The 42421-nt window shown below is 65.6% G+C and carries 35 protein-coding genes (1 of these 35 running past the window's edge); 7 read left to right on the plus strand and 28 right to left on the minus strand.

The window, feature by feature from the left end; genetic code table 11:
- The 13 genes from HMPREF3088_RS06875 to HMPREF3088_RS06935 form a co-directional block, all read right to left on the minus strand.
- On the minus strand, positions 1-381 hold the beginning of the coding sequence (locus HMPREF3088_RS06875) for a PspA/IM30 family protein (protein ID WP_070759028.1). It extends 486 nt beyond the left edge of the window; only the first 381 of its 867 coding nucleotides appear in the window; it begins with the start codon at positions 379-381; its stop codon lies beyond the left edge, outside the window.
- 107 nt (positions 382-488) lie between these two features.
- The gene (locus HMPREF3088_RS06880) at positions 489-785 is read right to left on the minus strand and encodes a helix-turn-helix domain-containing protein (protein WP_231837780.1); all 297 of its coding nucleotides are present in this window, start codon (positions 783-785) and stop codon (positions 489-491) included.
- A gap of 166 nt (positions 786-951) precedes the next feature.
- Complete coding sequence (locus HMPREF3088_RS06885) at positions 952-1488, minus strand: CinA family protein (RefSeq protein ID WP_070759030.1); 537 nt, start codon at positions 1486-1488, stop codon at positions 952-954.
- A gap of 21 nt (positions 1489-1509) precedes the next feature.
- Positions 1510-2124 carry a CDP-diacylglycerol--glycerol-3-phosphate 3-phosphatidyltransferase gene (pgsA, locus tag HMPREF3088_RS06890; RefSeq protein ID WP_070759031.1) on the minus strand — a complete coding sequence of 205 codons (615 nt, stop codon included), beginning with the start codon at positions 2122-2124 and terminating at the stop codon, positions 1510-1512.
- Positions 2125-2134: 10 nt separating this feature from the next.
- Positions 2135-3250, minus strand: coding sequence for a TerC family protein (locus HMPREF3088_RS06895; protein ID WP_070759032.1), 1116 nt, complete (start codon positions 3248-3250; stop codon positions 2135-2137).
- Positions 3251-3493: 243 nt separating this feature from the next.
- A complete protein-coding gene (locus HMPREF3088_RS06900) occupies positions 3494-6772 on the minus strand; it encodes an FtsK/SpoIIIE family DNA translocase (RefSeq protein WP_070759033.1) in 3279 nt (1092 codons plus the stop codon).
- Positions 6773-6976: 204 nt separating this feature from the next.
- Positions 6977-9196 (minus strand): ribonuclease J, encoded by a 2220-nt coding sequence (locus tag HMPREF3088_RS06905; protein WP_070759034.1) that lies wholly within the window; start codon positions 9194-9196, stop codon positions 6977-6979.
- A 9-nt stretch (positions 9197-9205) separates the two neighbouring features.
- Positions 9206-10108, minus strand: a complete 903-nt coding sequence (dapA, locus tag HMPREF3088_RS06910; RefSeq protein ID WP_070759035.1) for a 4-hydroxy-tetrahydrodipicolinate synthase — start codon at positions 10106-10108, stop codon at positions 9206-9208.
- A 107-nt stretch (positions 10109-10215) separates the two neighbouring features.
- Positions 10216-10980: an FAD-dependent thymidylate synthase gene (gene thyX, locus HMPREF3088_RS06915; RefSeq protein ID WP_070759036.1), complete on the minus strand. Its 765-nt coding sequence runs from the start codon at positions 10978-10980 to the stop codon at positions 10216-10218.
- A 19-nt stretch (positions 10981-10999) separates the two neighbouring features.
- Positions 11000-11746 (minus strand): 4-hydroxy-tetrahydrodipicolinate reductase, encoded by a 747-nt coding sequence (gene dapB, locus HMPREF3088_RS06920; protein ID WP_070759037.1) that lies wholly within the window; start codon positions 11744-11746, stop codon positions 11000-11002.
- A 139-nt stretch (positions 11747-11885) separates the two neighbouring features.
- Positions 11886-14159, minus strand: coding sequence for a polyribonucleotide nucleotidyltransferase (locus tag HMPREF3088_RS06925; RefSeq protein WP_210401504.1), 2274 nt, complete (start codon positions 14157-14159; stop codon positions 11886-11888).
- 210 nt (positions 14160-14369) lie between these two features.
- Entirely contained in the window at positions 14370-14639 is a 270-nt protein-coding gene (gene rpsO, locus HMPREF3088_RS06930; RefSeq protein ID WP_070759039.1) for a 30S ribosomal protein S15, read from the minus strand.
- A gap of 97 nt (positions 14640-14736) precedes the next feature.
- Positions 14737-15765 carry a bifunctional riboflavin kinase/FAD synthetase gene (locus tag HMPREF3088_RS06935; RefSeq protein WP_083317348.1) on the minus strand — a complete coding sequence of 343 codons (1029 nt, stop codon included), beginning with the start codon at positions 15763-15765 and terminating at the stop codon, positions 14737-14739.
- On the opposite strand from HMPREF3088_RS06935, the gene truB reads away from it, so the two are divergent.
- On the plus strand, positions 15757-16767 hold the full coding sequence (truB, locus tag HMPREF3088_RS06940) for a tRNA pseudouridine(55) synthase TruB (protein WP_070759041.1): 1011 nt from the start codon (positions 15757-15759) through the stop codon (positions 16765-16767). The genes HMPREF3088_RS06935 and truB overlap by 9 nt on opposite strands.
- Here the strand turns inward: truB and HMPREF3088_RS06945 are convergent.
- The 8 genes from HMPREF3088_RS06945 to rimP form a co-directional block, all read right to left on the minus strand.
- Positions 16764-17510: a 4'-phosphopantetheinyl transferase family protein gene (locus tag HMPREF3088_RS06945; RefSeq protein WP_070759042.1), complete on the minus strand. Its 747-nt coding sequence runs from the start codon at positions 17508-17510 to the stop codon at positions 16764-16766. The two genes, truB and HMPREF3088_RS06945, sit on opposite strands and share 4 nt — an antisense overlap.
- 3 nt (positions 17511-17513) lie before the next feature.
- Positions 17514-18458 (minus strand): metallophosphoesterase family protein, encoded by a 945-nt coding sequence (locus HMPREF3088_RS06950; RefSeq protein ID WP_070759076.1) that lies wholly within the window; start codon positions 18456-18458, stop codon positions 17514-17516.
- Between the two features lie 167 nt (positions 18459-18625).
- Complete coding sequence (locus tag HMPREF3088_RS06955) at positions 18626-19996, minus strand: MATE family efflux transporter (RefSeq protein WP_070759043.1); 1371 nt, start codon at positions 19994-19996, stop codon at positions 18626-18628.
- A gap of 89 nt (positions 19997-20085) precedes the next feature.
- Positions 20086-20517 (minus strand): 30S ribosome-binding factor RbfA, encoded by a 432-nt coding sequence (gene rbfA, locus HMPREF3088_RS06960; RefSeq protein WP_070759044.1) that lies wholly within the window; start codon positions 20515-20517, stop codon positions 20086-20088.
- 149 nt (positions 20518-20666) lie between these two features.
- Complete coding sequence (gene infB / locus HMPREF3088_RS06965) at positions 20667-23396, minus strand: translation initiation factor IF-2 (protein WP_070759045.1); 2730 nt, start codon at positions 23394-23396, stop codon at positions 20667-20669.
- 188 nt (positions 23397-23584) lie between these two features.
- Positions 23585-23944 (minus strand): YlxR family protein, encoded by a 360-nt coding sequence (locus HMPREF3088_RS06970; RefSeq protein ID WP_070759046.1) that lies wholly within the window; start codon positions 23942-23944, stop codon positions 23585-23587.
- Positions 23945-24163: 219 nt separating this feature from the next.
- The gene (gene nusA, locus HMPREF3088_RS06975; protein WP_070759047.1) at positions 24164-25192 is read right to left on the minus strand and encodes a transcription termination factor NusA; all 1029 of its coding nucleotides are present in this window, start codon (positions 25190-25192) and stop codon (positions 24164-24166) included.
- A gap of 27 nt (positions 25193-25219) precedes the next feature.
- A complete protein-coding gene (gene rimP / locus HMPREF3088_RS06980) occupies positions 25220-25810 on the minus strand; it encodes a ribosome maturation factor RimP (RefSeq protein WP_070759048.1) in 591 nt (196 codons plus the stop codon).
- Between the two features lie 139 nt (positions 25811-25949).
- On the opposite strand from rimP, the gene HMPREF3088_RS06985 reads away from it, so the two are divergent.
- Positions 25950-27056 (plus strand): hypothetical protein, encoded by a 1107-nt coding sequence (locus tag HMPREF3088_RS06985; protein ID WP_246818093.1) that lies wholly within the window; start codon positions 25950-25952, stop codon positions 27054-27056.
- An 86-nt stretch (positions 27057-27142) separates the two neighbouring features.
- Here the strand turns inward: HMPREF3088_RS06985 and HMPREF3088_RS06990 are convergent, their stop codons facing one another.
- Positions 27143-28921 (minus strand): proline--tRNA ligase, encoded by a 1779-nt coding sequence (locus HMPREF3088_RS06990; protein WP_070759050.1) that lies wholly within the window; start codon positions 28919-28921, stop codon positions 27143-27145.
- Positions 28922-28977: 56 nt separating this feature from the next.
- Here HMPREF3088_RS06990 and HMPREF3088_RS06995 point away from each other — a divergent pair, with 56 nt between their 5' ends.
- Positions 28978-29892 (plus strand): YaaA family protein, encoded by a 915-nt coding sequence (locus tag HMPREF3088_RS06995; RefSeq protein WP_070759051.1) that lies wholly within the window; start codon positions 28978-28980, stop codon positions 29890-29892.
- 25 nt (positions 29893-29917) lie between these two features.
- Here the strand turns inward: HMPREF3088_RS06995 and cobA are convergent, their stop codons facing one another.
- A complete protein-coding gene (gene cobA / locus HMPREF3088_RS07000) occupies positions 29918-30955 on the minus strand; it encodes a uroporphyrinogen-III C-methyltransferase (RefSeq protein ID WP_246818094.1) in 1038 nt (345 codons plus the stop codon).
- Between the two features lie 111 nt (positions 30956-31066).
- Positions 31067-32554 carry a malate dehydrogenase (quinone) gene (gene mqo / locus HMPREF3088_RS07005; protein ID WP_070759052.1) on the minus strand — a complete coding sequence of 496 codons (1488 nt, stop codon included), beginning with the start codon at positions 32552-32554 and terminating at the stop codon, positions 31067-31069.
- A 124-nt stretch (positions 32555-32678) separates the two neighbouring features.
- On the opposite strand from mqo, the gene HMPREF3088_RS07010 reads away from it, so the two are divergent.
- Together HMPREF3088_RS07010 and mtr are read left to right on the plus strand one after the other, a co-directional pair.
- Complete coding sequence (locus HMPREF3088_RS07010) at positions 32679-33839, plus strand: alpha/beta hydrolase (protein WP_070759053.1); 1161 nt, start codon at positions 32679-32681, stop codon at positions 33837-33839.
- A 57-nt stretch (positions 33840-33896) separates the two neighbouring features.
- The gene (gene mtr, locus HMPREF3088_RS07015; RefSeq protein WP_070759054.1) at positions 33897-35324 is read left to right on the plus strand and encodes a mycothione reductase; all 1428 of its coding nucleotides are present in this window, start codon (positions 33897-33899) and stop codon (positions 35322-35324) included.
- Between the two features lie 96 nt (positions 35325-35420).
- On the opposite strand, the gene map is transcribed toward mtr, so the two are convergent.
- From map to HMPREF3088_RS07035, 4 genes are all read right to left on the minus strand, one after another.
- Entirely contained in the window at positions 35421-36287 is an 867-nt protein-coding gene (gene map, locus HMPREF3088_RS07020) for a type I methionyl aminopeptidase (RefSeq protein ID WP_070759055.1), read from the minus strand.
- Positions 36288-36326: 39 nt separating this feature from the next.
- Positions 36327-38276, minus strand: coding sequence for a penicillin-binding transpeptidase domain-containing protein (locus HMPREF3088_RS07025; protein ID WP_070759056.1), 1950 nt, complete (start codon positions 38274-38276; stop codon positions 36327-36329).
- 80 nt (positions 38277-38356) lie between these two features.
- Positions 38357-39007, minus strand: coding sequence for a LuxR C-terminal-related transcriptional regulator (locus HMPREF3088_RS07030; protein ID WP_187441081.1), 651 nt, complete (start codon positions 39005-39007; stop codon positions 38357-38359).
- A gap of 50 nt (positions 39008-39057) precedes the next feature.
- Positions 39058-40404 carry a sensor histidine kinase gene (locus HMPREF3088_RS07035; protein ID WP_070759058.1) on the minus strand — a complete coding sequence of 449 codons (1347 nt, stop codon included), beginning with the start codon at positions 40402-40404 and terminating at the stop codon, positions 39058-39060.
- Positions 40405-40519: 115 nt separating this feature from the next.
- Between HMPREF3088_RS07035 and HMPREF3088_RS07040 the strand changes: the two genes are divergently transcribed.
- On the plus strand, positions 40520-41527 hold the full coding sequence (locus tag HMPREF3088_RS07040; protein WP_070759059.1) for an ABC transporter permease family protein: 1008 nt from the start codon (positions 40520-40522) through the stop codon (positions 41525-41527).
- A gap of 102 nt (positions 41528-41629) precedes the next feature.
- A complete protein-coding gene (locus HMPREF3088_RS07045; RefSeq protein ID WP_070759060.1) occupies positions 41630-42403 on the plus strand; it encodes an ABC transporter ATP-binding protein in 774 nt (257 codons plus the stop codon).
- Positions 42404-42421: the final 18 nt, after the last annotated feature.

The following is a 42421-nucleotide window of genomic DNA, read 5'->3' on the forward strand; positions in this document are numbered from 1 at the left end:
CAGCGACTGGTCGTGGAGGCCCTTGAGATCCTCTACGGACTGCTCCGCTGTCACCAACTGGGCGGCGAAGGCCTCAGCGGCGTTGTTGTACTCCGCAGCCTTGGCCGCGTCGCCATTGTTCTGTGCATCGTCCGCCAGCTTCAACGCCTGGCGAGTATTGTCCTGGAGCTTCTCCACCTCAGCCAGCTGGCGGTTGAGCTTCATCTCCAGCTGGCGCTGGTTACCGATGACCGCTGCTGCCTGCTGAGACAGCGCCTGGTGCTGGCGCTGAGCTTCCTGGATGGCCTGCTCGATCTGGATCTTCGGATCCGCATTCTCTTCAATCTTGGAGTCGAAGAGAGCCATGAGGTACTTCCACGCCTTAGTGAAGGGATTTGCCATGCGGCCTGCACTCCTTGGGGATAACTATCGACAAAATTTTTGCCCGCCCCGTGGGAGACGAGCCTCATCTGCGCTAATTTTAGCAGCATCCGCGCTGCCAATAGTGCTTAGTTCACGCGCGCCATCGACGAAGCCAGCTCTGCCGCTGCCGCGTCAAGGGTCATCATGGACGCCGCTTCGAGGATCGCCGAAGCAACGCTGATTCCCATAGCGTGGCACACGCTCGCGAGCAGCTCGGAGGAAACTTCCTTACGCCCCCGCTCCAGCTCCGAAAGATAACCGGGGCTGACGTTGGCGAGCTTAGCCAGCTCGCGGAGGGTGAATCCTGTCTGCCGACGCGTATCCCGCAGCGTCGCGCCGAGAGCTTCGCGCAGCAGCGGCTCGTCACTGGGTGCCATCGGCATGGAGGCATCCCAGTTCTGCTCCAATACGTGTTCCGCGCTGAAGTCATCCAGCTTGTCCGCCGAGTGGGCTCGCTGAGCGCTCCCGCGGGAAGTCTCTGGACTGCGCGAGGGGGAATCTAGCAGCAAAATATTTTCTACCATCATTACCTCTAACGATCCTGGCGGACTATTTGTTCCCGTCGCCGGCGATCCCGAGGATCATCTCCAGCGCACCATTCACAGCGAGCTGTCGGATCACGGCGCGTGGCTGGGTTCCGAGATCCAGGGTACGTACGGTCGTTCCCCCGGCTCCTGCGGGCGCTGACAACCCGATATGCACCTCGCCGACCGAATGGCCGTCCTGCCCATCCGGCCCCGCCACACCAGTCAGCCCGATGCCAATGCTCGCCCCGCAACGCTGCGCCGCACCCTTGGACAGCTGGACCGCCACCGCAGGGTCGACGGGGCCGCGCTTGCGCAGCAACTCCCGATCCACCCCCGCCAGCGTGGCTTTGAGGTCTGTCGCGTACACCACCAGGCCACCGCGCAGCACAGCTGAGGCCCCCGGAGTATCGGCGATGCATGCGGCGAGCATTCCCGCAGTGAGGGATTCAGCGGTGGCCAGTGTCCAGCCTCGTTCCCGGCAGGTGTCGATCACCTGGGCGGATAGCTCCGCCGCCTGCGCGCGGAGCGCTTCCAGCGAGTTTTTCCCAACCTGCTGCACGATCCTGCCCAGCCCTCTCGACTAGTTCTGTTTCCGGGAGTCCACCATGTACTGCAGTCCAGTCACCACGGTGACCGCGACAGCCACGGCCATGACCCCGTGCCCGATCCAGGCGACGGCACCTGCCAGCGGCATGATGTACAGCGCGACGGCAAGCGTCTGCAGCACGGTTTTGAGCTTCCCACCCTTGGATGCCGGGACCACCAGCCCGCGCCGGGCGAGAACCAGCCGCCACAGCGTGATGCCGAGTTCGCGGACGACGATGACCGCAGTGACCGTCCACCACAGTTCGCCCAGCAGGTTGAGGCTGATGAAGGCCGCAAGCATCAGCAGCTTGTCGGCGATCGGATCGGCAAGCTTTCCGAAGTCCGTGATCACCTCATACTTGCGCGCGAGGTACCCGTCCAGCTGGTCGGTCACCATCAGCAGCAAGAAGACGACAAGCGCCCACCAACGGTCCGCCCGAGCGGCGGCCTCGTCCGGCCACGCCCCTGTGCCCGCGATCGCCCACAGGAAGATGGGGATCAGCAGGATGCGAATGGTCGTGAGAACGTTCGGCACGTTAAAGCGACGCACAAAACGACCAAATGCGCTCAGCGTATCTGGTTGCGTGTTCCGCTCCACTGTTGTCTCCACGCTGGTAATTCTACCTACCTGCGGGATCTTTACCGAAACCGGCATCGCTTGCATGCGTAGGTGCTGGCTCCTCGGTCACCCCGGCCTGTTTCTGCTGGGCCTTCTTCCCCACCGTGAGGCTCAGCACCGTCGTAATGGCCAGCGTCAACACGATGAAGATCAAGGAGAACTCGACCGACACCTCCGGGACGGAAACGTTGCCGCCACCGTTGATGAACGGCAGGTTATTTTCGTGCAGCGCGTGCAGTACCAGCTTCACGCCGATGAAGGCGAGGATGATGGACAGCCCGTAGGAAAGGTAGACCAGCTTCTCCAGCAGCCCATTCAGCAGGAAGAACAGCTGTCGCAGCCCCATCAGAGCCAGTGCATTGGCGGTGAAGACGATGTAGGGCTCGCTGGTGATGCCGTAGATCGCGGGAATCGAATCCAGCGCGAAGAGCACATCGATGAAGCCGATGGCCAACAGCGCGACGAACAGCGGGGTCACCACGAGGCGCCCCTTGCCGGAAGACTTCTTCTTTCCTTCGACGTCGCCGGTCGCACCGCCCTCCCGAACGAAGAGGCGGTCCGAATGAACCTTGTCCGTCACCGGCACTGCCTTGCGCAGGACCCGGATGATCTTCATGTCGTTGAGGTCGGTCTCCTCGGCGCCGGTGACCTCGTCGTAGGCCAGCTTCGCGGCGGTCCACAGCAGGAAGATGCCGAAGAGATAGAACACATCGGACCAGCGTGCGATCGCAGCCGCGCCAAGCCAGATAAAGATGCCGCGCAGGGCAAGTGCCATAAGGATGCCGGCGAGCAGTACCTTCTGCTGGTACTTCCGCGGAATCTTAAACGTGGTCAGGATCAGCGAGAAGATGAACAGGTTATCGACGCTGAGCGCCTTCTCGGTGATGTAGCCGGCGAAGAACTCCAGCCCGTGTTGGTGAGGATTGCCCGGCTCGCCCCAGGTGAACCACAGGAACACCCCGAAGGCCATCGCCAGGCCGACGTAAAACGCCGACCAGAGTGCGGACTCCTTCAGCGTCGGCTCGTGCGGGGTGCGCACGTGCGTAAGAAAATCGAAAACAAAGAACCCGAGCACCACGACAATCGTGATGATCCAGGTTAAGGCGTTAACTTCCATTGGTTCCTCCGGCCCTTAAAGCGTGTTCAATGACCGGAGGTCTCCCCCGCCAGGCGTCAACGCGACCTGACCGGAGTGGCCGGGTGAGCGCCACGCCGGCAGGGTTGAGGCCTGCTCGCCGCCGCTCCGCCGTGTTGACGACCGACTCCGTGGATTGGGGTACTCCCCTCCATCGGGAGCAATGCTACACCAGCGAGCAGACAAGGTCCGCACCACCCGCCGGGGCGTCCCCGCAGGCGTGCCTTAGAAAGCCCCCGAGGGCGGGCTGGCGGGAATGACGCGCGTCTGAGTGTCGTCGTCGCCGTCGTTACCAGCCGAATCCTCGCCGGACGTCGTCGGCGGTGCCGCGTTCTCGGGGGCCTCCGCACCTTCGTCCTCGTCGAGCACGTCCTTCGGGGCATCCTCTGGGTCGGCGCCCTTGATCATCCAGATGATGGTCTCGAGCTCCTCCGGCTTGACCAGCACCTCACGTGCCTTCGAGCCCTCGGATGGCCCAACGACACCGCGGGTCTCCATCAGATCCATGAGGCGGCCGGCCTTGGCGAAACCGATGCGCAGCTTGCGCTGCAGCATGGACGTCGAACCGAACTGCGACGTCACGACCAGCTCGACTGCCTGGATGAGGTCCTCGAGGTCGTCGCCGATGTCGGCGTCGATGTTCTTTTTCGCCTCGGCGGACTTATCCTCGGTGACTCCCTCCGTGTAGTCCGGCTCAGCCTGCGCCTTAGCTGCCTCGACGACAGCGAAGATCTCCTCGTCGGTGACGAAGGCTCCCTGCATGCGAATGGGCCGCGGAGCACCCTGCGGGATGAACAGCCCGTCGCCCATGCCGATGAGCTTCTCGGCGCCTGCCTGGTCGAGGATCACGCGGGAGTCCGTCAACGAGCTCGTCGCGAAGGCCAGCCGCGACGGCACGTTCGTCTTGATCAGGCCCGTGACGACGTCCACGGACGGGCGTTGGGTCGCCAAAACCAGGTGGATGCCGGCGGCTCGCGCCTTCTGGGTGATGCGGACGATGGCGTCCTCAATCTCGCGCGGGGCGGTCATCATGAGGTCAGCGAGCTCGTCCACCACACAGACGATGTACGGGTACGGACGGTATTCGCGCTCCGAGCCCAACGGGGTGGTGATCTCCCCGGACTTGACCTTGCGGTTGAAGTCCTTGATGTGACGCACGCGGGTGGCCTTCATGTCCATGTACCGCTGCTCCATCTCCTCCACCAGCCAGGTCAGCGCGGCGGCTGCCTTCTTCGGCTGGGTGATAATCGGAGTGATGAGGTGCGGGATGCCCTCGTATGGAGTCAGCTCCACCATCTTCGGGTCGATGAGGATGAGGCGGACATCCTCTGGCGTGGCGCGGGTGAGCAGGGAGACCAGCATCGAGTTCACGAACGCGGACTTACCCGAGCCGGTGGAACCGGCAACCAGCAGGTGTGGCATCTTCTGCAAGGAGTGCCCCACGAAGTCGCCCTCGATGTTCTTGCCCAGGCCGATGAGCATCGGGTCCTGGTTGGCCACGACGTCCGCGGAACCCAGCACGTCGCCGAGGCGAACCATCTCGCGGTCGGAGTTCGGCACCTCGATGCCGACGGCGGATTTACCCGGGATCGGGGTCAGCAGCCGGACGTTATCCGTGGCCACCGCGTAGGCGAGGTTGGACTGCAGATTCGTGATCTTGGAGACCTTCACGCCGGGGCCGAGCTCGATCTCGTAGCGGGTGACCGTCGGGCCTCGCTGGAAACCGGTGACGTGGGCGTCGACGTTGAATTCCTCGAAGACCTCCGTGATCGCGTCGATCATCCGGTCGTTGGCGTCGCTGCGTTCCTTCGCCGGCTCGCCCGGGATCAGCAGTTCGGTGGACGGCAGGACGTAGCTGCCCTCTGCCCCCTGCGGTGCGGCTGGGGACGAGGACGCCGCCGACGCGGTGGCGTCCCCGTTTTCGTTCTGCTCCTCGGTCTTACCCGCAGCCAGTGCGGCAGCGTCGATGCCGGAGCGAGCGACGATAGCCTGGCGCATGGCCTCGCGGGACTGGTTGACAGCCTTGTCTCCTGCCGCGCGCTCTTCGGCGTGGCTCCGCCCGGCAGCGGGCTCGGCCTGCGGAGATTCCTCGCGCGCCGCGGGGATCGCGGAACGCTGTTGGGCACGAGCGGGCTTGCGGCGTGGCGTGCCCTCCTCCGGGCTAGCGGCGACATCGAGCACCGCGGTCTCATCCGTATCGGAGACCAGTGGGAGTGGCTCATCGATATCATCCAGGACGGCTGGCTCGGACTGCCGTGGCGCGGCGGCTCGCGGCGCCGGGGCGCTGCGGCGGCGGGCTCGGCGGGCAGGCTGCGCGGGCTCCTCCTCCACCGGGTAGTTAGCCGCCGGGGATTTCTTACGGCTGCGGGTTGGCAGGAAGTAGTCGTCTTGATCCACGGCCTCATCGAGGCGCTGGTCGATTTCGCCGTACGGATCGTCGTCGTACTCCTCCGAATCCCGGGAGAAGCGTTCACGCAGCGCGTCGAACGTGCCCTCGAGCCCCAGCCAGGAAACGGATCCGGCGAAGAACTCGGCGACCGTGCGGCCGGTGAGCTGCAGGGCACCGTAAATCATGATGAGGAACAGCAGCGGAACGGCAACGTAATTACTGAAGCCCACGGACATCGGCGTGCCGATGAACTGTCCGACGATGCCGCCCGCTCCAGCCTTATCCGCGGTGCTGGTCGGAAGACCAGCGAAGATGTGAATGATCCCCAGCAGGGATCCGGCGACAAGACCCACGCCGAGGCCGCGGCGCAGGTCAGAGCTCTGCGTCGTGCGAACTCCGAACATCAGGATCCAGGCAAGCCCCAGCAGGACGACCGGGACGATGTACGCCCCCACACCGATAGCCCAGGTCAGCGCGTAGGCGATGCCTTTGCCGACCGCGCCAGCAACGTTGAACCACAGGGTGGCGGCGAGAATGATCGCAACACCGCCGCTGACGAGCGCCGGGCCGTCGAAACCGCCGCCGATCTGGCGTGGCCCCTCCTCGTCGAACTCATCGCCGTCGAACTGCGTGTCCTCGACCGGCGCCATCTCCTTCGCCGCCTGCTTCTTGCGTCGGGGACGCCGCGGCTGGGTGCCGTCTTCGTGCTGCTGAGAGGCCAAACCTTCTACTTTCTTCTTTGACGTGCGGGCTTGTGGTCGGTGCGCGGCGAATTCGGCTGCGTCTGAGTCCTCGCTCTCATGCCGGGGGCGCCGGAGCGCGCCACCGATTCCGCTGGCTACCGAGTCCGCGATCGTTTTGATGCTTCCGCCCACGGCACGGTAGGCACTGCCCGTCCTACCAAACTCCATGTCGGAGGCCGAACTACCCGATCGCGCGGTCTTGGCCGTCGACGCACCGGGGTCGACGGAGAGGTCCTCGTCGATCCCCATGCGTGGGGCACGGCGCCTCGCAGCTGGGCGAGAATCCCGCTGACCGGGGCGGGAGGGAGAGCGCCGGGAGCGGTTGCGGGAGGGCGACGTGCCGGGACGGTTTCTGACAGACATGTCCGCCATATTAGTCCCAGTAGTCACACGTTTAACACTTTCAACACGCCTCGCAGTGGGTTTCCTGGCGAGAATCCCGGTTATCCGGGCACAGAGCTCCCCTCCCCCACCGCCCCGCGGGGCGACATAAGGACGGGGACGAAAAGGAAGACCGGGCCGTGGGTCACCGCGTGTGTCACGGCGAGCCCCCGGCCCGGTCAGCCAGTTCAGTCGTTATTGAGCAGGCACGGACGGTGCGTCCTCCAGCTCCTCAACGATCTCGCTAGTCATCGGAACCACGGTCGGAACGATGAGCGGCTTGCGGTTCCACTTATCGGAGACGTGGCGGGCGAGACGACGACGCAGGGTCTGAGCCATGCGGTAAGGGTTATTCTCCCCCTCACCGGCCAGATCCATCATCACGTCGTCGGCGATCTCGCCGAGCTCCTTGAGCAGGTCCTTGGCATCCCCAGAGAAGCCCTTGGCCTGGATGTGCGGGGCCTCCAGCGGACGGCCGGTGCGGTTGTCGATCACCACGGATACGGCGATGAGGCCACCCTCGGCCATCGCGGTGCGGTCCTCGAGGGTATCCGCGTCCACGTCGCCCATGCGGGTGCCGTCGACGTACAGGTTGCCCACGGTGATCTGACCCACGACCTTCGCATGCCCGTTGTGCAGGTCCACGACCACGCCGTTCTGGGCGAGCGGGACGTTCTTCGGGTCCACGCCGGTGGAGATAGCCAGATCGCGGTTGGCGCGCAGGTGGCGCCACTCGCCGTGCACCGGCATCGCATTGCGCGGGCGCGCTGCGTTGTACAGGAACAGCAGCTCCCCTGCCAGGCCGTGACCAGAGGTGTGGACGTTGGCGTCGCGGCTGGTGACCACCGTCGCGCCGATCTGCGACAGCATGTTGATCACGCCGAACACTGCCTCCTCGTTACCCGGGACGAGGGAGGAGGAGAGAATGATCAGGTCGCCGCTGCGGACGGTGATCTGGCGGTGCTCCCGGCGTGCCATGCGCGACAGCGCGGCCATCGGCTCGCCCTGGGTACCGGTGGTGATGAGAACCACCTTGTGCGGAGCCATGCGGGAGGCCTCGTCCATGGAGACGATGGTGCCGCGCGGGGCGTTCAGGTAGCCCATGCGCTCTGCGATCTCCATGTTGCGGATCATCGAGCGCCCGGTGAAGGCCACCTTGCGGTTCGCCGCGACCGCCGCGTTCACGGCCGACTGAATGCGGGCCACGTTGGAGGCAAAGGACGCCAGAATCACGCGCTGCTTCGCGGCGCGGATCAGTCGGGTCAGCGTCGGGGCGACGTCCGCCTCGGAACCGGAGAATCCCGGGGTTGCGGCGTTGGTCGAGTCGCAGAGCATGAGATCCACGCCCTCGTCGCCGAACCGGGACAGCGCCGGCAGGTCCGTCGGACGGCCGTCGATCGGGGTCTGATCGAGCTTGATGTCGCCGGTGTGGATCACCAGGCCGGCCGGGGTCTTCAGCGCGATGCCCAGGCAGTCCGGGATGGAGTGGTTGACGTTCCAGAAGCGCAGGTCAAACGGGCCGTAGCTCACGTGCGACTGGTCGTTGACCTCGACGATCTTCGGGCGCTGGCGGTGCTCCTGGGTCTTGGCCTGGATGAGCGCTGCGGTAAAGCGAGAGGCAACAATCGGGATGTCCGCGCGCTGCTTGAGCAGCCACGGGATCGCACCGATGTGGTCCTCGTGACCGTGGGTGATCACGAGAGCCTCGACGCGGTCCCACTTATCGTCCAGGTAGGAGAAGTCCGGGAGGATCAGGTCCACGCCCGGCTCGCCGCTGGATGGGAAGAGCACGCCACAGTCGATCAGCAGCAGGCGACCGTCGTACTCGAAGACGGTCATGTTGCGGCCGATCTCGGAGATACCGCCGAGGGCAACGATGCGCAGCCCACCCTTGGGCAGGGCCGGTGGCTCTGGGAGGCGCTTGGTCAGGTCTGCACCCTGCATGGCCTGCAGCGCACCGCGACGACGGTCGCCACCGCGGCCACGGCGGTTGTTGCCATTGCGGCCGCCGGACTTGGACTTGTTTCCGCCGCGACCGGAGTTGTTCTGGCCACCGCGGTTATCGCCGCCCTGCTTATCGCCGTTGTTGGAGCCCTTGGAACGGCCACGGCCACGGGAGCGGCGGTTGTGGGAACGGCCCCCGCCGTTCCCGCCGTTGTTATCGCCACCGTTGTCGCCGCCGGAGCGCTTGCCGCCCTTGCCGGAGCCCTCGCTGGCGCCGGAGTTCTGGGCTGCCTGCTGGCCGCCGTCGTTGAAGACGGTCGCGGCCTCAGCGTTACTCACGCGGTTCTTGTCGGCGCGTTCGCGCTGCTGCTCAGCGCTCGCGTTCCCCGCATCGGATTGTGCAGCAGTTTCCGCGCTCGGCGGAGCCGCCTTTCGGGTTACCTTGCGTCCCCGAGAACGATTTTCAGTCATATTATCCTTTTAAACTCCTGCGTCCTGCAGGTCTTGTTCCAGCTGATCCAGTTCGGCTGGGTCTACTTCCAAAATTGGTAGGCGCGGTGCACCAACGTCCTTGCCGCGCAGCTTCAGAGCCGCCTTCACCATCGTCACTCCCCCGAGGCGCCCCTGGGCCCGCTCCAGCGGGGCCAGGCTCGCCGCGATCTGCTGAGCGCCCGCCAGGTCGCCCTGGTCGTAGGCCTCACGCAGAGCCCGCAGCTTGTCCGCGGCCAGGTGCCCGATCACGGAGATGAAGCCCGTCGCACCGACCGAAAGGAACGGCAGGTTCAGCGGGTCATCGCCGGAGTACCAGGCCAGGTCCGTGTTCTGCAGCAGCTGCAGCGCCTCCGGAAGCTTGCCCTTGGCATCCTTGACGGCCTGAATATTCTCGTGCTCCGACAGCCGCTGGATGGTGTCCATCTCGATGGGGACGACCGACCGGGACGGAATGTCGTAGAGGCAAATCGGGAGATCGACGCTGTCCGCGACCGCAGTGAAGTGCTGAAACAGCCCCTCCTGGCTCGGTCGGGAGTAGTACGGGGTGACGACGAGCAGCGAATCTGCGCCGGCGTCCTGCGACAGCCGGGAGAGTTCGATGGTGCTCGCGGTGTTGTTCGTGCCAGTGCCAGCGATCAGCGTGACGCTATCGCCGAGTTCAGCGCGAACTGCCTTGAGTAGGTTGATCTTCTCCTCGTTGGTCGTGGTTGGAGATTCTCCGGTCGTACCAGCGAGAACGAGAGAATCGCAGCCTTTATCAACCAGGTGCCCGGCGAGCTCGACGCCCGCCTTCAGGTCGATAGTCCCGTCCTTGTGGAATGGCGTCACCATTGCCACAGAGACCGTTCCGAAGTGTTCAGCACCACGAATTGCTGCATTACCTGTACTCATAGGTGTAAAGATTACCTTTCTTCACCAGGTTTGTGGTTATTTGCTACTCCCCGTGTCTCGTTTCGGGGAACACGTTTTCCTGTTTCCGACGACCCCAGCACCGCGAACTAGATATCGCTGACGTAGGGACTTGTGGCGATCTGGGTCTTATCCCGCAGCTCCGTAATCGAGAAGTCCTCGAAAACCTCCGGGGCGATCGACTGGAGCTCAACGAGGCACGCAATCGCCACCCGGCGAATCTCCGGATCGGCGTGCTCGGTCGCCCGCATGGCGATGAAGTGTCGCCAGCTACGGAAGTTACCGGACATGACGAAGCGGGTTTCCGCCGCGTTGGGCAGGACAGCACGTGCCGCCTGTCGGGCCTGTTTGGCGCGCAGCGCGGCATTCACCCTCGCGCTCGCTCCGTCATCGAGATTCTCGTTGAGGCTATCCAGGATTTCGGTATAGGCGCCGTGCGCGACGTCCGCCGCCTGGAGAAAGAGTCTCTCCAGGTCGGGGTTTTCCTGCACGCTGCGTGGCACAACCACTCGCGCCTCGTCATCCGGGACGTAGCGCTGGGAAAGCTGGCTGAAGGAGAACATTCGGTGCCGCATGACCTCGTGGGCACAGGAGCGAGACACGCCACGCAGGTACATCGTGGCGCTGGAGTGCTCCAGCACCGCCAGGTGGCCCACGTCCATGATGTGGCGGAGGTAGGCGGCATTCGTCGCGGTGTGCGGATTGGGCTTATCCCAAGTCTCGTAGCACGCGCGCCCGGCGAATTCGAGGAGAGCGGACGGGCCATCGGTATCCGTTTCCCAGTCGATATCCGGCGGCGCGTGGAATTGGGTGTGCCCGATGAGCTGGACGTCGAGTTCCACCGGTGTTGCCATAGCGTTCGTCGCCCGAGCCCTAGTCCAGACCCAGGAACTTCTCGAGGCCGATCGTCAGCCCCGGGTTCTCGGCGATCTTCTCCACGCCGATGACCACACCCGGCACGAAGGACTCGCGGTCGTAGGAGTCCTGGCGGATGGTCAGCGACTGCCCGCGGGTACCGAAAATGACCTCTTCGTGCGCCACCATGCCGGTCATGCGGACCGCGTGGACGGGCACCCCCTGGACGTCGCTGCCTCGTGCGCCGTCGAGGGACTGGGCGGTGGCGTCCGGCTGCTCCTCCAGCCCGGCCTCGCCGCGAGCTCGGGCGATCCCCTCGGCGGTGTGCACCGCGGTGCCGGAAGGAGCGTCAAGCTTATTCGGGTGGTGGAACTCGATGACCTCGGCGGATTCGAAGAATGGTGCGGCGATTTCGGCGAACTTCATCGTCAGCACCGCCGAGATGGCGAAGTTCGGGGCCACCAGCACACCGACCTTCGGGGCATCCTGCAGCAGGCTGCGGACCGTCTCATAGCGTTCCTCGGTCCAGCCGGTGGTACCTACGACCGCGTGGATGCCGTTGCGGATGCAGAACTCCACGTTGCCCATCACGGAGTCCGGCTGGGTGAAGTCCACGACCACGTCGGTCTTGGTGTCCACGAGCTCCTGGAGGTCATCGCCGTGGTCCAGGGCGGCGGAGAGTTCCAGGTTCGGGTTCTGCTCCACCTCGGCGACGATGGTGGTGCCGACGCGCCCCTTGGCGCCAAGTACTCCTACGCGGATCATAAACTTTCCTTCCTGCCGAAGCGTGCTTGGCAATAGTGTCTGTGAAGCCCCGACCGGTGGCCGGGCGTTGCTGATATCAAGACTAATAAGACGAAGCGGGCACCGCGTGATGTGGTGCCCGCTTCAAGCGTTTAAGCGCTTAGTCCTCGTCGACCGGAACCAGGGAGATCTTGCCCCGGTTGTCGATATCGGCGATCTCGACCTGGATCTTGTCGCCGACGTTGAGCTCGTCCTCAACCTTCTCGATGCGACGGTCGCCGCCGATGTTCGAGATGTGCAGCAGGCCGTCGCGCCCCGGCAGCAGAGAGATGAAGGCACCGAAAGCGGTGGTCTTCACGACGGTGCCGAGGAAGCGGTCCCCGACCTTCGGCTGCTGCGGGTTGGCGATCGCGTTGATCTTCTCGATCGCAGCCTCGGCGGCCTCGCCACCCACGGCGGAGACGAACACGGTGCCGTCGTCCTCGATGGAGATGTTGGCGCCGGTCTCCTCCGTGATCTGGTTGATGGTCTTGCCCTTCGGCCCAATGACCTCACCGATCTTGTTCTGTGGGATGGAGATCTTCGTGATGCGTGGCGCCAGCTCGCTCATCTGGTCTGGCGCGTCGATGGCGTCTTCCATCAGCTGCAGGATCTCGAGGCGGGCGCTGCGCGCCTGGCCGAGGGCGGAAGCCAGCACCTCGGAAGGCAGGCCGTCGAGCTTGGTGTCCAGCTGCAGGGCGGTGACGTACTCGGAGGTACCGGCGACCTTGAAGTCCATGTCGCCGAAGGCGTCCTCCGCACCGAGGATGTCGGTGAGGCTGACGAACTTCTCCTTGCCATCGACGAGGCCGGAGACCAGGCCCATCGCGATACCCGCCACCGGCGCCTTCAGCGGCACGCCGGCGTTGTACAGCGAGAGCGTGGACGCACACACGGAGCCCATGGAGGTCGAGCCGTTGGAGCCCAGGGCCTCGGAGACCTGGCGGATGGTGTACGGGAACTCCTCGCGGGACGGCAGCACCGGGGTCAGGGCGCGCTCCGCCAGGGCACCGTGGCCGATCTCGCGGCGCTTCGGGCTGCCCACACGGCCGGTCTCGCCGGTGGAGTACGGCGGGAAGTTGTAGTGGTGGATGTAGCGCTTGGAGGTCTCCGGCCCCAGGGAGTCGATGGTCTGCTCCATCTTCAGGGTGTCCAGGGTGGTCACGCCGAGGATCTGGGTCTCGCCACGCTCAAAGAGGGCGGAGCCGTGGGCGCGCGGCAGCAGCTGCACCACGATGCCCAAGTCGCGAATCGAGGTGTGGTCGCGGCCGTCGATGCGGAAGCCGTCTTCCAGGATGCGCTGGCGCACGATGGTGCGGGTCAGGTCATTGTGAGCCGCACGGATCTCGGATTCACGCTCCGGGAACTGCTCGATCAGCGCATCGACGGTCTCCTGCATGTTCTCTGCGAGGGACTCGTCGCGCTCCTGCTTATCGGCGATCGTCATGATCTGCGCGACGTCAGCATCGCACTCGGCCTCGACGGCAGAGTAGACATCCTCGTCGAACGGTGGGAAGAGCTCGAACTCGCGGGACTCGGTGTCCACCGCGTCACGCAGCGCGTCCTGAGCGGCGCAGAGGGTCGCGATGAACGGCTTAGCGGCCTCGATGCCCTCGGCGACCACTGCCTCGGTCGGTGCCGGGGCGCCTTCGGCGATGCGCTCGACGACATTGTCGGTAGCCCCTGCCTCGACCATCATGACGGCGACATTCGGCTGGGACTTCTTGCCCCGACCGCCCTTCGCCGGTTCGGTCACGCGACCGGCGACGACCAGCTCGAAGACGGACTGGGACACCTGCTCGCGCGTCGGGAAGGCCACCCACTGCCCCTCCGGGTGCTCCTCATCGACGACCAGCGCCATGCGCACGCCACCGACAGAGCTGGACACCGGCAGGCCGGAGAGCTGGGTGGATGCGGACGCGCCGTTGATGGCGAGGACGTCGTACATCTCGTTCGGGTCGATGGACATCACGGTGATGACGACCTGCACCTCGTTGCGCAGTCCCTTGACGAAGGTCGGACGCAGCGGGCGGTCGATGAGGCGGGCGGCGAGGATGGCGTCCGTACCCGGGCGACCCTCGCGACGGAAGAAGCTGCCCGGGATGCGGCCGGCGGAGTACATGCGCTCCTCGACGTCCACGGTCAGCGGGAAGAAGTCGATGCCCTCGCGCGGGGAACGGGAGGCCGTCGTCGTCGACAGCAGCATCGTGTCCTCGTCCAGGTACGCGGTGACGGCGCCGTCCGCCTGTCGAGCCAGCAGGCCGGTCTCGAGGCGGAGGGTGCGGGAACCAAAGTCGCCGTTGTCGATGGTTGCGGTTGCTTCCCAGATCCCTGCGTCCGGGTCGACCATCTCAACGGAGACGTTCTTAGGAAGATTATTTTTCTTGGAGCTCATAGCGTGGGTGCCACGGCCTTTCATCACAAGTAGCGCCCGTTGCAGTCTTCAGATCATCGGTGCCGAAGGGGCGCTTAGAAGTCGGTCAATATTTCACCGACGAGCCTAGCACGCGCGCAGCAAAAACCCCGCCCGCGTGTGACACGCAGACGGGGTCGGAAAGCTACTGAGAGCCTCGGGGGCGGAAACCACCTCCGGATGCGATCGCTCTTAGCGACGCAGGCCCAGGCGCTCGATCAGGGAGCGGTAGCGCTCGATGTCGGTGGAAGCCAGGTACTTCAGCAGACCCTTGCGGCGACCAACCAGCAGCAGCAGACCACGACGGGAGTGGTGATCGTGCTTGTGATCCTTCAGGTGCTCGGTGAGCTGGGAGATGCGGGCGCTCAGCAGAGCAACCTGCGCCTCCGGGGAACCGGTGTCGGTCTCGTGCAGGCCGAACTCCTTGAGAGTTGCTGCCTTCTCGTCCTTGGACAGTGCCATGGATAACTCCTTGTTATTTCAGTCCGCGCTAAAGATTCTGAAAAGACCGCCCGAAGGCAGTCCGCGCGACTACCGCGAACCGCAGTCGCTGACCGAGTTACCCTAGCACAGCCTTGCGGGTAGCTGCCACATCGCGGTCGATGGCGGCGATGAGCTCGTCGAGGGAGTCGTATTTCTCTTGGCCACGGATTCGGGAGACGAAGCTGACGCGAACCTCGAAGTCGTAGAGATCGGCTTCGTGGTCGAGAACGAAGGATTCGACGCTGCGCGGCTCGTGGCCGAAGGTCGGGTTCGTGCCCACGGAGATCGCCGCGGGAAGCTTGGTCCCCACCGGCATGGTGCCCACCTTGTCGCTCAGCCCCTGGTGGGACAGCTCTGCTTGGTTCGGCAGGATCTCCAGGTAACCGGCGTACACCCCATCGGAGGGCAGCGCGTAGATATCCGGGAAGTACAGGTTGGCGGTAGGAAAGCCCAGCGCCCGGCCGCCCCGGCCTGCGCCGTGGGTGACCACGCCCTCCACGGAAAACGGACGGCCCAACGCCTCCGTCGCGGACTCCATGTCCCCCTCGGCGATGCGCTGGCGGATCCAGGTGGAGCAGACCGTGTGGTCGTCCTCAGAAAGCAGCGGAACCACGTCCACCGTGAAGTCCCGGCGCTGGGAGACCTCACGAAGCGTGTCGGGGGTGCCGGAGGCCTTGTGGCCGAAGGTGAAGTTCTCCCCCACCACGACGTGCTTGGCCCGCAGCGTGTCGAGCAGCGCCCGGTCGATGTATTCCTCTGGGGACCAGGAAGCGATTTCCGGGGTGAAGGCCTGGACGACGACGTGGTCGATTCCGAGGTCCATCGCCAGCTGGGCGCGCTCCTCCACCGTGCCCAGCAGCTTCGGAACGGATTCCGGCTGGAAGACCACGGTTGGGTGCGGGTCGAAGGTAAACATTACCGCGGGGACGCCGAGCTCCTTGGCCTTGGCCACGGCTCGGTTAATCAGCTCTTGGTGCCCGCGGTGCACGCCGTCGAACACGCCGATTGTCACGGCTGCGCCTTCGAGGTTGTGGGGAACACGATCAAGCCCGTACCAGATACTCACGTTGGGGATCTTAACCCATAGACTGGCGCCATGGCTCAAAAGCACTCCCCTTCCGAAAGCACCCAGGGTTCTGGCGACGAGGCGGCCCGCGCCACCGACCGGCCGTCGGGATCCCCTAGCCTGCTCGACCGTTCCGGTTTGATCATCCTCGATAAGCCCGCTGGGGCGAGCAGCCACGACATGGTCGCGAAAGTTCGCCGGGTTATGGGCACCAAGAAGGTCGGCCACTCCGGCACTCTGGATCCCATGGCCACCGGTGTGCTGGTGCTGGGCATCGAGCGGGGCACGAAATTCCTCGCCCACGTCGTCACGCACGACAAGCGTTACGAGGCAACGATGGCCTTCGGGGCTAGCACCGTCACCGACGACGTCGAAGGCGAGGTGCTGAAGACCGCGGACCCGACAAAGATCGATTCATTCACCGTCGAGGCAATGACCACACGGCTCGGCGAGATCTTCGCAGATTTCCAAGGGGAGATCATGCAGCGGCCGACCTCCGTGTCCTCCATCAAGATCAATGGACGCCGAGCCCACGAGCTGGTTCGGGAGGGCAAGGAGGTCGACATTCCTCCTCGCCCGATCACCATCCACTCGTTGAGCTTCTCCGATGTCCGTCGCGAAGAGACCGCCGAGGGACCTCGCTGGCTGGTCGATGTCAGCGTCCACTGCAGCTCCGGGACGTATATCCGCGCCATCGCCCGCGACGTCGGCGAGGCACTAGGGTTGGGCGGTTATCTCACCGCGCTGCGCCGCACCAGCGTGGGGCCGTTCGATATCGCTGAGGCCGTCACCCTCGAAGAACTTGCCGACACCCCGGAGCTGAGCTTGAGCCTCGATACTGCAATGCAGGTCTGCTTCCCCACCCGGCCGATCACCGAAGAGCAGGCAGCGAACCTAGCCCTGGGTAAGTGGCTGGAGCCAATCGGGTTGAAGGGGGTTCACGCTGCTGTGGATCCGCAGGGCCACGCGATCGCGCTGATTAAGGAGAAGGGTCGGCGTGCGGCCAGCGAGTTCGTCGCCCGCCCCCACGGGTTGGTTTAGGCGCGCACGCCCGCCATCGTCAGCGCGTAGCCTTCGGCTGCTGACCACAGGCCCTCAATGGCGGGAACCGGAGCGTTCCCGACGAGCAACCGGGCCTTAAAGCTCCCGTCCTCGCGGAGTTCGATGCGTGCCTGGTCGAAGTCCAGGAACTGCTGGGTCAGCGGGTACCAGGCCTTGTACACCGCCTCCTTCGCGGAGAAGAGCACCACTCCCAGGGATCCCTGGCCACCGTGGCCGCGGCCCAGCCGGCGGGACAGTCGCCGCAGGCCTGCACGCTCCTCCGGGCTCGCGATCGTTGCGAACACTCCCTCCGGGAGCGGAGTGAGTGGCTCGGCGTCGATGCCTAAGGAACTCCAGCGGCTGGCGCGCCCCACCACGGCCGCCCGGTAGCCGGTGGTGTGCGTCATCGAGCCGACAACCGGGGCTGGAAACTCCGGCATCCCCCGGTGGCCGCGCAAGATCGGTTGGTCCGGGATGAACTGCTCCATCGCGCGGTGGGCACACCACCGGGAGTCCCCGAATTCGGCCTTGCGACGGTCCACCGCGGTGGCGACGAGCTCCTGCTCCACGACGGGAAGACCGTGGTAGTTGCGCAGGTTTTCGGCCGAGGAGTGGTACTCGACGCACCGCACCCCGCTCAGCAGGCGCCCGGGTTGGAGCAGGGAGGGCACCCGCTGGAACTGGTGGTCGTAGGCCTGAATCGGCTCCGTCTGATGCGATGAGATCACAACGTCATTCCACATTGCCTACTTCCCTCCTCGCCTTTCCTCGAAACCAGCTTGTGGACCAGATGTGTGCGGGACGCGGATGACTGGATAGGGCCACAGGTCAAGCTTTTGCCGCGGGGGCAAGCTGCGCTTCCGTTCCCTCGGATAGCCCAGGGAAACTTCCACATGAGGCACACCATCAACTTCAACACCTAAAGGTATGTGAAGATGCCCGTGAATGACAGCTGCCGCGCGATAACGCCTACCCCACTGCTGGGTGTGCCGGGTGCCGGAGAACAGCCCGATCTCGGGGTATCGCACGCGCCGCAAGGATTCCTGCGCCAAGGGCCAGTGGTTCACGAGCACGGTGGGGCCAGTGACCTGCCCCAGGCGGCGCACCGAATAGGCCAGGCGCTCCCGGCACCACAGCGGGACATCCACGAAAGGCCGGATCATGTAGTAATCACTCAAGACCAGACCTTGCGCGTGCGCCTTGGCAATCGCTTCCTCCGGGGTGTCGGTCAGATCGCGCCAGGAGTGATCGTAGAGAGTGAACAGGGGGACGATGGTGTGCCCAGCGAACTGTTGGTACGGATCCTCCGGAGTGTAGATCCCAATGCGCCGGCAACGACGGATGAGCTCCTCGTATTTCGCTTTTCCCACCGGCCCGTGCCCTGCACGGGCGTAGAGCTCATGGTTCCCGGGCGCGTAGATCACCTTGGCGAAGCGCTGCCGAAGCTCGGCCAGCACGTCGATCACCACGTCCAGGTCTTCGGCGACGTCGCCTGCCACGATCAGCCAGTCCTCGGGGTTGCGGGGCCGCACCAGGTCGACGACGAGATCGCGGTTGCCGCGCGCACCCACGTGCAGGTCGCTGACGGCCCACAGAGTCACCGCATCCCGGGTCTCTTCCTCCCCCGCACCGCCGGCGACGGCGGCGGTGTAGGCGAGCTGCGCTGCCAGCGAATCATCTGCGCCCTGCATGCCCACCACCTTCATCGTCCGTCGTTATCCGGCCCGCGACTTTATCGTCGTCCAGCCACGCTTAAATCATATTGCCGAGGAAAGTTCCTAGAAAACTCAACCCTACGTTGCCTCACCGTGGCTTCAAGAAAGAGCAAGGTCAGCCGCTTGGGCCTCTCTCCCCTCCCCTAGGCTGCCGTGGCGCCCTGGGTGCCTCGCTCCTCCCGCTGATCAGCGCTCACCGTCCAGGCGTCACCGCGGTAGCGCCACAGAACCGCGCCGAAACGGATCAGCATGAAAGCAGCCAACCCTGCCCATACCCCGATCAGGCCGACGTCGAAAGCGAGGCTCAGCCAGACCAGTGGAATGAAGCCAATGACAGCCGCCGCGATGCTGGCATTGCGCAGGAATGCCACGTCCGCGGCTCCCAGCAGCACCCCGTCCAGTGCGAAGACGGCTCCGCCGATCACGATGATGGAAACGAAGACCCACCACGGTCCACCAATCTGATCGAGCACGGGAGCGTCGGCCGTAAAGAGCTGGGGAACCGCCCGCGACCCCAGCCCGAAGAAGACCGCCAGCACCACCGAAGCCCCCAGCGAAAACTTCAACACCTGGCGTGCCACGGAGCGGGCCGCTCGCGCCGAACCAGCGCCCAAGGCGGCCCCCACCAAGGCTTGGGCAGCAATCGCGACGCTATCCAGCAGCAGAGACACGAGGTTCCACAGTTGCAGCAGAATCTGGTGAGCGGCCAGCGCCGGGGCTCCGATCCGCCCGGCCACCGCCGCTGCGGAAAGGAATGCCGCTTGGAAGGACAGAGACCGGGCGATGAGGTCACACCCCATCGCCAGCTGCGTGCGGATCACCCTCCCGTTGGGGCGCATCGAGCGGTGATCCCCGAACTTGCGCCAGTGAAACACCAACGCCCCCAGGAAACACGCGGCGATGATCAGCTCACCGGCGACGTTCGCGATCGCGGATCCCACAAGCCCCCAGCGGCGTACGGCCAGTGGGACAGTCACAGCCATGGGGATGACCCCGGCCAGCGTGAAATAGAGCGGGAGCCGCGTGTTGGACAGTCCCCGCAGCCAGCCGTTACCCGCCATGATGAACAGCGCGGGAATCACCGACAGGCTGGTGACTTTAAGCCAGTTGGTGGCCTCGGCCGCCACCTCGGCGTCTCCGGATAAGGCAAGGGAAATGGTCGGGGAGAAAAAGAACAGGCCCACCGCGAGCACCGTCCCAACGCCGAGTGCGATCCAGGAGGCCTGAATGCCCTCGTAGACAGCATCGGTGGTGCGCCCTGCCCCGAAGTGCCGCGCGGCGCGGGCTGTGGTGCCGTAGGAAAGAAAGGTCAGCTGCGTGGTGACGGTGCTCAGCACCACCGCACCCGTCGCGAGTCCAGCCAGGGAGGTTGCCCCCAGGCGCCCGACGACGGCGGTGTCCAGCAGCAGGTACAGCGGGGTGGCTGCCAGCACGATGAGCGCCGGCCAGGCCAGCGCGAGGATCTTTCGGGTTCCGACGTCCTCGAACTCCCGCAGCGTTGTGGGCTCCTGCACCGTGGCTTTCCTTCAGATCCTCTTCTCGGCGAATTTTCTTCCGCGCGCACCCGGCACCCGGTCAGGGCGCTGGGGCTGCGCAGGCAGCGCTAGTCGCGCTCCTTATAAGGGTTAGCCTCGCCCGCCGGCTTGGCCTGGGCAGCCTGGGCACGCACGGCCTCGTCCTTCGCGCGAGCCTCGGCGAGCAGCTTCTCCATGTGAGCGGACGCCTCCGGGACGGTGTCGTGCACGAAGCTCAGGGTCGGCGTGAAGCGGACGCTGAGCTGGTCGCCCACGATCTTTCGGAGCTGCCCCTTGGCGCTCTCCAGCGCGGCGGCAGCCAGCGGAACATCCGGCTCCTCGTCGATGGATGCGCCACGGACGGTGTAGAACACGCTGGCGTCGTGCAGGTCGCCGGTCATCCGGGTGTCCGTGATGGTCACGTACTCCAGGCGTGGGTCCTTGATCTCCCGCTCGATGGCGACGGCGACGATCTGTTGGATGCGCTTGGCCATGCGCGCGGCGCGAGCATTATCAGCCATGATGTGGCACTCCTTTTCGGGCGGGGCCTTCACGGTCCCGCCGGGTAGTGATGTAAAAACGGCAAAAGCCGGGCGCTGCCCCGCCGCCCCCGTTTCCGGGATTGCGGCGGGCTAGCAATCGCCCAGCTTAGCTAACCGGTGTTGACCAGTTAGTCGCGAGGGACCTCGACCATCTCGTAGGCCTCGATCCGGTCGCCGACCTCGATGTTCGGGTAGGACAGCACCATACCGCACTCGTAACCGTGCGAGACCTCGGTGACGTCGTCCTTCTCCCGGCGCAGCGAGTCGATCGTCGCGTCCTCGGAGATGACCTTGCCATCGCGGACAAGGCGAACCTTGGCGTTGCGGCGAACCTTGCCGGTCTCCACCATGCAGCCTGCGATGAGGCCGACGGCGGAAGCCTTGAAGATCTGGCGGATCTCCGCGGTACCGATCTCCTTCTCCTCGTAGATCGGCTTGAGCATGCCCTTGAGGGCAGCCTCGATCTCCTCGATCGCCTTGTAGATGATCGAGTAGTAGCGGATGTCCACGCCTTCGGCGTTGGCCGCCTCGGTGGCCTTGCCCTCGGAGCGGACGTTGAAGCCGATGATCACGGCGTCGGAGGCCGCAGCCAGGTGGACGTTGGTCTCGGTGACAGCACCGACACCACGGTCGATGATGTTCAGCGCGACCTCGTCGTCGACCTCGATCTTCAGCAGGGCGTCCTCCAGTGCCTCGACGGTACCGGCGTTGTCGCCCTTGAGGATGAGGTTGAGCGTGCTCGTCTCCTTGAGCACCTCGTCCAGGTCCTCCAGGGACACGCGCTTGCGGGAACGGGCTGCCAGCGCGTTACGACGGCGGGCGTCGCGGCGGTCCGCGATCTGGCGGGCCGTGCGGTCCTCGTCAACAACGAGGAGGTTATCGCCGGCACCGGACACGCTCGTCAAGCCGAGAACCTGGACCGGGCGGGACGGGCCAGCTTCCTGGACGTCGTTGCCGTGCTCGTCGATCATGCGGCGCACGCGGCCGTAGGCATCGCCGACGACGATGGAGTCGCCGACGCGCAGGGTACCGCGCTGGACGATGATCGTCGCGACCGGGCCGCGGCCACGGTCGAGGTGCGCCTCGATGGCGACACCCTGGGCGTCCATGTCCGGGTTCGCGCGCAGATCCAGGGACGCGTCGGCGGTCAGCAGGACGGCCTCCAGCAGCTGGTCGATGTTCTGGCCCTGCTTCGCAGAGATGTCAACGAACATCGTGTCACCGCCGTACTCCTCCGGCACGAGGCCGTACTCGGTGAGCTGGCCACGGATCTTGTCCGGCTGTGCGGTCGGCTTATCGATCTTGTTCACCGCGACCACAACCGGGACGTCCGCAGCCTTGGCGTGGTTGATCGCCTCGACGGTCTGCGGCATCACGCCGTCGTCAGCAGCAACGACGAGGATCGCGATATCCGTGGACTTCGCACCACGAGCACGCATTGCCGTGAAGGCCTCGTGACCCGGGGTATCCAGGAAGGTGACCGGGCGCTCGACGCCCTCCATGTTCACGCTAACCTGGTAAGCACCGATGTGCTGGGTAATGCCACCGGCCTCGCCGGAGCCAACGTTCTCCTTACGGATGGTGTCCAGCAGGCGGGTCTTACCGTGGTCGACGTGACCCATGACGGTGACGACCGGCGGGCGCTGGGCGAGGTCTTCGTCATCGCCCTCGTCCTCACCGAACTGCAGGTCGAAGGACTCGAGCAGCTCGCGGTCCTCGTCCTCTGGGGAAACGACCTCGACCTTGTAGTCCATCTCGTCGCCCAGCAGCTGCAGGGTCTCGTCGGAGACGGACTGGGTGGCGGTCACCATCTCACCGAGGTTGAACAGCGCCTGCACCAGTGCTGCTGCGTCAGCGTTGATCTTGTCCGCGAAGTCGGCCAGGGAGGCGCCGCGGGCGAGGCGAATCTTCTCACCGTTGCCGCTCGGCAGCTTAACGCCACCCACGACCTTCGGTGCCTGCATTGCCTCGTACTCATTGCGCTTCTGGCGCTTCGACTTGCGGCCACGGCGCGGTGGACCGCCCGGACGGCCGAATGCACCTGCGGTGCCGCCACGACGTCCGCCGCGACCGCCACGTGGTCCCGGACCACCTGGGCGGCCTGGACCGCCTGGGCGACCGCCACGGCCACGACCGCCGCCGAAACCGGCTCCGGACTTGGCGGGCATCTGACCCGGGCTCGGGGTGGCTGGCATCATCGCCGGGGATGGGCGACGGCCGCCGCCCTGGCGTGCTGCCTGGCCACGGCCGGCGCCGCCACGGGTGCCGCCTGGGCGAGGCATGTCGCCAGGGGTGGCTCCGCCACGCGGGCGCGGTGGGCGCTCGGTGGTGGAGGAGAACGGGTTATTAGCAACCCGCTGCGGGCGCGCGCCCGGCTTCGGACCCGGCTTCGGGCCCGGCTTGCCTGCGGCGCGAGCTGGCTTCTGTCCCGGCTTCGCAGCCGGCTTCGGTGCAGCCTGGCCCGGCTTTGGCGCAGCCTCAGCCGGGGTCGGGGTCGCCTTCGCGGCCGGTGCAGCCTTCGCTGCAGCAGCAGGGCTTGGCTTCGCGCTTGGCTTGGCTGCCGCGGTACCCGGCTTCGGTGCAGCCTTCGGCTTCGCCGCAGGCTTGGCACCCGGCTTCGGACCACGCTGGGTGCTGTCCGGAACACTGCCAGCCTGCGCCAGCGGGGACGGCGGCGTCGTCGGCTTGGACTCCTGCGCGACGCCGTAGAACTGCTTCATCTTCTTGACGACAGGGGGCTCCACGGTGGAGGAGGCTGTCTTAACGAATTCTCCCTGTTCCTTCAGGGTTGCAAGGAGTTCCTTGCTGGTCACACCGAGCTTCTTCGCAAGCTCGTGTACACGTAGCTTTCCGGCCACTACTCTCCTTCGATATCTCGGAGCCGGTGGCCTTATGCGGAAAGGCTACGTCCGGCTCCCTTTAACGTTTCTGGTTCATCGCTGATGCCGCTTCATCGTGCGCTCATCAGTTCAGAGTGCTTTCAAACATGTCGGGCTCCGTCAACTGATAAATCGTTAACTGTCCATGGAACGTTCAACGCGACGGGTCAATGTTCTTGAGATCCCTCGCGTCCCAGCACCGCCCATAACTCCTCGAAGTCCGGCGTCACTGAGCCCAATCGCAGGGCGCGGTGGAATCGCCGTTGTTCGATGGCCTTCTCGAGGGCCTCTGCGGTGGGGCTAAGCCACGCGCCGCGGCCCGGGAGCCGACCGTGAAGATCTGGCACGATGCGGGTTGTCCCGTCGTCGCTGTGCTGGGCTACACACCGGAGGAGCTCGGCGGTGGGCTTCACCTTTCGCGTGGCGATGCACGTGCGCAGCGCGACGTGCGCCGTGGCCTTCCGCGCGAGCGCCGGGTCCGCAGCCGATTCGGCGTGCGAGCCTTCGCGTTTCGCTCGGTCCTCCACAAGCTCACTTTCTCTCGAGCACAACAAATGCGTGGTCCAGCACGTTGACCAGCCCCCAGTCTACGTGAAAAGCCTGTTAGGGGTTAACCCACCCCCATTTCAGCGTTGTGACAGCTCCCTGCGCTGATCCCCGTTATCCCACCCCTCAATGACTCGCGGCCCCGCCGGATCCGGCGGGGCCACCCTAGCGAACCTCCCCCACGTTGAACTTCAGCGGCGCTAGTTCGCCTGCTCGCCCTCGCCAGCCGAGTGCTCCTCTGGCGCGGCGTCGGACTTAATGTCGATCTTCCACCCGGTGAGACGCGCGGCGAGGCGAACATTCTGCCCCTCCCTACCGATCGCCAGCGAGAGCTGGTAGTCCGGAACGACCACGCGAGCGATCTGCTGCTCTGCGTCGATCACAGTCGAGGAGACGAACTTCGAGGGCGAGAGCGCATTGCCCACGTACTGCGCCGGGTCATCGGAGTAGTCGATGATGTCGATCTTCTCGCCGCCGAGCTCACCCATGATGGCCGACACGCGCTGGCCACGCGGGCCGATGCACGCCCCCTTGGCATTGAGCCCCTTGATCGTGGCGCGGACTGCGATCTTCGTGCGGTGCCCCGCCTCGCGGGCGATGGACATGATCTCCACGGAGCCGTCGGCGACCTCCGGAACCTCGAGCTCGAACAGCCCGCGAACCAGCTCGGGGTGGGTGCGCGACAGGCTGATCTGCACGTTGCGGTCGGCGTGCTTGATGACGTCCGTGACGAAGGCCTTCACGCGGGTGCCGTGCTTGAGCACTTCGCCGGGGATGTGCTCGGCGGGCAGGATCTGGCCGTCGATGCCGTCCGCCTCGGTACCGATGTGGACCACGGTAATGCCGCGCTCGTTTGCGCGTGCGTCGCGGGTGACGACACCGGAGACGATGGTGTGGCGGATCGGCGAGTACTCGTCGTAGCGCTGCTGGACGCGGGCTCCCCCGATCCGGCGGCGGATCGCCTCGCGCATCGCCAGCGCGGTGGTGCGGTCGAAGTTCTCCGGGGTCTCGTCCAACCGACCGGTGACGTTGCCCTCCTCGTCGCGCTCCACCTGGTAGATCGCCACTGCACCAGAGGTGGGGTCGATCTGGACGTCCACCTCGCCGGCGAAGGCGCTCTGGTTGCGGTAGGCCTCCTTCAGGCCGTTGGCGATGGCGTGGATCAGCTCGTCGACCGGCACGCCCTCCTGCCGCTCGATGGCGCGCAGCGTAGCAAGATCAATATTCACTTGTACTCCTCATCGACTTCTTGTCGCTTAGGCTTCGTCACTCTTCGCGAGCTCATGGTACTCGGCCATGGTCAATCCGAGTAATTCCTGCTCGGCTGCTGGCGCGGGTGAGAATTCAACCTCGATGGTGGACCCGGCTAGCTCAGCACGCGGGTAAATCTGCACCGGTGCCTGCGGGGTCTTCTTCCCCGCCTTCTTGCCCTGGAACTTCTTCCCGGCCTTCTTCTTGGCTGCGGGCAGGATCGCGACCTCGTCATTCTCGACGGCCGCAATGCGCCCCTTGCCCCCTCCCGGCAGGTTGGCGAGGCGGCCAATGTTGCGCTGGAAGTGGCGAGCCTCTCGCAGCGGGAAGTCCAGCCCAGGGGTCGTCACCTCGAGGGTGTAGCTCGGCCCGAGGTCAATCTGCTGTGCTTCCTCGGCCGCATCAAAAGCAGCACCAATCAGCTGGGAGGCTTCCTCGAGCAGGTCGAGGTCCGGGCGTTCGTCCGCATCCACGGCGATCTTCACGCTGGACTTCGCCCCAGCCCGGGTAAAGGTGAGTTTTTCCACATCCAGTCCGCACTTCTTCGCCTCGTCGGCTGCCAATGCGCGGAGCTTTTCATCAAGAGCGGTTGCCATGCCTTGCACCCTACCCGCCGGTGCGGTGCCCAGCGGAATGTGTGGCACCATAGTGGCTGTGAATCCGGACTCTCCTCAGAATCAACGCCTCCATCTCCCCGAGCGCTCTAGCGCCGCCCCAGCACTCACTCGGCGTGGCGTGCTCAAAGCGGGGGTCGCGGGGCTGGGGGCGGTGCTCGCGACGGGCCTGCTCTCGGCCTGTAGCATCGACGAGGCCTCCGAGGCGCTTAACCGTGTGCGCGGTGGCTTCGAGCCCAATGAGCAGCTGCGCTCAATCGGAGCGGTGATGCGCTCGGCTCTGGATCGGGCCGACACTGAGGAAACGGAGTTCATCCGCCGCCAGATCGGAGTTCTCGAGAAAGAATTCCTGCGCCAGTGCGGTACCGACGATGAAGGCCAGCGGGACCCGCAGTGCAGTTTCGAGGACGCAGACGGTGGCGGCAGCGGTGACTCACCCACTTCCAGCACCGCGGCGTCCTCTACCGACGAAAGCTCCGGGACCAGCAGAACAAGGAAGGGCAAGGATTCCGCAGCTGAGCGCAGGCAGCTCTTCGCCGGTATCCAACGCGAGCTGCTGGGCGCCATCGAAAGCCCGGAGTTGCCAGACGCGGACGCCCACGAGAAGGACTCTCATGGCCGCACCGTGACCCGGCAAGAGTTCCAGACTCAGCTGCTGGTGGGCCTCTACAGCGCAACCGCGCCCGTCGCCGGTGCGCCACAGCGCGAGGATATCGCCGAGCTGCTCGAGGATCCTGAGGTCGTGGGCCGCGGGAACACGAAAGCTCTCGGTGAGGATCTGAAGGACGCCCTGGACTCCGTCTACGGGGCGATCCAGGCCGCCGGGGTCGCGCTGGCGGCCGACGACGGCTCCGCACGCAAGCAACTGGCAGCCGCCGGAGATGGTGCCCGACTGGCCCGCGACGTCGTCACCGCGATGATCACACCCGCCGCAGACGACAGCGCCGAGAAGCCCGAGGACGCAGAAGGCGCCTACGAGCCCCCTGCTGGCTTCGGCGTATCGAAGGCCACCAAGGCCCCCGCGAGCGCCAAGGAGGCCCCCGCTTTCCTGCACGCCGCACTCGCCGCCCCGCTTTCCCAGCTACGCTTGCTCGCTGGCCGCGCCGAGACCGGGCCGCTGCGGGTGGCTCTGGCGCAGGCGTGCGCAGCACTGAGCCGTGCCCAGGGCCAGCTGGAGTTGGCCCAGGGGCTTGGGCCCGAAGCAGTGGTCCTGCGAGGTGGGGACTAGCAACGCCCCCTTATCTCTCTGCGTAATCCGCTGAGCTCACCCCCACCGGTTGCCCCACGCCTACCCCGCTGGCGTGGGGCAGGTTCTTAGGCCCGGGCTGCCTTCGTGATGACGTCGACGGCGTCCGCGTAGTCGATCTCGGAACGCTCGTCGTTCAGACGATCTCGCAGCTCGACCTTGCCCTCGGCGAAGCCGCGCCCAACGACCACGACCTGTGGCATGCCCAGCAGCTCGGAGTCCTTGAACTTCACGCCCGGGGAGACCTTCGGGCGATCGTCGAAGAGCACCTCCAAGCCCGCATCCGACAGTGCCTCGACAAGCTCGCGTGCAGCCTCCCCCGCGGCTTCGTCCTTGTTAGCGATGACCACGTGGACGTCGTAGGGGGCGATGCTGTGCGGCCAGCGCAGCCCCTTCTCGTCGTGCATCTGCTCGGCGACCACGGCCAGCAGGCGGGAGACACCGATGCCGTAGGAGCCCATCGTCGGGACGGTGCGTCGGCCGTTCTCGTCCAGGATCTGAACGTCGAAGGCCTCGGTGTACTTCCGCCCCAGCTGGAAGATGTGGCCGATCTCGATGCCGCGCGACAGGGTGAGCACACCCTTGCCATCCGGGGATGGGTCGCCCTCCCGAACCTCGGCGGCCTCAACATAACCATCCGGGGTGAAATCGCGGCCTGCGACGAGGTTGGAGTAGTGACGATCCTTCTCATCCGCGCCGGTGATCCAGGCGGTGCCCTTGACCACACGGGGATCGGCGAGCACGCGCAGGTCGTTATCCGCGAACGTGCGGGGGCCAACGAAGCCCTTGACGAGGAAGGGGTACTTCTTGAAATCCTCATCATCGGCCAGTTCGACGACCGCCGGCTCCAGGGAGGCTTCGAGACGCTTCATGTCAACCTCGCGGTCGCCCGGCACGAGCACTCCGGTGAGCTCAGGGGCGTACGGGTTACCGTCCTCATCCTCGCCTGGGCGGGTGACCTTGCACACGATGCACTTGAGGGTGTCCTTCGCCGTCACCGGAGCCCCGTCGACAGTCAAGCCCGCCTCGTTGGCCCACTCCACGAGGGTCTCGATGGTGTCGGCTCCAGGGCTCTCGTGGCTTACTGCCTCCGGCTTATCCTCGACCGACTCCTCAGCCGGCGGAATGGAGACGACAGCTTCCACGTTGGCGGCGTAGTCGGACTCCGTGGAGCGAACGAAGGTATCCTCGCCGTCCGCGGCCACCGCCAGGAATTCCTCGGAGGCCGAACCACCCATCGCTCCAGAGGTCGCGTAGCAAATGACGTACTCGATGCCGAGGGTGTCGAAGATCCGCTGGTAGGCCTTGCGGTGCAAGCGGTAGGACTCATCCAGGCCTTCGTCGGTCATGTTGAAGGAGTAGGAGTCCTTCATGACGAACTCACGGCCGCGCAGGATGCCAGCGCGCGGGCGGGCCTCATCGCGATACTTGGTCTGGATTTGGTAGAGAACCTTCGGGAAATCCTTATAGGAGTTCAGCTCCCCCTTGACGAGCCAGGTGAACAGCTCCTCGTGGGTGGGACCGAGTAGGTAGTCCGCCTCCTTCCGGTCCTTGAGGCGGAAGAGCTCGGGACCGTATTCGTCCCAGCGCCCGGTGACCTCGTAGGGCTCCTTCGGCAGCAGCGCGGGGAACATCAGCTCCTGACCGCCGATGGCATCCATTTCGCGCCGAACAACGTTTTCGACCTTGCGCAGGACGCGCAGACCAATGGGGAGCCAGGAGTACACACCCGGTGCAACGCGGCGGATATAGCCAGCTCGGACAAGCAGCTTGTGACTGGCGAGTTCTGCATCAGCTGGGTCGTCACGCAGCGTGTGCAGGAAGAGGGAGGACATGCGGGTAATCATGATGCTTAGCCTACAGCCCCGACCCTGCGTGGCACGCCACCGGCTAGCATGTTTTCATGCTCATCATCCTGCCTCCGTCGGAAAGCAAAACAGTGGGCGGCCAGCCCGGCCCGGTCGCCGTGGATCAGCTGGCCTTTCCCGGGTTAGTGCCAACCAGAAAACACCTGCTCAGTACCCTTGAGGAGATGGGCTGCAGTTTCCTTGCAGCCCAAGAAGCACTGTCGAAGAACTCGGGTTCTGCAGAAGCCGCAGAAGAGCGGATTCGCTCCTTAGACAAGATGATCGGGATCCGTGCTACCCAGCACGCTGAGCACGAGTCCAACGCCGCCGTCGCTTCCTCCGAGCTACTGCCCGCGGTGGAGCGATACACCGGGGTGGCCTACGATGCCCTCGACCCAACGGGGCAACGCACCGGCCTGCCCCTCCCCGCGGACGCGCGTGCAAGGCTGGCGATCGGTTCCGCGCTCTTCGGGGTGATCGCCGCCGACGACTTGATCCCCCGCTATCGACTCTCTGCCGGCTCCAAGGTGCTCGTGGACGGTCAGCCCCGCACCCTGCGTTCCCAGTGGACGAAGCCGGCCGAGGGCAACCGCATCGGCGAGGAGCTCGCCCGCTGGCGGGAGGATCGCGCCGCCGACACGGATGGCGCTGGCGGCGGGATCATTGACCTGCGCTCCGGTGGTTACCGGGACCTCGGAAAAGTTCCGGGCGCGGTGAGCTTGCGCGTGGAATCCGAGTACCCGGACGGCAGCCGCAAGGTCGTCAGCCACTTCAACAAGCACTACAAGGGGCTAGTTGCCCGGGAGCTGGCGTTGGCCGGTGGACACCTGCCCGCTGACCCGCAGTCAACCGGCGAGCTGGCGGAGGCTTTCGCCCACCGCATCGGTGACGTGGAGGCGTTCGTCGAGGCGAATTTCCGCACGGAGGTGCGTAACCCCGGCGAGGTCACGCTCATCGTTCCGGCCGAATAAGCGGCGAGTCCCCCACTTAGCGCAGCTAGAAAGCAGCAGCCAAGCCCTTGATCCGGCGCTCGCTGACCCGGCCGACCACGATGATCGCCGGTGGCTTGATTCCTGCCGCGTCGATCGTTTCCCCAAGGGTCCCGAGAGTGGTTTCCGTGATCCGCTCGCCGTCGATGGAGGCCGACTCGATGATCGTCACCGCCTGCTCGCGAGCGCGTCCCTTGGCGATGAGCTCAGCCGCGATTGCCCCGGCGTTCTTCACGGCCATGATCAGCACCAACGTGCCGGTCAGCCCAGCCAGCGCCTCCCAGTTCACGAGCGACTTCTCGTGGCCCGGGGGCACGTGCCCGGAGACGATCGTGATGTCGTGAACCCAGCCGCGATGGGTCAGCGATACGCCGGCCAGCGCTGGCGCGGAGGTCGCGCTCGTCACCCCGGGGATGACGGATACCGGCACCCCGGCGGCCGCACATGCTTCGGCTTCTTCTAGTCCCCGGCCGAAGATGAAAGGGTCCCCGCCCTTCAGGCGCACCACCCTCTTGCCCTGTTGAGCAGCCTCGATGAGCATCTCGTTGGTTTTCTCCTGGGCTACCTGCTTGCCATAGGGGATCTTGGACACGTCCACGAGTTCCACCCCGCGCTCGGCTGCCTCCTCGGCGAGACTGAAGGGACCCAGGTGGTCGGCGAAGATGATGTCGGCTCCCTCAATGGCTCGCTTCCCTGCGACGGTGATCAGCCCCTCACCGCCGGGGCCACCGCCCACCAGCGTCACGGTCCCCGAGCCAGAGCATTCCCCGCCCCTGTCCCCCGCATTCTGCGCTTCCTCGGTTCCGCCCCCAAGGTTATTGACCGGCACGCCGTGCTGCTCAGCTGCTGCGATCAGTTCCGTGGCACCCGGGGTCTGGCCCGGGAGCACGACGAGGGCGGTGGCAGCCCAGTCAATCTCCGACGCCGCCCCGGCAGGGCTGGTGGTGACGATGGCGCCTGCGTCACGGCAGCGCTGGGCGACGAGCTCGGCGTCGGGGCTGCCGACCGGGACAAGGACGTGGACGTTGCGCAGGGAAATACTCATAAGCACAGCATAGTAGACCGAGCGGTCTAGAATCTCAACCCCCACCAACAGCGAAAAACCGCCCGCCCCGAGGGCAATCCTCTCGGGCGGGCGGCCTGCGGGCAGCGGAAGCTACTTAGCCAGCTTCAGCGCCTTCTGGGAGCGGTCCCACTGCTCCTGGAACAGGGCCTCGTTCTTCACCAGGCGCTGGCCGTAGGACGGGATCATCTCGCGCAGCTTCGGAGCCCACTCAGCCATGTGGCCGCCGAAGCAGCGCTCCAGCACCTCGAGCATGGCAGCCGGGGCGATGGAAGCGCCCGGGGAGGCGCCCATCAGGCCGGCGATGCTGCCGTCGTTGGAGTTGATCAGGGTCGTACCGAACTCCAGGGAACCGAACTTCGGGGCGCCGATCGGCTTGATGACCTGGACACGCTGGCCAGCGATGACCAGCTCCCAGTCCTCATCCTTAGCCTCCGGCATGTACTCGCGCAGGGACTCCATCTTCGCGGTCTGGTCCTTCAGCAGCTCCTCGACCAGGTACTTGGTCAGGCCGAACTCCTGCAGGCCAACACCGATCATGGACGGCAGATTGCCCGGACGCAGCGACTTGAACAGGTCCAGGAAGGAACCGGACTTCAGGAACTTCGGGGTCCAGCCGGCGTATGGGCCGAAGAGCAGGCCCTTCTTGCCGTCGATCACGCGGGTGTCGAGGTGTGGCACGGACATCGGCGGGGCACCGACGGAGGCCTTACCGTAGACCTTCGCGGCGTGCTTCTCGATGAGCTCCTCGTTGGTGCAGCGCAGCCACTGGCCGGAGACCGGGAAGCCACCGTAGCCCTTGATCTCCGGGATGCCGGCCTTCTGCAGCAGCGGCAGTGCCATGCCGCCGGCGCCGATGAAGACGAAGTTGGCGGTGACGACGGAGGTGTCGCCGGTGTGGCGGTTCTTGACGGAGACCTTCCACTTCGCGCCGTCGCGCTTGAGGTTGACGACCTCGCTGCCGTAACGCACCTCGACGCCCTCAGCGGTCAGGGCGTCGACGTACTGGCGGGTCAGCGCACCGTAGTTGATGTCGGTGCCCTCCTCGAACCAGGAAATCGCGGTCGGGTTGTTGAAGTCGCGGCCCTCCGCCATCAGCGGCAGGAACTCACGGAACTTCGTCTCCGAGTCCGAGAACTTCATGTTCGGGAACAGCGGGTTATCCTTCAGGGCCTCGTAGCGGGCCTTCAGGTAGTCCACCTGATCCATGCCCTGAGCGAAGGAGACGTGAGGAACCCGGTTGATCCACTCAGACGGCTCGCCCAGGATGTCGTTCTCCACGAGGTGGGACCAGAACTGGCGGGAGACCTGGAACTTCTCGTTGACACCGACGGCCTTGGAGACGTCGATCTTGCCGTTGACCTCCGGCGTGTAGTTCAGCTCGCACAGCGCGGAGTGGCCGGTGCCTGCGTTGTTCCACGGGTCAGAAGACTCGGCGGCCGGGGTGTCCAGGCGCTCGAGAATCAGCTGGCTCCATTCCGGCTGGAGCTGCTTCAGCATCACAGACAGGGTGGTGGAGATGACGCCGGCGCCAACCAGCAGGACGTCGACGGTATCGTTTTGAGAACTATTCGTTGCCACGGTTTCCTCAATCCTTCACGGAAGAAAGCTTTGTCACGCTTCTTCAACCATACGCCTGTGCCTTTTCGATCCATATTCAGGCCTGCCCTTATACCCCTGAAAAAGTTGAATATGATCGATCCCGATGAATGATTCCACAGCTATGAATAACGCCCCGGCCCACGGTGGCAACACGTCTTCCCGGCAGCTGGACGATGTCCTCACCGATCCGCGAGGCGCCAGCGTCGCAGAACTGACCTTCGGGCCGGATCTTCTGGGCCCGGGTTTCGGGGTCCACTACGTCGAGATGGGCGACGATCCTGACGGCGAGACCCCGGTGCGTTTCGCCCTCGTCCGCTACTTCCCCGCCGAGGCTAGCGGGTCGACAGCCGCCACTGCGGTCTCCGACCCGACCCGTAATTTCTACGCGCGTCCCGCCCTACTTTTCGTCCACGGGATGACGGATTACTTCTTCCAGGACCACGTGGCCCGCTTCTTCCACGAGGCCGGCTACGCGGTCTACGCCATCGACATGCGCAAGTGCGGCAGGGCGTGGCGGGAAGGCCAGACCTGGCACCACGTAACCAGCCAGGCCATCTATGACGAGGACCTCTCCATCGCGCTGGGGCTCATCGGTACTGCCCACCCGACCGTCGTTGCGGTGGGTCACTCCACCGGCGGGCTGGACGTCACCACCTGGGCCGGCCGGCTCAATGCTGCTACTCAGCGCGATCCTTCCAGCGCGGAGGCCGGGCTGCACGGCATGCTCGGCGCCGTTGTCGGCAACTCCCCCTGGTATGGCATCCAGTTCGACGGCCTCGTGGGCTTCGTGATCAAGCGGGTCTTCCCGCAGCTCGCCAAGGTCGCCCCGCACATTCCCCTGCCGGAGGGCATCAACCCTTCCTATGGGCACTCACTTCACGCCGATTACGCGGGCGAATGGGACTACGACCTTGAGCTCAAGCCCATTGAGCCCCGCAAGAAGTACGTCAGCTGGATGGCCGGTGTGGTCCGCCAGATCGCCGACCTCCAGGCGGGCCATTGTGACACCGGCCTGCCGACCCTGGTGCTCACCAGCGACGGCCACTACTTCGGGCGCGGGCTCACGGACGCGACCTACGTCAATGACCCGATCCTCAAGCCGGAGCAGATGTGGCAGACCGCGCCGAAGGTCTCCCCTCATGCACACATCGAGGTCATCGCAGACGCCACCCACGATGTCTTCCTTTCCCGCCCCGCGGTGCGCCGTCGCGCCCTGAATGCGACTGCGGACTGGCTGGCCGCCCAGGGCATCGCCGGCAACTAGCTGGCCACAAACCGGCCTCGTGGCCGCCGCCTGTTTTTCGCGCCTAGGCTGGCAGGCATGAAGAACATGAATGCCGAGCAGAACACCGCACCGGGAGAGATCCAGGACTTCGACATCATCATCGTTGGCACCGGGTCGGGGAACACGATCCCGGCTCCGATCAACGATGAGAAGACCATCGCCATCGTCGAAAAGGGTGTCTTCGGTGGCACCTGCATCAACGTCGGCTGCATCCCGACGAAGATGTTCGTCCACACCGCGGATGTGGCTCGCTCCTTCCGCGTCGCCGACAAGCTCAGTCTGACTGGCTCGCTGGAGCACGTGGACTGGAAGGGCATCCAGCAACGCGTCTTCGGTGACCGCATCGATCCCATCGCCGAGGGCGGTGCGGCCTACCGCGCCGGGGACGAGACCCCGAATATCACCCTCTTCCACGGGGAAGCGGCGTCCTTCGTCGCTCCCCGGACGCTGCAGATCGGCAACGGCTCCGACGCGCCCGTCATCCGGGGCAAGGACGTGGTGCTGGCCACCGGCACCCGCCCGTGGATTCACCCCGTCCTCGCCGACTCCGGCGTGCGCTACCGCACCAACGAGGACATCATGCGCCTGGATACCCAGCCCGAGTCGCTGATCATCCTGGGCGGTGGCATCGTCGCGGTCGAGTTCGCCGCGATTTTCGACGCCCTGGGCACCAAGGTCACGGTCGTCAACCGCAGCGAGCGTCTCCTGCGCAAGCTGGACGCCGAGATCTCCGAGGCTTTCACTAAGCAGGCCCGCGAGCAGTGGGATACCCACCTCGGGGTGGAACCGCGCTCGGCGCGCGAGACCGACAACGGGCAGGTGGAGCTCACCCTCGACGACGGCACGGTGCTTCTCGCCGACGAGATCCTCGCCGCCCAGGGGCGCATCAGCAACGCGGACACGCTGGCACTCGAGGCCGCTGGCGTCGAAAAGAAGGAGAATGGGAAGATCAAGGTCGACGAATTCGGCCGCACCACGGCCGAGGGGGTATGGGCGCTGGGCGATGCCTCCAACGACTTCGATCTCAAGCACGTCGCGAACCAGGAGGCGAAGGTCATCCAACACAACCTCGCCCACCCCGAGGACCTGCGCGCCAACGACTACCACGCCGTCCCCAGTGGCGTGTTCACCCACCCGCAGATCGCGGTGGTGGGGATGACCGAGGAGGAAGCCAAGGACACGGGCCGGGAGCTGACGGTGAAGGTGCAGCGCTACGCGGATGTGGCCTACGGCTGGGCGATGGAGGACACCACCGGCTTCTGCAAGGTGATCGCCGACCGCAAGACTGGCGAAATCCTGGGCGCGCACATCATGGGGCCGGAGGCTAGCACGCTGATTCAGAGTGTCGTCACTGCGATGGCCTTCGGCATCGATGCCCGCCGCTTCGCCACCGAGCAGTACTGGCCGCACCCTGCGCTGACCGAGCTGGTGGAAAATGCCCTGCTCGGCCTGGAATTCGACTAGCCCCCTAACCCCGGCTCTCGCCCCTGCCTCGCGCTGCTGTCACGCCGAGCTAGTCCGGGAACCTGGGGCTGGAGGCCCCGGGGGCTGGTGTGTGAGTTACTCCTCGCTCGGCAGGGTGAGGACCTCGTAGCCCTCCTCGGTGACGACGAGGGTGTGCTCGAACTGGGCGGTCCACTGTCGGTCGCTGGTCTGGACGGTCCAGTCGTCATCCCAGATCTCGTAGTCCAGCCCACCCAGGTTGATCATCGGCTCGATGGTCAGGGTCATGCCCGGCTCCAGCAGCGTCTGGTTGCTCGGGTTGTCGTAGTGCAGGACGATCAGGCCATTGTGGAAGGTGGGGCCCACGCCGTGGCCGGTGAAATCGCGGACCACGTTGTAGCCGAAGCGCTTAGCGTAGGACTCGATCACGCGGCCAATGACGTTGATCTCACGGCCGGGCTTGACGGCCTTGATGCCGCGCCACATGGCGGCCTCGGTGCGCTCGACGAGGAGGCGGTGCTCTTCGCTGACGTCCCCGGCGAGGAAGGTCGCGTTCGTGTCCCCGTGCACGCCGTTCTTGTAGGCGGTGACGTCGATGTTGACGATGTCCCCGTCCTCGATCACCGTCGTGTCGGGAATGCCGTGGCAGATGATCTCATTCAGGCTCACGCAGGTGGACTTCGGGAAATCCCGGTAGCCCAGGGTGGAGGGGTAGGCGCCGTGGTCGCACATGTACTCGTGTGCCACGCGATCGACCTCGTCGGTGGTCACCCCGGGGCGGACGGCCTTGCCCGCCTCCTGGAGCGCATCAGCGGCGATGCGGGAGGCTTCGCGCATCTTCTCGATGGTCTCTGGATCCTGGATCCAGGCCTCGCCGATGTTTTCCTGGACCTCGGCCTTCCACGCGTATTCCGGCCGCTCGATGTGGGCGGGCACGGTGCGGATCGGGGTTGGCTTACCTGGGGAAAGTGCTGCTCTGGTCATAGTGCCCGATGGTACCCCTCGGGCAGCGGCACAGTTCCTTTAGCCCTCAGCGGCCGGGGTCAGCTGGTCCTCGCGCGGGGCGGCCGGGGCATCCAGGTGCTTGAAGAACTCCCCGGTCACCGCGGTGGCGTGCTCACTGCCGCCGCCGCGGACGATGAGGGTCGCGAAGGCGAGGTCGCCGCGGTAGCCGGTGAACCAGGCGTGCGAGCCGTCGTTGATCTCCGCCTCACCGGTCTTGCCGCGGACGTCGCCGTAACGGTCAAGCCCGGCCGCGGTGCCGTTGGTCACCACGTCCTGCATCATCGTCTGCAGCTCAGCGATCCTCTTCTTATCGAGCGGCTGAGGCCCGGCCGGGGCCTTCTTGTCCTTATCGGTGCTGCCCTTGTTCCCATTGGGCTTCTTTTCGGTGCCCTTCGGCTGGGTGCCCGGCTTCGGCTTGTGGGAGGTGATGAGGTACGGGGTCGGCATCTTCCCCGCCGCCGCGGTGGCCGAGACCAGCGCCATGCCGAAGGGGCTGACCAGGTCGTGGCCCTGGCCGTAACCGGCCTCGGTGCGGTCCAGCATGACCTCGCCGGTGGGAACCGAGCCGGTGAAGGTGTCCAGGCCAGGAATCTTGAAGTCCACGCCCAGGCCGAACTGCGCGCTCGTGGCCTTCAGCTCGCCGGGCTTGAGCTTGGTGGAGATGTCCGCAAACGTCGTGTTGCAGGAACGCGCGAAGGCCTGGCGAAGCGGTCCGTCGCCGAAACCGGAACCGTTGTAGTTCGTGACGATGCGTCCGCCGATGTCCTGGGTGCCCGGGCAGCCCACAATCGAATCAGGCGTGAGGTTCTGCTTCTCCAGGCCTGCGTAGGCGGTGATGATCTTGAACGTCGAGCCCGGCGGGTACTGTCCCTGCAGCGCGAGGTCGCCGTGCTCATCGGCCTTCGCGGTCTGCGCGACCGCGAGCACCTCGCCCGTCGACGGCCGCATGACGACCATCATCGTCTGGCTATCCGCCCGGGTATCCACGGCTCGCTGGGCGGCGTCCTGCACCTTCTTGGAGAGGCTGACCTGCACCGACGGGGCTTCCTTCGCCTCGTGCTTCTCCAGCTCCGTGACCTCGTTGCCCTCGGCGGTGGAAACGATAACCTTCCAGCCGTCGGTGCCCTGCAACTCGTCTTCGACGACCGCATTCACGCGGCTTAAGATGTCCGGCGCGAAGTTTGGGTCCGGGCGAACCAGTGCGGATTCATCGTTGAGACGGACCCCAGGCACGTCCCGCAGCGCACCACGCAGCCGCTGCCCCAGCTTGTCCTCCACCATGGCGACCGAGTAGTCGCCGTCGACCTTCTTGGCCTCCGCCGCGACCTTCTCCGCGTCGATAGCCGGTGCGTTCTCCCCACCCAGGGCGCTAACCTCGGCTGCGATGCGCTCGGCGGCTGCCCGGGCATCGCCGGCCTTGTCTGCGTTGAGGAAAATGCGCCACTTCTTCCCCGGCTTCATCAACACGGCACCGTCGGAGCCGACCACGCTCGCGGTCTCGGCAGCCACGGTGCGCAGCTCCAGGTGCTGATTAGCCCCCAGGCGCGGGTGCAGAACCGTGGGCTGCCAGCGGACCACCCAGTCCCCCTTGGACTTGGTGAGCGTCATCTGGGAGTCGTAGGCGAAACGGCGCTCACCCGGCAGCTGCCAATCCATGCGGTAGCTGGCGGTCGCGACGTTGTCCTGGGTGCGCACGTCCTTGAGCTGCGCGTCGAGCCCCTCGGCCTGCAGCTTGGTCCAGGTGTTGTCGATCTCCTTGGCCGCGGTATCCGACTTGTCCGTGATGGTCTCCGGCTCATTGCGTTCGGCCAGCCGTTCCAGGAACTCCGCCGCGGCGTCATCCGCCACATCCGGGCGCGGGGTGCACCCAGTGGCGGCCACGGTGACCCCCAGGGCGCACAGGAAGGCGAGGAAAATCCGACTCATAACCGTGTACGTTAGCACCGCATTTGCGCTGTTCATCGGCATGACACAGCCGAATTTTCACCCTGCTTAAGCGTGGAGTGGTGCCCACGGGGCCGCTAGGCGATGATCCTCGCTGGGCCTTGCTAGGCGATGATCCCCCGCTGGCGGGCCACAGCCACCGCCGAGGTGCGGTTATTGGCACCCAGCTTGCGGAAAACGTGCGAGAGGTGGCTCTTCACGGTGGCCTCGGTGAGGACGAGCTGACGGGCAATGTCCCGGTTGGATTTTCCCTCGCCGACCAGGGCCAGCACCTCGAGTTCCCGTGGGGTCAGCGCTTCGGTCGGGTTCGTCATCTGGCCCATGAGTTTTCCCATGATCTCCGGGGCCATGACGGACTCGCCACGGGCGGCACGTCGGATGCCGTCCAGCACCTCGGACGGCGGGGCATCCTTGAGCAGGTAACCGACCGCACCAGCGGACACCGCACCGACGACGTCCTGGTCGGTGGAGTAGTTCGTGACCACGAGGACCTGGGGGCCGTCGGGAATCGCGCGGATCGCCTGGGTGGCGCGCACCCCACCCGCAAGCTCGGCGCCAGCCGGTCCCTCCCCGAAACGCAGATCCATGAGCACCACGTCGATCTCCTGCTCGGTCCCCTGGAGTTCCCGGACCTGAACCACGGCCTCGTCCGGGTCGGCGATGGAGGCGACGACGTCGATGCCCGCAGCGTCCTCGGCGGTTTCGATGAGTGCCTGCAGCCCCACGCGGACGACGGGGTGGTCATCCACGATCATGATGTTCAGCCCACCCTGGGCTCCCCGAGCTGGAGTCTGTGCTGCGTGGTTCACTGTGTCTCACCTTCCCGGCGCGGGTGCGACCCGGCGCCATCGACCCGATCGTATCCGGTCGTGGGCACCGTGATCGAGATGCCGGTTCCCTCCCCGGGGGCGGACTCGATGGTCATCTCGCCGCCGAGGGCCTGGACGCGACGGTAGACGCCTGAGAGACCGAGGCTGCCGCCGGTAGCTCCGCGGTCGATGGCGTCGCTGGGGTCAAAGCCCGCGCCATTGTCGACGACGTCGAGGATGACGTCCCCCGGGTGGAAGGTCAGCGAGAGCTTGGCGCGGTCGGCCCTGGCGTGGCGAACCACGTTGGATACGAGTGACTGAGCGCAGCGCAGCAGCCCTTCCTCCACCTCGTCGGGCAACGGGCGGGGCGCGCCGTCCGTCTCGAAGCTCAGCTTCTCCCCGAGCGGGGTGGAGCTGGCTAGCCGTGCCAGGGCCACGGGCAGCGCTGCCCCCTCTAGTGGGGCGGGCTGCAGGGCGGCAATGATGCGGCGGGTCTCGGCGAGGTTCTCGGAGGCGGTGGTTTTAGCTAGCCGCACCTGGGTGAGCATCCGTTGGTGCACTGCCTCGATCTCCGGCTGTTCTGCGGGGTGCTGGGCGGCGGGCCGCTTTCCCCCGCTATCGGGCGTTCCCCCGGCCACGCTTACCCCTGTCTCGCCTACCCCAGCCGGGCTGGCTCCCGCCAGCTGGGACTCCACGGCGGTGAGCAGCATGTGGATACTGGATAGCCCCTGGGCCACGGTGTCGTGGATGTCGCCGGCCAGCCGCATCCGCTCATCGGCCTCACCCGCCTTGCGGGAGCTGGCCAGGGCCTCTTCGCGGGCCGCGACCAGGGCATCGAGGGCGCGTGCCTTGGCGGTGGCCTCCCGGTGCAGCAGCTGGAAACCGACCCCCAGGGTCCAGGCGACCGCGGCCCCAATGGTCGGTCCGGTCACCGCGCCGATGTTCCAGCCGATGTGGCCCACCAGCATCGTCACGACCCCGAGCGTGAGCGCGGCGACCACCGCCGCGGAGATCCTCGGGCTAAACACGTACACGGCGAGGAAGAACATTGGGAAGACCACGAATGCGCCCTCCAGCTGCCCGACGGACATCACCGCCCACGCCCCCACCAGCAGGGCGAACCAGGTGGGCGCGCCCACCCAGCGGGTGACGAGTCGTTGGATGCAGTAGATCACCCAGAACACCCCCAGCCCGACCCAGGTCATCGGGTGGGTGGCCCGCCAGGCCACGAGAATGAGCAGGCCGATCATCAACACCTGCAGGCCCAACCACAAGCCGTGGGAGAGCTTGTCGAGGGTCGCAGGCTGCGAGCTGACTGGGTGGGTGCGCGGGTCTTCCTTCACGCCTCCACCCTAACCCCCATGGCCTGGGGCTTTGGGGTGACTCATCCTTTCGTATGAGTCAAAGTCCACCCCCACAGCCGATGTTTTCCTCTCCCCGCCCGGCGAGCATAGAAGTATGTTCCAAGGTCTTAAAGAGCTCCGTTCCGCCCCCAGCCGCACTGCGCTGATCACCCTGACGGTTGCCATGATCACCGTGATGGTGACCTTCCTGGCTTCCCTCGCCGCAGGTTTGAAGTATCAGTCGGTGTCCGCGCTCCAGGACCGTCTGAGCGACGATCAGGTGCTGGTGCTCGAGGACTCCGGCACCGCGTCGCTATCCTCCTCCCGCCTCAGCGAGTCCCAGATCGACACGCTGCGCGAAGACTACGGCGCCTCCCTGCTCGTCGTCGCCCGGGAGCGCGTGGACTCCACCCCTGTGTCCGTGTTCAGCTCCCCTGATATCCCGCACGGTGTTGCGCAGGTTCCATCCGAGTTTGAGGACGACGCCCTCGCCAAAGCCTTCGGCACGCCAGGCAGGATCACGCTGGGTGGCAGCGATTTCCAGGTCGAGCGCCCCGACCGGGACCTCTACTTCGACCACCAGCCGGTGATCTTCGTGTCTGACGCCGATGCTGGGAGCCTGCGCACCAATTCCCTGGCAGCCGTCGTGGACGCCGAGGCGATCGATTCCGCGGGCGGGGCACCCGAGGGAACGGTGGCGCTGAGCGGCGATGACCGGTGGAATGCCTCGGCCTCCTATACCGGTGAGCAGCTCTCGCTGAACCTCATGATCAATCTGCTGTACGTGATTTCCGCCCTCGTGCTTGGCGCCTTCTTCATGGTGTGGACGATCCAGCGCCTGCGGGGCGTGGCGATCTCCTCGGCTTTGGGCGCCTCCCGTCGGGTGTTGATCACTGACTCGCTGGGCCAGGCCGTGGTCGTCCTCGCCGTGGGAATCTTGGGCGGGCTCGCGGTCACTGGCGGTGTCGGGATGGCCCTGGCCGACACCCTGCCGATTGATCTCACCGCGTCCACGATGCTCCAGCCGGCCGGGATTCTGCTGCTCGCGGGCCTGGCGGGATCCGCGCTCTCGCTGCGCCCCGTGTTGAAGGTCTCCCCGCGCGAAGCCATGGCGGCAGCCTAGGCATCCCACTGGCCGAGGTAGTGCCGCCACCCCGCTGACGCACAATCCTCGCCGCTGACTTCCCCGACGTACACCCCGACAACGCCTTCCAAGGAGAAAACCATGACCACCGCAACCTCGCACAGCACCCAGGCCCTGCAGCAGAAGCGCAATGCACGCTCCGGTTCCGGGCTCACGATGGATGCCATCACCCTGGAGGTCAACGATGGCGCGCAGACTCGCCGCGTTCTGGATGAGGTCTCCCTGCACATCGCCCCGGGCGAACTGGTGGGCATCACCGGCCCGTCTGGTTCCGGCAAGTCCACGTTGCTATCCGTAGCTGGCTGCCTGCAAGAACCGACGAGCGGCGAGGCCGTATTGACCGCAGCCGACTCCAGCGAGGAGTTGACACTCACCGGGCACTCCGCCCGCGAGGCAGCGCGCCTCCGCCGTGAGCACATCGGCATCGTCTTCCAGCAGCCAAACCTACTACCTTCCCTGCGAGTCAAGGATCAACTCATGGCGATGCTGCACCTGGGCTCCCCGTGGCCTCTGCAGCGCAAGGCCAAGCAGGCGGCTTCCCAGCGCGCCGACGAGCTGCTGGAGGCCGTGGGTCTGGGTGGCCTGCAGCAACGCAAGGTCGGCGAGCTCTCCGGTGGGCAGCAGGCGCGGGTCAACCTCGCCCGCGCGCTCATGAACTCCCCACAGCTCCTATTAGTCGATGAGCCGACCGCGGCACTGGATACCACCACAGCCACCCAGGTCACCGAGCTGATTCGACAGATGGCTCGGGAGTCCAACGCGGCGACCCTGTATGTCTCCCACGACCAGGATCAGCTGGCCACCCTGGACCGGGTAGTGACCCTCGTGGACGGCAAGATCACCGAGAGCCGCTAACCCCGGATAAGACTTCGG

The organism is Corynebacterium sp. HMSC22B11 (assembly GCF_001815965.1).
GTDB lineage: Bacteria > Actinomycetota > Actinomycetes > Mycobacteriales > Mycobacteriaceae > Corynebacterium.

Coding starts and splice junctions, on each gene's coding strand:
- dapB (WP_070759037.1), bottom strand. CDS start 11,746: ATGATCCGCGTAGGAGTACTTGGCGCCAAGGGGCGCGTCGGCACCACC.
- truB (WP_070759041.1), top strand. CDS start 15,757: ATGGCTCAAAAGCACTCCCCTTCCGAAAGCACCCAGGGTTCTGGCGAC.
- mtr (WP_070759054.1), top strand. CDS start 33,897: ATGAAGAACATGAATGCCGAGCAGAACACCGCACCGGGAGAGATCCAG.
- HMPREF3088_RS06905 (WP_070759034.1), bottom strand. CDS start 9,196: ATGACTGAAAATCGTTCTCGGGGACGCAAGGTAACCCGAAAGGCGGCT.
- HMPREF3088_RS06925 (WP_210401504.1), bottom strand. CDS start 14,159: ATGAGCTCCAAGAAAAATAATCTTCCTAAGAACGTCTCCGTTGAGATG.
- rpsO (WP_070759039.1), bottom strand. CDS start 14,639: ATGGCACTGTCCAAGGACGAGAAGGCAGCAACTCTCAAGGAGTTCGGC.
- HMPREF3088_RS06990 (WP_070759050.1), bottom strand. CDS start 28,921: ATGATTACCCGCATGTCCTCCCTCTTCCTGCACACGCTGCGTGACGAC.
- dapA (WP_070759035.1), bottom strand. CDS start 10,108: ATGAGTACAGGTAATGCAGCAATTCGTGGTGCTGAACACTTCGGAACG.
- HMPREF3088_RS07040 (WP_070759059.1), top strand. CDS start 40,520: ATGTTCCAAGGTCTTAAAGAGCTCCGTTCCGCCCCCAGCCGCACTGCG.
- cobA (WP_246818094.1), bottom strand. CDS start 30,955: ATGAGTATTTCCCTGCGCAACGTCCACGTCCTTGTCCCGGTCGGCAGC.
- HMPREF3088_RS06880 (WP_231837780.1), bottom strand. CDS start 785: ATGCCGATGGCACCCAGTGACGAGCCGCTGCTGCGCGAAGCTCTCGGC.
- HMPREF3088_RS06945 (WP_070759042.1), bottom strand. CDS start 17,510: ATGTGGAATGACGTTGTGATCTCATCGCATCAGACGGAGCCGATTCAG.
- HMPREF3088_RS07010 (WP_070759053.1), top strand. CDS start 32,679: ATGAATGATTCCACAGCTATGAATAACGCCCCGGCCCACGGTGGCAAC.
- map (WP_070759055.1), bottom strand. CDS start 36,287: ATGACCAGAGCAGCACTTTCCCCAGGTAAGCCAACCCCGATCCGCACC.
- rbfA (WP_070759044.1), bottom strand. CDS start 20,517: ATGGCTGATAATGCTCGCGCCGCGCGCATGGCCAAGCGCATCCAACAG.
- HMPREF3088_RS07030 (WP_187441081.1), bottom strand. CDS start 39,007: ATGATCGTGGATGACCACCCCGTCGTCCGCGTGGGGCTGCAGGCACTC.
- HMPREF3088_RS07025 (WP_070759056.1), bottom strand. CDS start 38,276: ATGCCGATGAACAGCGCAAATGCGGTGCTAACGTACACGGTTATGAGT.
- thyX (WP_070759036.1), bottom strand. CDS start 10,980: ATGGCAACACCGGTGGAACTCGACGTCCAGCTCATCGGGCACACCCAA.
- HMPREF3088_RS06950 (WP_070759076.1), bottom strand. CDS start 18,458: ATGCAGGGCGCAGATGATTCGCTGGCAGCGCAGCTCGCCTACACCGCC.
- HMPREF3088_RS07045 (WP_070759060.1), top strand. CDS start 41,630: ATGACCACCGCAACCTCGCACAGCACCCAGGCCCTGCAGCAGAAGCGC.
- HMPREF3088_RS06900 (WP_070759033.1), bottom strand. CDS start 6,772: ATGGCGGACATGTCTGTCAGAAACCGTCCCGGCACGTCGCCCTCCCGC.
- rimP (WP_070759048.1), bottom strand. CDS start 25,810: ATGGCAACCGCTCTTGATGAAAAGCTCCGCGCATTGGCAGCCGACGAG.
- HMPREF3088_RS06995 (WP_070759051.1), top strand. CDS start 28,978: ATGCTCATCATCCTGCCTCCGTCGGAAAGCAAAACAGTGGGCGGCCAG.
- HMPREF3088_RS06895 (WP_070759032.1), bottom strand. CDS start 3,250: ATGGAAGTTAACGCCTTAACCTGGATCATCACGATTGTCGTGGTGCTC.